This window comes from Pseudomonas sp. FG6, assembly GCF_057809015.1.
Window position 1 is genome coordinate 1 of sequence record NZ_JBMDJD010000035.1, and the last position, 55697, is coordinate 55697.

Annotated in this window: 50 protein-coding genes, 3 tRNA genes and 2 pseudogenes; 29 read left to right on the forward strand and 26 right to left on the reverse strand. The window is 61.4% G+C overall.

From position 1 onward, the window contains the following. Positions 1–552 precede the first annotated feature (552 nt). Positions 553–894: a DUF6124 family protein gene (locus ACODSJ_RS20120; RefSeq protein ID WP_489103398.1), complete on the forward strand. Its 342-nt coding sequence runs from the start codon at positions 553–555 to the stop codon at positions 892–894. 180 nt (positions 895–1074) lie between these two features. Here the strand turns inward: ACODSJ_RS20120 and ACODSJ_RS20125 are convergent. Next, positions 1075–1236, reverse strand: a pseudogene (locus ACODSJ_RS20125) (glutamate carboxypeptidase); the annotation flags it as partial. Positions 1237–1386: 150 nt separating this feature from the next. On the opposite strand from ACODSJ_RS20125, the gene ACODSJ_RS20130 reads away from it, so the two are divergent. From ACODSJ_RS20130 to ACODSJ_RS20155, 6 genes are all read left to right on the forward strand, one after another. After that, positions 1387–2316, forward strand: a complete 930-nt coding sequence (locus ACODSJ_RS20130) for an alpha/beta fold hydrolase (RefSeq protein ID WP_489103399.1) — start codon at positions 1387–1389, stop codon at positions 2314–2316. Positions 2317–2493: 177 nt separating this feature from the next. Further along, positions 2494–3993 carry a glycolate oxidase subunit GlcD gene (gene glcD / locus ACODSJ_RS20135; RefSeq protein ID WP_489103400.1) on the forward strand — a complete coding sequence of 500 codons (1500 nt, stop codon included), beginning with the start codon at positions 2494–2496 and terminating at the stop codon, positions 3991–3993. Then, complete coding sequence (gene glcE / locus ACODSJ_RS20140; protein WP_489103401.1) at positions 3993–5051, forward strand: glycolate oxidase subunit GlcE; 1059 nt, start codon at positions 3993–3995, stop codon at positions 5049–5051. The genes glcD and glcE overlap by 1 nt, the downstream gene beginning before the upstream one ends. Beyond that, positions 5051–6277, forward strand: a complete 1227-nt coding sequence (gene glcF, locus ACODSJ_RS20145; RefSeq protein ID WP_489103402.1) for a glycolate oxidase subunit GlcF — start codon at positions 5051–5053, stop codon at positions 6275–6277. Before glcE ends, glcF begins: the two co-directional genes overlap by 1 nt. 88 nt (positions 6278–6365) lie before the next feature. Then, positions 6366–7742 (forward strand): 2-oxoadipate dioxygenase/decarboxylase HglS, encoded by a 1377-nt coding sequence (gene hglS, locus ACODSJ_RS20150; RefSeq protein WP_489103403.1) that lies wholly within the window; start codon positions 6366–6368, stop codon positions 7740–7742. Between the two features lie 218 nt (positions 7743–7960). Then, positions 7961–8479, forward strand: coding sequence for an Hcp family type VI secretion system effector (locus ACODSJ_RS20155; RefSeq protein WP_489103404.1), 519 nt, complete (start codon positions 7961–7963; stop codon positions 8477–8479). Between the two features lie 260 nt (positions 8480–8739). Here ACODSJ_RS20155 and ACODSJ_RS20160 read toward each other — a convergent pair whose 3' ends face one another. The 4 genes and pseudogenes from ACODSJ_RS20160 to ACODSJ_RS20175 all read right to left on the reverse strand — a co-directional run bounded on the left by ACODSJ_RS20160 (position 8740) and on the right by ACODSJ_RS20175 (position 14985). Next, on the reverse strand, positions 8740–9810 hold the full coding sequence (locus tag ACODSJ_RS20160; RefSeq protein ID WP_489103405.1) for a lipocalin-like domain-containing protein: 1071 nt from the start codon (positions 9808–9810) through the stop codon (positions 8740–8742). After that, positions 9800–12265 (reverse strand): ABC transporter permease, encoded by a 2466-nt coding sequence (locus tag ACODSJ_RS20165; RefSeq protein ID WP_489103406.1) that lies wholly within the window; start codon positions 12263–12265, stop codon positions 9800–9802. Before ACODSJ_RS20165 ends, ACODSJ_RS20160 begins: the two co-directional genes overlap by 11 nt. A 175-nt stretch (positions 12266–12440) precedes the next feature. Then, positions 12441–12933: pseudogene (locus tag ACODSJ_RS20170) on the reverse strand (ABC transporter ATP-binding protein); the annotation flags it as partial. 354 nt (positions 12934–13287) lie between these two features. Further along, complete coding sequence (locus tag ACODSJ_RS20175; protein ID WP_489103445.1) at positions 13288–14985, reverse strand: sulfatase-like hydrolase/transferase; 1698 nt, start codon at positions 14983–14985, stop codon at positions 13288–13290. A gap of 378 nt (positions 14986–15363) precedes the next feature. Between ACODSJ_RS20175 and ACODSJ_RS20180 the strand changes: the two genes are divergently transcribed. The 17 genes from ACODSJ_RS20180 (at position 15364) to ACODSJ_RS20260 (ending at position 34391) form a co-directional block, all read left to right on the forward strand. After that, entirely contained in the window at positions 15364–16728 is a 1365-nt protein-coding gene (locus ACODSJ_RS20180) for a UDP-glucose dehydrogenase family protein (RefSeq protein WP_489103407.1), read from the forward strand. Continuing rightward, positions 16725–17795 (forward strand): NAD-dependent epimerase, encoded by a 1071-nt coding sequence (locus tag ACODSJ_RS20185; RefSeq protein WP_489103408.1) that lies wholly within the window; start codon positions 16725–16727, stop codon positions 17793–17795. The genes ACODSJ_RS20180 and ACODSJ_RS20185 overlap by 4 nt, the downstream gene beginning before the upstream one ends. Then, complete coding sequence (locus ACODSJ_RS20190) at positions 17792–18538, forward strand: sugar transferase (RefSeq protein WP_489103409.1); 747 nt, start codon at positions 17792–17794, stop codon at positions 18536–18538. The genes ACODSJ_RS20185 and ACODSJ_RS20190 overlap by 4 nt, the downstream gene beginning before the upstream one ends. Continuing rightward, positions 18539–19183 carry a CpsD/CapB family tyrosine-protein kinase gene (locus ACODSJ_RS20195; protein WP_489103410.1) on the forward strand — a complete coding sequence of 215 codons (645 nt, stop codon included), beginning with the start codon at positions 18539–18541 and terminating at the stop codon, positions 19181–19183. Positions 19184–19203: 20 nt separating this feature from the next. Next, complete coding sequence (locus tag ACODSJ_RS20200) at positions 19204–20226, forward strand: polysaccharide biosynthesis/export family protein (protein WP_489103411.1); 1023 nt, start codon at positions 19204–19206, stop codon at positions 20224–20226. Between the two features lie 17 nt (positions 20227–20243). Then, a complete protein-coding gene (locus tag ACODSJ_RS20205; protein ID WP_489103412.1) occupies positions 20244–21836 on the forward strand; it encodes a GumC family protein in 1593 nt (530 codons plus the stop codon). Beyond that, positions 21833–22936, forward strand: coding sequence for a glycosyltransferase family 4 protein (locus tag ACODSJ_RS20210; RefSeq protein WP_489103413.1), 1104 nt, complete (start codon positions 21833–21835; stop codon positions 22934–22936). The genes ACODSJ_RS20205 and ACODSJ_RS20210 overlap by 4 nt, the downstream gene beginning before the upstream one ends. Then, positions 22933–24300, forward strand: coding sequence for an O-antigen ligase family protein (locus tag ACODSJ_RS20215; RefSeq protein WP_489103414.1), 1368 nt, complete (start codon positions 22933–22935; stop codon positions 24298–24300). Before ACODSJ_RS20210 ends, ACODSJ_RS20215 begins: the two co-directional genes overlap by 4 nt. Then, complete coding sequence (locus ACODSJ_RS20220; protein ID WP_489103415.1) at positions 24297–25256, forward strand: glycosyltransferase; 960 nt, start codon at positions 24297–24299, stop codon at positions 25254–25256. Before ACODSJ_RS20215 ends, ACODSJ_RS20220 begins: the two co-directional genes overlap by 4 nt. Then, entirely contained in the window at positions 25249–26385 is a 1137-nt protein-coding gene (locus ACODSJ_RS20225; RefSeq protein ID WP_489103416.1) for a glycosyltransferase, read from the forward strand. The genes ACODSJ_RS20220 and ACODSJ_RS20225 overlap by 8 nt, the downstream gene beginning before the upstream one ends. A 12-nt stretch (positions 26386–26397) precedes the next feature. Then, complete coding sequence (locus ACODSJ_RS20230; protein ID WP_489103417.1) at positions 26398–27402, forward strand: polysaccharide deacetylase family protein; 1005 nt, start codon at positions 26398–26400, stop codon at positions 27400–27402. Next, a complete protein-coding gene (locus ACODSJ_RS20235; RefSeq protein ID WP_489103418.1) occupies positions 27399–28703 on the forward strand; it encodes an oligosaccharide flippase family protein in 1305 nt (434 codons plus the stop codon). Before ACODSJ_RS20230 ends, ACODSJ_RS20235 begins: the two co-directional genes overlap by 4 nt. 23 nt (positions 28704–28726) lie before the next feature. After that, entirely contained in the window at positions 28727–30718 is a 1992-nt protein-coding gene (locus ACODSJ_RS20240; protein WP_489103446.1) for a hypothetical protein, read from the forward strand. Then, positions 30715–31404, forward strand: a complete 690-nt coding sequence (locus ACODSJ_RS20245; RefSeq protein ID WP_489103419.1) for a GNAT family N-acetyltransferase — start codon at positions 30715–30717, stop codon at positions 31402–31404. Before ACODSJ_RS20240 ends, ACODSJ_RS20245 begins: the two co-directional genes overlap by 4 nt. Before the next feature lie 5 nt (positions 31405–31409). Then, positions 31410–32570 (forward strand): GNAT family N-acetyltransferase, encoded by a 1161-nt coding sequence (locus tag ACODSJ_RS20250; protein WP_489103420.1) that lies wholly within the window; start codon positions 31410–31412, stop codon positions 32568–32570. Then, complete coding sequence (locus tag ACODSJ_RS20255) at positions 32560–33354, forward strand: ChbG/HpnK family deacetylase (RefSeq protein WP_489103421.1); 795 nt, start codon at positions 32560–32562, stop codon at positions 33352–33354. Before ACODSJ_RS20250 ends, ACODSJ_RS20255 begins: the two co-directional genes overlap by 11 nt. A gap of 98 nt (positions 33355–33452) precedes the next feature. Next, positions 33453–34391 carry an alpha/beta hydrolase gene (locus ACODSJ_RS20260; RefSeq protein WP_489103422.1) on the forward strand — a complete coding sequence of 313 codons (939 nt, stop codon included), beginning with the start codon at positions 33453–33455 and terminating at the stop codon, positions 34389–34391. 182 nt (positions 34392–34573) lie between these two features. On the opposite strand, the gene ACODSJ_RS20265 is transcribed toward ACODSJ_RS20260, so the two are convergent. The 6 genes from ACODSJ_RS20265 to ACODSJ_RS20290 are packed head-to-tail and all read right to left on the reverse strand — an operon-like array spanning position 34574 to position 40527. Next, complete coding sequence (locus tag ACODSJ_RS20265; RefSeq protein ID WP_489103423.1) at positions 34574–36316, reverse strand: ABC transporter substrate-binding protein; 1743 nt, start codon at positions 36314–36316, stop codon at positions 34574–34576. Between the two features lie 50 nt (positions 36317–36366). After that, positions 36367–36639: a DUF2160 domain-containing protein gene (locus ACODSJ_RS20270; RefSeq protein WP_489103424.1), complete on the reverse strand. Its 273-nt coding sequence runs from the start codon at positions 36637–36639 to the stop codon at positions 36367–36369. Positions 36640–36649: 10 nt separating this feature from the next. Continuing rightward, positions 36650–37450, reverse strand: coding sequence for a carbohydrate ABC transporter permease (locus ACODSJ_RS20275; RefSeq protein WP_489103425.1), 801 nt, complete (start codon positions 37448–37450; stop codon positions 36650–36652). A 10-nt stretch (positions 37451–37460) separates the two neighbouring features. Next, positions 37461–38327 (reverse strand): carbohydrate ABC transporter permease, encoded by an 867-nt coding sequence (locus ACODSJ_RS20280; RefSeq protein ID WP_260961784.1) that lies wholly within the window; start codon positions 38325–38327, stop codon positions 37461–37463. After that, complete coding sequence (locus tag ACODSJ_RS20285) at positions 38324–39433, reverse strand: ABC transporter ATP-binding protein (RefSeq protein WP_489103426.1); 1110 nt, start codon at positions 39431–39433, stop codon at positions 38324–38326. Before ACODSJ_RS20285 ends, ACODSJ_RS20280 begins: the two co-directional genes overlap by 4 nt. Continuing rightward, a complete protein-coding gene (locus ACODSJ_RS20290) occupies positions 39433–40527 on the reverse strand; it encodes an ABC transporter ATP-binding protein (RefSeq protein ID WP_489103427.1) in 1095 nt (364 codons plus the stop codon). The genes ACODSJ_RS20285 and ACODSJ_RS20290 overlap by 1 nt, the downstream gene beginning before the upstream one ends. 331 nt (positions 40528–40858) lie before the next feature. Here ACODSJ_RS20290 and ACODSJ_RS20295 point away from each other — a divergent pair, with 331 nt between their 5' ends. Next, positions 40859–42709: a sigma-54-dependent Fis family transcriptional regulator gene (locus ACODSJ_RS20295; protein ID WP_489103428.1), complete on the forward strand. Its 1851-nt coding sequence runs from the start codon at positions 40859–40861 to the stop codon at positions 42707–42709. Between the two features lie 99 nt (positions 42710–42808). Here ACODSJ_RS20295 and ACODSJ_RS20300 read toward each other — a convergent pair whose 3' ends face one another. Then, complete coding sequence (locus tag ACODSJ_RS20300) at positions 42809–43312, reverse strand: anti-virulence regulator CigR family protein (RefSeq protein ID WP_489103429.1); 504 nt, start codon at positions 43310–43312, stop codon at positions 42809–42811. A gap of 526 nt (positions 43313–43838) precedes the next feature. Between ACODSJ_RS20300 and ACODSJ_RS20305 the strand changes: the two genes are divergently transcribed. After that, on the forward strand, positions 43839–44045 hold the full coding sequence (locus tag ACODSJ_RS20305) for a hypothetical protein (RefSeq protein ID WP_489103430.1): 207 nt from the start codon (positions 43839–43841) through the stop codon (positions 44043–44045). A gap of 66 nt (positions 44046–44111) precedes the next feature. Here the strand turns inward: ACODSJ_RS20305 and ACODSJ_RS20310 are convergent, their stop codons facing one another. The 4 genes from ACODSJ_RS20310 to ACODSJ_RS20325 all read right to left on the reverse strand — a co-directional run bounded on the left by ACODSJ_RS20310 (position 44112) and on the right by ACODSJ_RS20325 (position 46292). Beyond that, the gene (locus ACODSJ_RS20310; protein WP_489103431.1) at positions 44112–44951 is read right to left on the reverse strand and encodes an FRG domain-containing protein; all 840 of its coding nucleotides are present in this window, start codon (positions 44949–44951) and stop codon (positions 44112–44114) included. A 227-nt stretch (positions 44952–45178) separates the two neighbouring features. Continuing rightward, positions 45179–45448 (reverse strand): YceK/YidQ family lipoprotein, encoded by a 270-nt coding sequence (locus ACODSJ_RS20315; RefSeq protein ID WP_489103432.1) that lies wholly within the window; start codon positions 45446–45448, stop codon positions 45179–45181. 45 nt (positions 45449–45493) lie between these two features. Further along, positions 45494–45829 carry a hypothetical protein gene (locus ACODSJ_RS20320; protein ID WP_489103433.1) on the reverse strand — a complete coding sequence of 112 codons (336 nt, stop codon included), beginning with the start codon at positions 45827–45829 and terminating at the stop codon, positions 45494–45496. Between the two features lie 37 nt (positions 45830–45866). Further along, complete coding sequence (locus ACODSJ_RS20325) at positions 45867–46292, reverse strand: PACE efflux transporter (protein WP_489103434.1); 426 nt, start codon at positions 46290–46292, stop codon at positions 45867–45869. 110 nt (positions 46293–46402) lie between these two features. Between ACODSJ_RS20325 and ACODSJ_RS20330 the strand changes: the two genes are divergently transcribed. Then, positions 46403–47287 (forward strand): LysR substrate-binding domain-containing protein, encoded by an 885-nt coding sequence (locus ACODSJ_RS20330; protein ID WP_489103435.1) that lies wholly within the window; start codon positions 46403–46405, stop codon positions 47285–47287. Positions 47288–47528: 241 nt separating this feature from the next. Here the strand turns inward: ACODSJ_RS20330 and ACODSJ_RS20335 are convergent, their stop codons facing one another. Continuing rightward, a complete protein-coding gene (locus ACODSJ_RS20335; protein WP_489103436.1) occupies positions 47529–48683 on the reverse strand; it encodes an alpha/beta hydrolase in 1155 nt (384 codons plus the stop codon). A gap of 340 nt (positions 48684–49023) precedes the next feature. On the opposite strand from ACODSJ_RS20335, the gene ACODSJ_RS20340 reads away from it, so the two are divergent. After that, a complete protein-coding gene (locus ACODSJ_RS20340; protein ID WP_489103437.1) occupies positions 49024–50190 on the forward strand; it encodes a hypothetical protein in 1167 nt (388 codons plus the stop codon). A 42-nt stretch (positions 50191–50232) separates the two neighbouring features. Here ACODSJ_RS20340 and ACODSJ_RS20345 read toward each other — a convergent pair whose 3' ends face one another. From ACODSJ_RS20345 to ACODSJ_RS20370, 6 genes are all read right to left on the reverse strand, one after another. Continuing rightward, a complete protein-coding gene (locus tag ACODSJ_RS20345; RefSeq protein WP_489103438.1) occupies positions 50233–50433 on the reverse strand; it encodes a hypothetical protein in 201 nt (66 codons plus the stop codon). A 189-nt stretch (positions 50434–50622) separates the two neighbouring features. Further along, on the reverse strand, positions 50623–51168 hold the full coding sequence (locus tag ACODSJ_RS20350; RefSeq protein ID WP_489103439.1) for a hypothetical protein: 546 nt from the start codon (positions 51166–51168) through the stop codon (positions 50623–50625). A gap of 107 nt (positions 51169–51275) precedes the next feature. Then, positions 51276–51887 (reverse strand): hypothetical protein, encoded by a 612-nt coding sequence (locus tag ACODSJ_RS20355; protein WP_489103440.1) that lies wholly within the window; start codon positions 51885–51887, stop codon positions 51276–51278. A 170-nt stretch (positions 51888–52057) separates the two neighbouring features. Then, positions 52058–52681: a hypothetical protein gene (locus ACODSJ_RS20360; protein ID WP_489103441.1), complete on the reverse strand. Its 624-nt coding sequence runs from the start codon at positions 52679–52681 to the stop codon at positions 52058–52060. 108 nt (positions 52682–52789) lie between these two features. Next, entirely contained in the window at positions 52790–53434 is a 645-nt protein-coding gene (locus tag ACODSJ_RS20365; protein WP_489103442.1) for a hypothetical protein, read from the reverse strand. Positions 53435–53564: 130 nt separating this feature from the next. Then, positions 53565–53641 (reverse strand) — tRNA-Val (locus ACODSJ_RS20370). 183 nt (positions 53642–53824) lie between these two features. Here ACODSJ_RS20370 and ACODSJ_RS20375 point away from each other — a divergent pair. After that, the gene (locus ACODSJ_RS20375) at positions 53825–55108 is read left to right on the forward strand and encodes an NAD(P)/FAD-dependent oxidoreductase (RefSeq protein WP_489103443.1); all 1284 of its coding nucleotides are present in this window, start codon (positions 53825–53827) and stop codon (positions 55106–55108) included. A gap of 60 nt (positions 55109–55168) precedes the next feature. On the opposite strand, the gene ACODSJ_RS20380 is transcribed toward ACODSJ_RS20375, so the two are convergent. The 3 genes from ACODSJ_RS20380 to ACODSJ_RS20390 form a co-directional block, all read right to left on the reverse strand. After that, a complete protein-coding gene (locus ACODSJ_RS20380; RefSeq protein ID WP_489103444.1) occupies positions 55169–55327 on the reverse strand; it encodes a hypothetical protein in 159 nt (52 codons plus the stop codon). Between the two features lie 126 nt (positions 55328–55453). Then, positions 55454–55530, reverse strand: a tRNA-Asp gene (locus tag ACODSJ_RS20385). Between the two features lie 89 nt (positions 55531–55619). Further along, positions 55620–55696 (reverse strand) — tRNA-Asp (locus tag ACODSJ_RS20390). Position 55697 lies beyond the last annotated feature (1 nt).

Genomic DNA, 55697 nt, shown 5'->3' on the forward strand with positions numbered 1-55697 from the left:
TGCATCGATGCTGGATGTGCCGACGTCATCGCGAGCAAGCTTTGCTCCCACATTGGATCGAGGGGGTATCCATAAAGGCTGTGTCCACCTCGAAACCTGTGGGAGCAAAGCTTGCTCGCGATACAGACGCCGCGGTTCCTCAGAAGTCCACGTCATCTTCATCGCGGGCAAGCCTTGCTCCCACAGCTGTGCAGGGTCACAAAAGCCTGTGTGTTTATCGGAGCTGGCTGCGGCGTGGGAACGGGCTACCGCGCCTTGCGCCGTTGCCTACAACTACGCCAGAATCCGCCGGCTTGTGCGCCTTGAGGCCTGGGCTTTATCGTTTTCCGGTCGCTGACGAATCAGCGATCGGGTTTGGTAGCCCGGGTCTTCGGTGCATAGCGTTGCCTCTTGCAAGTGCAGTCATGCGCTTCGCTTTATGGTGGCCCTGCGCAGGGTCTCTTCGGAGACGCCGGCTCCCGATGCCCGGTCTACCAACCTTCGTATGGCCACCACCCCTCCGTTTGGTAGCGAGAGGGTAATGGCTCCTCAAACGCATCGGGAGTTTCATTTATGTTCAAACCAACACCCAACCCACCGGACACCGCCCCGTCCGCCGCCGACAAAAAAGAATTCGACAAAGCCGCCGACCGCGCGCTCGATTTCTACCTCAAACCGAAACCCACCCCCTCCGAAACCGACCCAAGCCAACTCTTCACCGTCGTCAACGACATCGACACCGAGTCCCTGCTCGCCAACCTCAGCGAAACCCTGGCCTCGGCCAATGCCATGATCAGCGACCTGGCGTTCGGCCTGGACGGTTCCAGGCGCCACGTTGCCCTGGGCATCCAGCAGTTGATCGAGCTGAGCGGGCTGCTGGCGAACCGGGCGCTGGATAACGTCGAAGCGCGCTAGCCGCCACAGCGCATCCCCCGTGGCGAGGGAGCTTGCTCCCGTCATGTGGGAGCAAAGCTTGCTCGCGATGCAGACGCCGCGGTTCCTCAGAAGTCCGCGTCGCCTTCATCGCGGGCAAGCCTTGCTCCCACAGCCGAGCGGTGCCACAAATGCTGTGTGTCATAAAGCATGAGCGGTCTTTTACCGCTCTGCCAACTCCATGATCATCCGCGACAGCAGATAAATCCTGGGCACCACGCTCTCGACCTCGGCGTATTCCTCCGGCGTATGGATATTGCCGCCGACAATCCCAAAGCCGTCCAGCGTCGGTGTGCCCACACCGGCCGACAGGCTGGCGTCCGCCGGATATACGTCGTGAAACGATTAATTCACCCTCCAATGCAGGATTCTCCCCGGTTTTTGACTATACCGAGAGAAGGTCCATGTTCCGGGGTTCGAGCTTCACTTGCCCGCGCCTGAACTGACCTCTGTCCGAGCCGTGGAGGGCAAAGCATGCTGGTGCTGTGGGCATTACTTGCCGTGTTTATCGCCTGGAGCTGGTTGACCTACCCGGGCATCGGTCACGTGTTGTATGACATGGGCATGGCCCTGGAGGCGCGGCTGTACCGGTTGCACAAGATCACGGTCCCCATCAGCGAGATGACCGTGTCGACCTGGCAAGGCGGGCCTTATGAGGCGTCCGGCAGCATCCTGATGCTGCATGGCTACAGCGCCGACAAGAACCTCTGGCTGCGCTTTGCCCGGTATTTCGTCAATGATTACCGGGTGGTGATCCCCGACCTGGCCGGCCATGGCGAAACCGGCTTCAAGGCGGGCGGTGGCTACGACATTCCGACTCAGGCCCGGCGGGTGATCGAGTTGCTGGACGCCTGTGGCCTGGACAAGGTCCATGTGATCGGCAATTCCATGGGGGGCCACCTCGCCGCGTGGCTGGCGGCCACTTCGCCAGAGCGGATCCTGACCCTGGCGCTGATCGATCCGGCCGGCGTCACCGCGCCCGAGTCCAGCGACATGGAGCGCCACCTGGCCGCCGGGCATAACCCCTTCCTCGTGGATTCACGGGATGATTTCGCACCGTTCTACGCGATGACCATGGCCTCGCCGCCCTGGCTACCGAACGTGGTGCTGGCGGCATTGGCCCAGCGTTACGAACAGCACAGGGATGAACTGGCAGAGATCTTCGTCGACTTTCGCGCCAGCCCGCCGATGGAACCGCGCCTGCCCGACATTCGTGCGCCGTCGCTGTTGCTGTGGGGCCGCAAGGACCGGCTGATCGACGTCAGCAGCGTGCCGGTGTGGAGCAAGGGCATCGCCGACCTGCGGGTGGAAATCTGGGACGGGGTCGGGCACATGCCCATGGTGGAAAAACCGGGGAAAACCGCGGTGCTGTACCGGGAGTTTCTCCGGGGGTTGGGGCAGTGACTGCGATACAAGGGATACCCTGTGGCGAGGGAGCTTGCTCCCGCTGGGGGGCGTAGCCCCCCCAACCCAGACGCCGCGGTGCAACAGACAAACCGCATCAGCCGCTTAACGACGGCTGCGCCGCCGAGCGGGAGCAAGCTCCCTCGCCACAGATCATCATTTTCTGAGGGGTCGCCTATGAACATCCTCTACGACGAACACCTCGACGGTCCCTTGCCGAAGGTGGACAAACAGGCCTTGCTTGCAGCCTTGCAGGCCCAGGTTCCCGACCTGGACATCCTGCACCGAGAGGAAGACCTCAAGCCCTACGAATGCGACGGGCTGTCGGCCTACCGCACCACGCCGCTGCTGGTGGTCTTGCCCCGGCGCGTCGAGCAGGTGCAGGCGCTGCTCAAGCTTTGCCATGCCCGGAATGTGCCGGTGGTCGCCCGGGGCGCCGGGACCGGTTTGTCCGGCGGCGCCCTGCCCCTGGCAAGCGGCGTGCTGCTGGTGATGGCGCGGTTCAACCAGATCCTGCACATCGACCCCGATGCACGCACCGCACGGCTTCAGCCGGGGGTGCGCAACCTGGCGATCTCCCAGGCCGCAGCGCCGTTCGGCTTGTATTACGCGCCGGATCCGTCGTCGCAGATCGCCTGCTCCATCGGCGGCAACGTCGCGGAAAACGCCGGTGGCGTGCACTGCCTCAAGTACGGCCTGACGGTGCACAACCTGCTGAACGTGGAGATCCTCACGATCGAAGGCGAACGCCTGACCCTGGGCAGCGAAGCCCTCGACTCGGCAGGCCTGGACCTGTTGGCCTTGTTCACCGGCTCCGAAGGCTTGCTCGGGGTGATCACCGAAGTGACGGTCAAGCTGCTGCCCCGGCCCCAGGTCGCCAAGGTGCTGCTGGCCAGTTTCGATTCGGTGGACAAGGCCGGACGGGCGGTGGCCGACATCCTCGCCGCCGGCATCATCCCCGGCGGCCTGGAAATGATGGACAACCTGGCGATCCGCGCCGCCGAAGATTTCATCCACGCCGGCTACCCGGTGGACGCCGAAGCGATCCTGCTGTGCGAACTGGATGGGGTCGAGGCCGACGTGCATGACGACTGCGAGCGCGTGCGCCAGGTGCTACAACAGGCCGGTGCCACCGAGGTGCGCCAAGCGCGGGACGAGGCCGAACGCCTGCGGTTCTGGGCAGGACGCAAGAACGCCTTCCCGGCGGTGGGCCGCCTGGCGCCGGACTACTATTGCATGGACGGCACCATCCCCCGACGCGCCCTGCCCGAGGTGCTGCAGCGCATCGCCAGCCTCGGTGCCGAACATGGCCTGCGGGTCGCCAATGTGTTTCACGCCGGCGACGGCAACATGCACCCGCTGATCCTGTTCGATGCCAACCAGCCCGGCGAACTGGAACGCGCCGAAACCCTGGGCGGAAAAATCCTCGAATTATGTGTCCAGGTGGGTGGCAGCATCACCGGCGAGCACGGGGTCGGCCGGGAAAAAATCAATCAGATGTGTACGCAGTTCAACGGCGACGAATTGAACCTGTTCCACGCGGTAAAAGCGGCGTTCGATCCCCAAGGCCTGCTCAACCCCGGCAAGAACATCCCTACCCTGCACCGCTGCGCCGAGTTCGGCGCGATGCACATTCACGGCGGGCAGTTGCCGTTTCCTGAGCTGGAGCGCTTCTGATGATCGACCTCGTGGACTGCGACGCCAGCGCCGAGCTGTTGGACCAGGTCAACCGCGCCCGCGCCGACGCCACGCCGCTGCGCATCCAGGGTTCGAACAGCAAGGCGTTCCTGGGACGCGAAGTGGCCGGCGAAGTGCTGGACACCCGCGCGCACCGTGGCATCGTCCATTACGACCCCACGGAGCTGGTCATCACCGCCCGTGCCGGCACGCCGTTGCGCGAACTGCTCACCGCCCTCGATGCCGCCGGGCAACGGTTGCCATGCGAGCCACCGGCCTTCGGCGACGACGCCACAGTGGGCGGCATGGTCGCCACCGGACTATCGGGGCCGCGTCGTCCGTGGGCGGGATCGGTGCGCGACTTCGTCCTCGGCACGCGCCTGATCAGCGGCCACGGCACCTTGCTGCGTTTCGGCGGCGAGGTGATGAAAAACGTCGCCGGCTACGACCTCTCGCGTCTGCTGACAGGCAGTTTCGGCTGCCTGGGGGTGATCACCGAAGTCTCCTTGAAAGTGCTGCCCAAGCCCCGCCAGTGCCTGAGCCTCCGCCTGGAGCTGGACAGCACCGAGGCCCTGGCGAAACTCGTCGAATGGGGCCGGCAGCCTTTGCCCATCAGCGCCGCGAGCCATGACGGACAGTGCCTGCACCTGCGCCTGGAAGGCGGCGAAGGTTCGGTCAGCGCGGCCCACCAGCGGTTCGGCGGCGAAGTGATCGATAGCCAATACTGGACAGACCTGAACGAACAACGCCTGGCCTTCTTCGACGAAAACCTGCCACTGTGGCGCCTGTCGTTGCCCAACGCCACTGGTCCGCTCGTCCTGCCCGGTGAGCAACTGATCGACTGGGGCGGCGCCCAGCGCTGGCTGAAAACCGCTGCCGACACGGTGCAGGCCCTGGCCCATGAAGTGGGCGGCCATGCCACCTGCTACAGTCATGGCACCACCGACACGCCGTTCCAGCCGCTGGCCCCGGCGCTGCTGCGTTATCACCGGCAGCTCAAGGCCCGGCTCGATCCCCTGGGGCTGTTCAACCCTGGGCGAATGTACCCGGAGGTTTAATGCAGACTCGGTTCAATGAGGAAAGCAAACATCTACCCCGCGCCGAGGAAGCCGAACGGATCCTGCGCACCTGCGTGCATTGCGGTTTCTGCAACGCCACCTGCCCCACCTATCAATTGCTCGGCGATGAACTGGACGGCCCGCGGGGGCGCATCTACCTGATCAAGCAGGTGCTCGAAGGCCAGCCGCCAAGCGCCAGCACGCAACTGCACCTGGACCGCTGCCTGTCGTGTCGCAACTGTGAGACCACGTGCCCGTCCGGGGTGGATTACCACAACCTGCTGGACATCGGCCGGGCGCTGGTCGATCAAGCCGTACCGCGCCCCGCCGGCCAACGGGCGCTGCGCCTGGGGCTGCGAAGCCTGGCCACCAGCCCCGCGCGATTCAAGGCACTGCTGGGGCTTGGGACGGTGTTTCGCCCGCTGCTGCCGACCGACCTGAGCGCCAAACTGCCCCACCGTGCTCCGGCCTCAGCCCAAGGCGAGCACCCGGCAGTGCGGCATCCACGTCGGGTGCTGATGCTTGAAGGTTGCGTGCAACCGGGCCTGTCGCCCAACACCAACGCCTCGGCGGCGCGAGTGCTGGATCGGCTCGGCATCAGCGTGATCCCTTGCGCAGCGGCCGGCTGCTGCGGTGCACTGGATTATCACCTCGATGCCCAGGCCGCCGGGCTGGAGCGCGCCCGGCAGAACATCGACGCCTGGTGGCCGCACCTGGAAAACGGCGCCGAAGCGATTGTCCAGACCGCCAGCGGCTGCGGCGCCTTCATCAAGGACTACGGGCATCTTCTGGAACATGACCCGACCTACGCCGCCAAGGCCAGGCACGTGAGTGAACGGGCGTTGGACCTGGTGCAAGTGCTCGACAAGGAACCGCTGGAGCAGATCTGTGCGGCCCGCAACCAGCGCATCGCCGTCCATTGCCCCTGCACCTTGCAGCACGCGCAGAAACTCGGCGGTCGCCTCGAAGCGCTGCTGACGCGCCTGGGTTTCAACCTTACCGAGGTGCCCGACGGCCATCTGTGTTGCGGCTCGGCGGGCACTTATTCACTGACCCAGCCCGCCTTGGCGCGGCAACTGCGCGACAACCGCCTCAATGCGCTGGAAAGCGGCCAGCCGGCGCTGATCGTCACCGCCAACGTCGGCTGCCAGGCCCACCTCGACGGCGCCGGGCGCACGCCCGTGCGGCACTGGATCGAGCTGGTGGATCAGTCCCTGGCAGAATGAAGTCCTGAAGATTCTTCGTTTGCCGGGGCCGGCGAAGGCTGCGATCTTTCGTCCAACTTTCCCACAGTCCTCGCCAGGAATTCTTACGATGAGCTTCGTCAGCCCCGACCTGATCCGCCAACGCTTCTCCAAAGCGATGTCCGACATGTACCGCGACGAGGTGCCGCTGTACGGCGCGCTGATGAAACTGGTGGAGCACACCAACGCCCAGGTGCTGGCCCAGGATCCGTCCCTGGCCGCACACCTGGACAGCACCGGCGAACGCCAGCGTCTGGACCTGGAACGCCACGGCGCGATCCGTGTCGGCACCGCCGCCGAGCTGGCGACCCTGGGACGGCTGTTTGCGGTCATGGGCATGGAGCCGGTGGGCTACTACGACCTCACACCGGCCGGGGTGCCGGTGCATTCCACCGCGTTTCGCGCCGTGCATGAAAGCGCGTTGCAGGTCAGCCCGTTCCGGGTGTTCACCTCACTGCTGCGCCTGGAACTGATCGAGAACGCCGAGCTTCGGGCCTTTGCCGAATCGGTGCTGGATAAACGGCAGATCTTCACCCCCGGCGCCCTCGAACTCATCGACCTGGCCGAACGCCAGGGCGGCCTGACGGAGCAGCAGGCAGAGGATTTCGTCCTACAGGCCCTGGAAACCTTTCGCTGGCACCACAGCGCCACCGTCACCGCCGAACAGTACCGGCAACTGAGCGCCCAGCACCGGCTGATCGCCGACGTCGTGGCGTTCAAGGGCCCGCACATCAACCACCTGACGCCGCGCACCCTGGACATCGACATCGTCCAGGCGCAGATGCCGGTGCATGGCATTACCCCCAAGGCCGTGATCGAAGGCCCGCCCCGTCGGCAGTGCCCGATCCTGCTGCGCCAGACCAGCTTCAAGGCCCTCGACGAGCCGGTCGCCTTCACCGATCAGCCGGCCGCCCAAGGCAGCCACAGCGCGCGCTTCGGCGAAATCGAACAACGCGGCGCCGCCCTCACGCCCAAGGGCCGCAGGCTCTACGATCAATTGTTGAACGCCGCACGCGATGCACTGGGGGCATTTCCCAACGAGGCCAATGCCGAGCGCTACAACGCGTTGATGACCGAGCACTTCGCGCCCTTCCCCGACGATCATGACGAGTTGCGCCGGCAGGCATTGGCGTATTTCCGCTATTTCGTGACGCCCAAGGGCCTGGCGGCCAAAGGCACGATCGAGCCGTCGACCTCGCTGGAACAGTTGCTGGAGCAGCAATACCTGCGCGCTGAACCCTTGGTGTACGAAGATTTCCTGCCGGTCAGCGCCGCCGGCATCTTCCAGTCGAACCTCGGCGACGCCGCCCAAAGCCACTATGCCAGCCGGTCCAATCGCCAGGCCTTCGAAACGGCACTGGGACGAGCAACTCTCGATGAACTGGCGCTGTACGCCCAGACACAACAGCGCTCCGTCGAGGAATGCCTCGCCGCACTGGGGCTATAGGAAAGGTCTGTAGGCCTGGGCGGCAAGAATTGGCGCCGGGGATCTGTAACCCGCTGCGTGTTTTTTTGTCGATCGCGGGGGATGCATGCCTGATGAATCGCTCAACTCTTTGATCGCTAAGGCATTTATGGAAATGGCATAGCGCTTGATAACCGTCAGGCCACCTCGGGGCGACTGCCGCCCCAGGCCCTTTAGTTATCCAGCAAGGAGAGCATCCATTGGCTACCCCCGCGTATATGACCATCAAAGGCATGAAACAAGGCCTGATCACCGCCGGTGCATTTACGGCTGATTCGGTTGGCAATATCTATCAGGAAGGACGTGAAGACAAAATCATGGTGCAGGGTTTTCAGCACCAGGTCACTGTTCCACGCGATCCTCAATCCGGCCAGCCAACCGGTCAGCGCGTACATCAGCCTCTTATCATTACCAAAGTGTTCGATAAGGCCACGCCGCTACTGATGGCGGCACTGACTAGCGGAGAGCGCATGGAGGAAGTGGTGCTCCAATGGTTCCGAACTTCGGCTGCCGGCACTCAGGAACACTACTTCACCACCACGCTGTGGGACGCAATCGTCGTCGAGATCAAGGACTACATGTTCAACTGCCAGGACCCGGCAAACGCCCACTTTACTCACTTGGAAGACGTGCACTTCACCTACCGCAAGATCACTTGGACGCATGAAGTCAGTGGCACCTCGGGTTCCGACGACTGGCGCGCGCCAGTCGCCGGCTAAATCGAGCACAGCCATTCGCGCATCGGCCAGTGCTGCTGGTCGATGTACTTCGATCTCGATCGTTGGATTCTTTTGCTTCGGACGGTGTTCGCCCAGTGCGACGGCCTCGGCATTCCATGCACTGGTAAAGAGCCTGACACTGGGCGAACGGGCCAATAATAGTGGAACTTTGGGGTGATGTCCGCGTCGCCGTTTAAATAATTGTTTAACGTGTGACGGCGTTAGCGAGGGGCGACGTGCGCGCAGAGTTCCAGTGATTCTCAATAGCCGGTCATTTCCAGATAACCCTCGCCGCCGTGGCTGCCGCTGACCTTCACCGGTCCTTCCCAATAGGGAATGCGCAGGTTCATCCAGGCGTTGGGGTTCAGCGCCTGGGTGGTGATGTCCAGTTGCTTGCCGGGAATCCTGACGGACCAGCGTATCGGCATCGAGCGCCCGGCCACCTTGGCGGTGTCCTGGGGCACGAGGCTGATCTGCCCGGCGTCCAGGGTTTGCGACTGGCCCCCGGCATCGATCCAGGTGCCGGTGAGGTATGGCGCGCCATTCTTGTGGCGCATGCGGTAAAGCATCAGGTGTTCGCCGCTGTCCAGGTGCAGGGAGAACCAGTCCCAGCCGGTCTGATTGGCCGTCAGCGGCTGGCTGCTCCATTCGCGGTCCAACCACGCCGGGCCGCTGACCTGATAGCGCTGGCCGTCGATTTCCAGCTCGCCGCGGGCCTGGAAAAACGGCTGGCTGTAGTAGTACGACGCCTGCCCCTGTTCCGATTTCTGACTGAAACCATGATCCCCCTGCAACACCAACGGACGGCTCGACGTCAGTCGCAACGCGTAGCTGAAACGCGGGTCGCGCGCCTTCAGTTGCATGTCTGCCAACGGCTCTGCTCCCGGGGCCTGAGTGCTGAACTGCCAATCGTCGATCCAGGCGCTGAAAGGCACCGCCTGCACCCCGGCCTGCCCGACGCCGCCCCGGGCATAGCGCTCGGCCGCATAGTGCGCAGTGGCAGAAGTGACAGCGGCGTGGCCGAGCCAGATCGTCTGGTTGCGCCAGCCGCTGGCCTGGGGCGCGGCATCCAGAGCACTGCGAAACAGCGTCCACTGCACACCGAAATCCCGGCCCTGGGCATCCTTGAGGTTGGCGGTGACGTACCACCACTCGATGCGAAAACCGTCATGCAGGCCGTGGTCAGCCGGGAAACCGAACACCCGCCCAGGCACCACCGGCGTGAACGCCACCGCCTGGTCACCGAGGCCGGCGAAGCCCTTTTGCGGCGGCGCCGAGTCATCGCAACCGCTGAGCACTGCCAGCAGCATCAGGCCAAGCCTAATCTTCATGGGCAAACGTCCTCAGCAGATCCGCCGGTTGCGTGCGATACAGGGCGTACAGCGGCCAGGCCGAGGCCAGCAACGTGGCGAACATCGCCAGGGCCAGCAACTGCACCAACTGCAACGGGAACACCTGTAACGGCAGGCGCCAGCCAAAAGCCTGCACATTGATCACCGCGTCCAGGCACCAGGCCAGGGCGATGCCCAACGGCAGGGCCAGCACCAGGGTCAGCAACGCCAGCAGCCAGGTTTGGCCAAGGTTGAGCAGCATCAGTTGCCGGCGCGTCACGCCCAACGCCCACAGGGGGGCCAATTGGCCGAGGCGACTCTGGCTCTGGGTCAGCAGGCTGATGAACAGCGCCACCCCGGCCACCGCCAGCGTCAGGCTGTTGAGGGCGGCGGTGGCCGCGAAGGTGCGCTCGAACACCTGGGTCGACCATCCCTTGAGCCGGGCCTGATCGACGATACGGCTGTCATCCAGGCCGAACCGCTGTTGCAACGCCGTCAGCAGCGCCGGGATGGCGGACGGCTCGATGCGCAGATTGAAGCGATACGGCGTCAGTTGCCGCCAATGGGCCAGCAAATGATCGGCATTGACCAGCATATGGCCCTTGGGGTTGCCGTAGTCGGCATAGATCCCGACGATACGCGGCGCCCAAGGGCCCTGTGGCGTGGGCAGGATCAACTGGTCGCCGACCTTCACTTTCAGGCGCCGGGCCAATTGCTCACTGAGCATCAGCGTGTCGTCGCCGGCCAGTTGTTCCCAGGGTTTTTCGGCTGATTCGAGCAGCGGCCAGTGCTGGCGGTAGTTGGGGTGATCGATGATCGCGAAGAGGTCCGTCGGCCAGCCTTGCAAGGCGAGGTTCACTTGCCAGTTGGGCAGCACCGCGCTGACCGCCGCCTGCTGTTTGAGCCAGGCGTGCAGCTCGCCGGCCTGGGCCGGGGTTTGCGGGCTGACGTACAGTTCTGCGGTGAGCCGTTGTTCGAGCCAATGGTTGAACGTCTGGCGAAAACCGGCGGTCATGCTGCCGGCGCCGATGTTCGCCGCCAGTGCCAGCAACAGGGCCATCAGCGCCAGGCTCAACATCGGCAATTGCTGGCGACAATCGGCGAGAAACCACTGCCCGAGCACCGAGCGGCTGCGGCGCAACAGCAGGTTCAGGCCACTGTTGAGCAACACCGGCAGCGCCAGCGCCGCCCCCAGCAACAACGCGGTCATCAGGATGAAACCGCTGGCCAGGCTGTTGCCCCCGATCAGCGCTGCCACGCCGATCAAGGCCGCCAGGCTCGCCACCCAACCCTGGCGACGCAGCCATCGTGCATGGGCCTGATGCCAGGCCTGGGGATTGGCCAGCGCCAGCAACGGCAGGCGCGCCGCCCGCAGCAGGCTGTCAGCTCCAGCCAGCAGTGCACCCAGCAGGCTCAAGCCCACACCACTGAGCCACCACCACGGGCTGAGGCTCAAGTGCCCGGCCACTTCAGCGCCGTACAGCCCGCGCAGGCTCGCCGCGACATCGGGCAACAACAGGCTAGCCAGCCAATAGCCGCTGATCACCCCGGCGACGCCGCCCAGCAACGCCAGCATCCCCAACTCCAGGGTCAGGCTGGCAACCAGTACCCGCGCACTGACACCACAGGCCCGCAAGGTCCGCATCAGGCCGCGGCGCTGCTCCAGGGCCAGGCCAATCGCCGCATGGACGATGAACAGCCCCACCACGAACGATAAAAATCCCAGGGCATCGAGGTTCAGGTGAAAACTCTCGGTCAGGCGTGACAGATTGTTTTCTTCGTCGGCGTGTTTGAATTGCAGCCGATCGTTGAACGCTGGCGGCAACGTCTTGTTGAACGTGGCCGGCAACAGCAATCGCGACAATTGCTCTGGCAAGCCCAACACTTGTTGGGCAAAACCGATGTCCATCAACAGCACACCCGGTGCCATGTCCGCCTGGACATGCAGCGGCGGCAACGGTTTTTCATCGACGGTCCGGGGCCGCTCGCCCTCGCGCAGTCCCAATGCCTGCAAGGTCTGGGGGGCGATCCACGTGCGCCCAGGGTCGCTGAAAAACGCCACCACCTCGCTCATCTCCCGCGCCTGCCCCGCCAGCGCCGCACCGGGCGGCAGCGACACCGGGTCGATGCCCATCAGTTGCAGGCGCAGATCGTCGTGCCCCTTGAGCTGTACACGGGCCTGCAATACGGGCGACACCGGCCAACCCTGGCGCCGCAGATCGATGAACCATTGCTGAGGGAACGTGCCGCCACCCGGCGCACTGAGGCTGGCCTGGGGCTCGCCGCCGATGAGCTGGCTGGCCCGGGCATAACTTTCCCGCGCCTGGCTGTTCAACGCTTGCACGCCCGTGAGCAAGCTGGTGGCGAGCCACAGCCCGGTCAGCACACTGAAAAACTGCACCGGGTGCTGGCGCCAATGGCTGAGCAGGGCCTTGAGGGTCTGGCGAAAAATCATCACCCCGCGTCCACCTGGGCAAGACGCCCGCCCTGCAAGACCACACGGTGGGCCAGGCGGGCCGCCACGCGCGGGCTGTGAGTCACCATCAACAGGCTCGTGGCACTGGCGTCGAGCAATTCCAACAACAGCTGCAACACCTCGTCACTGGTGGTTTCATCGAGGCTGCCGGTGGGCTCGTCGGCCAGCAACAAGGGCGGCCGCGAGGCCAGCGCCCGGCCCAACGCAACCCGTTGCTGCTGCCCGCCGGACAATTGCTCGGGATAACGCCGCAGCAGCGACGCAAGCCCGAGCCGCTGCACCAGATGGGCCTGCCAGGACGCGTCATGGCGACCGCACAAGCGTGCCTGGAACGCCAGGTTGTCCTCCACCGACAAACTGCTGATGAGGTTGAACTGCTGGAACACCAGGCCGATTTCGGTCCTTCGCCAGTTCGCCAACTGGCTCTCGCTCATGCCGTCAAGCCGATGACCACCGCTGCGGATGCTGCCGCGATCGACCTTGTCCAACCCGGCGACCAGGTGCAGCAAAGTGCTCTTGCCACTGCCCGACTCGCCCATCAATGCCAGGCTGCTGCCCACCGGCAACGTCAGGTCGACGCCTTGCAACACGGGCAATGGGCCTTGGGGGGTGGGGTAGCTTTTGAAGACGTCGTGAACCTCAAGCATGGCAAAGCCCGGCAAATGAGCGAGGAGTCAGGATAGCGGAGGTTGAGGCACAGCGAGAACGCTCGTCACCTCAGAAAAAGGATGGGAGCGAGCCTGTGGGAGCAAAGCTTGCTCGCGATGACGGCTGCACACTCGACATCGCCGTCAGCTGACCCACCGCTATCGCGAGCAGGCTCGCACCGGGGATTGGGGGTGAACATCGAATCTGTGAACAACCGAGTTAACTGTGGGAGCAAAGCTTGCTCGCGATAACGGCTGCACACTCGACATCGCCGTCAGCTGACCCACCGCTATCGCGAGCAAGCTTTGCTCCCACAGGGGAATGGGCAACCTCGCCTCAGCAGAGGAAATCGATCAATGCCCCGCCGCCATTTCCACCTGCGCCGGCCCGGGTGTGACGATGCGGTTGAGGTCGATGTGTCTCCATTCCGGCACAGCCCCCAGCCGTGCGTTGAAACGGTAGTTGAAGGTGAAGGCGTCTTCGGTCGGCTCGCCCAGGGATTTGCCGTAGATCGCTTCGATCCCGGCCGGTTCGTAGCCCATCAACTGCAGCAACGTCGGGAAGATGTTGTAGTGGCTGGAACGGTCCTTGTTCTGTGCCCAGGCGCGTTGCCAATCCAGCGTGTGCAGGTGGGCGCCTTGCATCACCACCAGCGGGACGAGCCCCTCCTCCGCCACCGGGTCGCCGCCGCAGTGGGTGTTGAGTCCCGGGTTGCCACGCTCGTGCAGGTCCTGGCCGTGGTCGGAGGTGTAGATCAGCACCGCGTTGCTCAAATCGGCCTGCTGGAAAATGCGCCTGAAGAACTCACCGACATTCCACAGCAAGGTGTTCTGGTAGGCGTTGCGGTACAGCACCCAATCATCCTTCTGGCCGTTGAAGCCATCGCGCTTGCCGGTGTCGGTCACGTCCTGGAACTGCCCGCGGGGCAAGGCCGGACGGTAGGTCATGAAGGCGTCCGGGTATTTGTCGTGGACCGGAAAATGCGCGCCCAGCTTGTTGACCACCACCAGCTCGGCCTGGTCATCGCCGAGCAGCTCGATCAGTTTCGCCGCCGCCGCCATGTCACGGTCGCGCACGGGGACCTGGTCGAATTGGACGAACTCGTCGATGTCGCGTTTTTCCAGATCGGTCATCAGGTTCTGCAGGTTGCCGCCCGTGCGCTGCGCGTCGATGTAGACCGTGCGCAACCCGGCGTTCTTGGCGTACTGCCAGATCGACGGCAGCGTGCTGTTGATGCGCATGTAGTCGGCGCGAGTGCCACCGTAGCGCAGGGTCACGTTGGTGTCGGCGCTGCAATTGGCAATGGAGGCGGCGTAACCGAAATTGAACAGCGTCACGCCATCGGGAGGTGTTTGAAGGCCCGTGCGCACGCCAAACGGGGTGTTGATGTCCAGGTAGTTACCGGCAACGCTTTCATCGATCACCAGCACGATGTCATGCCCCACAGCCCCCGCCCGCCGTGCCAGATGCACGGGTTCCCGAGGGCCGACCGTGTTGTGCAAGGCCTCGTAGGCAAACAGGTTCAGGTAGGCCAGCGGGGTGTACATCACCGGCAACCCGCGCGCACCCTCGCCCGCGCGCACGAAGAGCACGCCGCTGAGCAACAGCACCCCGAGCAAGGGCGCAGCGACCGGCAGGTAGCTCGGGATCGCCAAGCGATGGCGCGGCTTGAGGCCAATGCCCCACAGCAGCAGCAACCCTCCGGCCCCGGCGCTGATGATCGTCTCGCGGTACTGGTAGGCCGCTTCCTGGATGAAGCCACCGGAATACACCAACGAGACAAACTGGCTGTAGGTCAGGTAGCTGTCAGTGACCCGGGTATAGACCTCGAAGAACACCGCCGAGACGAACATCGCCAACGCGAACAGATGCCGCACGAGGGTCATGCGGATGTGCGCGGCCATCCACAACGCCAGCACCAACGCCACGAACATCGCCCCATACAACAGCGTGGCAAAGCCAAGACCCAGCGCGCTCAAACGGTCCAGGTAGTACTCGTACCCCCGGACCAGGTACAGCGCCAGCAGCATTTCCTTGAGGTATCGGGCCATGGCTTTCTCGACGGTTTCAAGGCGATGAAAAGAGCGTTCGTAACTGGACACTAGCAGCGCGCGGGTAAAGCGCAAGAAAACACCCGCCGCAAAAGCGTCAAAAAAAAGTTAGCTCAAAAATGACACGCTTTGTGTCTAAAAATCGTCAACATCTATGGATAAATACCGTTCATCGTTTTTTAAAAATCAGCTATACCCCTTTAAAAACGCCACTTATTCAAATCAGTCAAGGACTTGATATCAGAACGCCAAGTCTTCTCTAGTTTTGCCAACAGTGACAACTGTCATTTTGCTGACACGCTTTGGCGAAGCTGCGCTATACCCCCCTTTAACAGTTTCATCCGAGTTACATCAGTTGGTTTGCGAGGCGTGCCTGCGATGGACGTGAGCGTATTTGGAACGGGGTATGTGGGGCTGATCCAGGCCGCAGCGCTGGCCGACGTCGGGCATCGCGTCCTGTGCATCGACATCGACCCGAACAAGATCCGTCAACTGCAGCAAGCCGTGCCGCCGATCAGCGAGCCCGGGCTGTCCGGATTGCTCGAAGACACCCTCAAGGCCGGACGCTTGTCGTTCAGCTCCCAGGCCAGCGACGCGGTGAACCATGGCGAACTGATTTTCATCGCCGTCGGCACGCCAGCCGACGAAGACGGCTCGGCAGACTTGAGCCATGTGCTGGCGGTCACCCGGCAGATCGCCGATTTCATGGACAGCGACCGCACCCTGATCATCAAGTCCACGGTGCCGGTGGGAACCGCCGACAAAGTCGCCGAGTGCGCCCGCCAGGTGCTGGCTCGCCGCTGCCTCAAGCAACTCAACGTGCGGGTGGTCTCCAACCCCGAGTTTCTCAAGGAAGGCAGTGCCCTGGCCGATTGCATGCGTCCGGACCGGATCATCATCGGCACCTCGGACCCGGTGGCTCGTGAGCAGTTGAGCGAGCTCTACGCGCCCTTCTGCCGCAACCGCGAAAAGCTGATGTTCATGGACAACCGCAGCGCCGAACTGACCAAGTACGCCGCCAACGCGATGCTCGCCACCCGCATCAGTTTCATGAACGAACTGGCCAACCTCACCGAACGGTTGGGCGCCGACATCGAAGCGGTGCGCAAGGGCATCGGTTCGGACCCGCGCATCGGCTATCACTTCATCTACCCCGGCTGCGGCTTCGGTGGCTCATGCTTTCCCAAGGACCTGCGCGCCCTGCTGCACACTGCCGAACAGAACGGCATGCCCCTGCGCCTGCTGCGCAGCGTCACCGACGTCAATGATCGCCAGCGGCACATCCTGTTCGAGAAACTGGCGCAGCAGTTCGAAGGTGGCCTGGCGGGCAAGTCGATCGCCATCTGGGGCCTGGCCTTCAAGCCCAACACCGACGACATGCGCGAAGCCCCCAGCCGCTACCTGATGGAAGCGCTGTGGCGCGAAGGCGCACGGGTCCAGGCGTATGACCCGGAAGCCATGGCCGAATGCCGTCGCCTCTACGGCTATCGCAAGGACCTGAACCTCTGTGCCACCCGCGACGACACCCTGGAAGACGCCGACGCCCTGGTGATCTGCACCGAGTGGAAGAATTTTCGCGTGGTGGATTTCGACCTGCTGGCCCATAAGCTGCGCGCCCGGGTGATCATCGACGGTCGCAACCTGTACAACCCCGAACAGTTGGCGGCCGCCGGGTTGCTGTATCGCGGCATCGGCTTGCGCCACACCGAGCCTTGCGCCCTTGCGCCGGGGCCGCAAGCATGAACATCCTGGTCACCGGCGCGGCCGGCTTCATCGGTGCCCATTGCGTGCTGCGCCTGATACGCGACGGCCACCGGGTCTGCGGGCTGGATAATTTCAACGACTACTACGACCCGCAACTCAAGCATGATCGGGTGGCCTGGGTGAAAGACCAGGTGGGCGAGTTCCCGCTGGTGCGCATCGACCTGGCCGACGCGGCGGCCATCGACGGGCTGTTCCACAGCCGCCGTCCCGATGTGGTGATCCACCTCGCCGCCCAGGCCGGCGTGCGCTACTCCCTGGAAAACCCGCGGGCCTATGTCGACAGCAACCTCAGCGGGTTCCTGAACATCCTGGAGAGCTGCCGCCGCTACCCGGTCAAGCACCTGATCTACGCCTCATCGAGCTCCGTGTACGGCGCCAACCCGCGCACGCCGTATTCGGTGCAAGACAACGTCGACCATCCGCTGTCGCTGTACGCGGCGAGCAAAAAAGCCAATGAACTGATGGCCCACAGCTACAGCCATCTGTTCGGCATTCCCAGCAGTGGCCTGCGCTTCTTCACCGTGTATGGCCCCTGGGGCCGGCCGGACATGTCGCCCATCCAGTTCGCCCGCGCCATCACCGAAGGCCGGGTGCTGCAACTGTTCAACCATGGCGAGCACCAGCGCGATTTCACCTACATCGACGACATCATCGAAGGCATCGTCCGGCTGATCGAGCTGCCGCCCCACGTCACGCCACAGTGGGACCAGGCGCAACCGGGCCCGGCCAGCAGCCGCGCGCCCTGGCGGATCTACAACATCGGCGGGCAACAACCGGTGGCCCTGCGCACCTACGTGGCGCTCTTGGAAAAACACCTGGGGCGAACCGCCCGTATCGAACTGCTGCCCCTGCAAGCAGGGGATGTGCTCAACACCTGCGCAGACGCCAGCGACCTGGCCCGAGCCACCGGTTTCCAACCGTGCATCGAGCTGGATGACGGCCTGGGTCGTTTCATCCAGTGGTTTCTCGGCTACTACGCGCAGCCCGCTCCACCCGTCGCTTGCGGCCGAGCACCAGCGACCGAACCTCAGCGGAGGCATCCATGACCCGGCATGAGCAAGTTATTGAGATCAATGGCACCGGACGCGACAAACGTGTCGACCCCGACCACCGTCGGCGCCTGGACGCCGCCATCCACCGGCAGGGCCGTGGCTGGTTGACCGGTCGCGACGGTGGACGGCCCTGGACCCTTTCACGCACCAATCGGGTGGTGGCCTGCCTGGGCGCCCTGGTAATCCTGGTGCTGCTCTGCCCGGTGCTGGTGGGCCTGGCCGTACTGGTCAAGTTTTCCAGCCCCGGCCCGGTGTTGTTCGTGCAGAAACGCACCGGCTACCGTGGTCGGGTCTTCGGCATGTACAAGTTCCGCACCATGGTCGCCGACGCCGAGGCCCTCAAGGAGTCGTTGCGCCACCTCAACAAACACGGCGCCGACGCCATCGACTTCAAGATCGACAACGACCCGCGGATCACCCCCATCGGGCGATTCCTGCGGCGCAGCAGCCTCGACGAACTGCCGAACCTGATCAATGTAGTGACCGGCGACATGCGCCTGGTGGGCCCACGGCCGACGTCGTTCAACGCCTATCGCTACAAGGACAACCATCTTGTGCGCCTGAGCATCTACCCCGGCATGACCGGCATGTGGCAGATCTCCGGGCGCAGCAACATCGACTTCGACCAGCGCGTGGAATTGGACCTCAGCTACATCGCTGAACAAAGCCTTTTGCTGGATTTGAAGATCCTGGTGATTACCCCCTTCAAAGTTTTCAGCGGCCACGGAGCGAGTTAAATGGACGGTTCAACCAATATCCTGACCATAGCCAGCCCGAGCGAGACCAACCTGACCTCGACCGTGCTCGACCCTTCCTTGCGGATCCTTTTGCTGACATCCGCCAACACCGGCACAGGCACCAGCACCAGCGCCATGGCGCTGGCCGCTCAGCTGGCGCAGATGAGCAGCGGCCGGGTGCTGTTGGTGGACGCCAGCCAGTCACCGCGCAACCTCAGCCAGCAACTGTCGTTGCACAAGGAGCGCGGCTTCAGCGACCTGCTGTTCAACAGCCTCGCCCCGCCCTTGTTGCAGGACTGCGTGGTGCAGGTCTCCAGCCTGCCCTTCGACGTGCTGCCCTACGGGCGCCTGGGCCATAACGCCGAACACCTGAGCGCCGAGCGGTTGCGCCCGTTGTTCCGTCAACTGGCGGCGCAGTACCGCTTCGTGGTGATCGACGCCGACGCGGTGTATTCAGCCAGCGACACCCTGGTGCTCAGCACCCAGGTCGACGGCGTGGTGCTGGTGGTGCGCGGTGAAGACACCCGCTGGGAGGTGGCCCAGGCCACACGCCAGCGTCTGGTCCAGGCCGGCGCGAAAGTGGTGGGCAGTGTGTTCAACCGCCGCAAGTACTACATGCCCAAGTGGCTCTACAACAACCTGTAAGCCTGCAAAAGGATGACGAGATGAACGCCAGAATGCTTGTCCTGCTGTTGCTGCCGCTTGCCGGTTGCACCAGCACTACCGATACCCGCTCGATGCCGGTGCAGATCCTCACGGCTCCGCCGGCCAATGCCCAGGCCACCGACATGCCCAAGGTCGAACAGACCCTGCGGCCCCAGGATGTGCTGGATGTGATTTTCCACATCGGCACCACTGGGCCCCAGGCCTATCGCGTGCAGGCCGGCGACCAGGTGGCGCTGAACTTCACCGCCGCCAGCCAGCTCAACGGTACGCAGCAGGTGATGCCCGACGGCACCATCGAACTGCCGGGGGCCAACACCTCGGTGAAAGTCGTTGGCATGACCACCGACGAAGCCCGCCTGGCGGTGCAGCGGGCCTATGACCAGAAAATGCTGTTCCAGCCCAACCGCAACCAGTTGACGGTGCAGGTGACCAGCCCGCTGTCTAGCGAAACGAACCTGCGCAACACCTTGACCCACCCGGCCACCGGCATGAGCCGGGAGATCACCGTGGGCCGGGATGGCTACGCGAGCTTTCCAGAAATCGGTTCGGTGCCGCTGCAAGGCATGACCGTCAACCAGCTGGAAACCCTGCTCAATGAACGCTACGCCCAGTTGCCAGGCCACATGACCGTCGACGTACTGCTCAAGTCCACCGCCGGGAATGAGATCTATGTGCTGGGTGAAGTCGGCCAGCCGGGTTCCTACCCGATCCGCCGGCCGATCTCGGTCCTGGAGGCGCTGACATTGGCCCGGGGCACGAACGTCAAGGCACGGCTCGACTCGGTGGTGATCATGCGCCGCAACGGCAACATGGTCGAAGCCCGGCACTACGACGTGGAGAAGGCCCTGAGCGGTGACGCAACCCAGATCGCCTACCTGCAACCGGAAGACATGCTCTTCGTGCCCAAGACCAAACTGGCCAGCGCCGGCGAACTGGCCAGGCAGCTGGCCGACGTGGTGCTGTTCCAAGGCGTGGGGTTCAGCTTCGGCTACCGCGTCGACAACAAAGGCAGCAACAACTGAACCTCAGGTGACCTGACATGAACCCCAAGGAAAATTATCTGCATGAGTTCTTCAGGATCTTCTTCGCCAACAAGTTGTGGGTGAAGCGCATCTTCCTGATTTTCGCCGTGATCGCCCTGGTGCTGCCGTTGGTGCTCAAACAGAGCTTCGACATCACCGCCCAGGTGATCGTCCAGTCGAAAAAACTCTCCCAGGGCGACGCCACCACGTCGCTTAACCAGGACAGCGCCACGTTCATTCCGCCGTCACTGGCGGACATGGAGACCGAGAGCAATATCCTGCGCTCGCCGGCCCTGATCCGGCAGACCATCAGCACCCTGCGCGACAAGGGCGAATACACCCCCAACCTGGGCATCTTCAACAAGTGGGTGAGCGATCCCTTCCAGCGCTACATCACCACGCCGCTGCGCCAATACGTCGTCAACCCGGTCCGCCAAAGCCTGGGCCTGGAGGTCGATCCGGTGCGCGACACGGTGCTCGATACGCTGACCGACGAGGCCATCGACAACCTGAAGATCGAGACCCTGCCCGGCTCCAACGTGATCTCCATCGTCTACAGCTTCGGTGACCCGGCCGAGGGCACCCGGTTCGTCGACCAGCTGCTGCAGAACTACCTTTCCGGCCGCCAGGACATGCAGTCGATCGAACTGCCGCAGACATTCTACGAACAGAAGAAAACCCAGTACCAGACCCGCCTCGATGGCCTGGAAGGCACCCGGCTGGCGTTGCTGGAAAGCATCGGCTCGGCGGATCCGAAGGAGGAAATCACCTTCCGCCTGAACGCCATCAACACCGAGGAACAGGCCCTGAACCTGTATCAGGATCGCCTGCTGCAAAGCCAACGCTGGCTTGACTATCTCAAGACCAGCCTGGCAGCGGCAAACAGCTCGCGGTTCAACGACTACACCTTCCCCTTCACCTTCACCACCACCGTGGACAACATCGCCTTCGAAGACCGGGAAATCAAACAGCTGGGCGAGCAATTGACCGGCCAGGTCGCCCGCTACATGAACGACCTGGCGGTGTTCCAGCCTGGCAGCGAACCGATGCTCCTGGCTCGCGAACAGATCGTGCGTACGCGCCAGCAGTTCCTGAAGATCGTGAGCAACCGGATCCAGGAACGCACCACGGACCTGGCGGTGGTCGGCTCGGTGATCGACCAGAAGACCGCACGCATCGCCGCCTTCAAGGGGCGCATCCACCAGTTGCAGGAAACCCAGAGCAAGCTGCAGCAGATGGACACCGAGATCAACGCCTTGCATGCGGCGTTCTCCACCTACGCCCAACGGTTCGCCGAGGCCAGCACCGCCCGTTCGCTGGACAACGACCTGTCCAACGCCCGGGTCCTGAGCCCACCGTTCGAACCGACCGCCGCGGCGTTTCCAAAGCCAGGGCTGATTATTGCCTTCGGCCTGTTCAGCGGCTTGCTGCTGGCGATTGCCCTGGTCTATGTGCGTGAGTTCTTCGACCATCGCTTCAAGCATCCGGCGCAGATCAGCCAGCAACTGGACCTGCCGGTGCTGTTGGTGATCAACGAGCAGTCGCCCGACCAGATCAACCCGCACCGCAACTGGAGCCTGCCCAGCCTTGTCTATTGGGTGAAAAATTGAACGCGCCGTTCGGCCCCGGCCACCACAGCAGCCCCCTGTCGATCATTCATCTGCTCGACAGCGGTGGCTTCTATGGGGCCGAGCGGATGCTGCTCGATCATTGCCTGGCGACGCCCGGCCAGCACCAAGTGCTGTTCCTGGCGGCACCGCCGACCTTGATCGGGCGTTTTCGCCAGGCCGGGGTCGATTGCCGCCACTGCGCCAGCTGGGCCGAGCTGTTGCAGTACTTGCGCGAACGGCGCCACGAGCAACCGCTGCTCAACACCCACAACTTCAAGGGATTGTTGTTCGGCTGGGCCGCCGCGACGATGCTGGGCCTGCCGCTGGTGATCACCCAGCATGGCTTTACGCCGCGTAGCCCCAAGCAGCGTTTCTATACCTGGTTGAGCCTGCAACTGTGCCGCACCGCGTCGGTCAAGCGCGTGGTCTGCGTGGCCGAAAGCATCGCCACGCTGCACCGCCAGGCCAGCGTACAAGCGGAAAAGCTCGACGTGATTCCCAACGGCCTGCCAGCGCCCACCACACCGCTGACCCACCGTGACGACGGGCGGCGCTGGCGGGTCGGCTACGTAGGCCGCTTGAGCAGTGAAAAAGGCCCGGACCTGTTCCTCGACGCCATGATCCCGCTGTGCCAGCGCCACGCTTCGCTGCACGCGGTGATGCTCGGCGACGGCCCGGAACGCCAGGTGCTGCTCAAGCGCATTACCGACGCAGGGCTGCCGACACGCATCGAACTGCCCGGCTACCAGACCGACATGAACGCCTGGTGGAGCCGTCTCGACGCCCTGGTGATCAGCTCGCGCACCGAGGGCACGCCGATGATTCTGCTGGAAGCGATGCAGGCCGGGGTGCCGGTGGTGGCGTTCGGCGTCGGTGGCATTCCCGACGTGTTGCAAGACCGTCACAACGGCCTGCTCGCCAGGCCTGCCGACAGCGCCGAGCTGGCCCGGCAGATCGAAACACTGTTCAGCGAACCGCGCCTGGCGCAAATCCTGGCCGACAACGCGCGTCGCACCCAACAGGATCGCTACGACCTGCGCACCCTGGCCGAACGCTGGGCGCAGCTTTACATCCGCACGGCACGGGAGGCTCGCTCATGATTGTCCCGCTCTCGATCGTCAGCCTGCTGGGCCTGGTGTGCCTGGCACTGCTGGCCAGTCCTTACCCTTTCCTGGCGCCGGGGGCCGTACTCGGCCTGGTGGGCGTCGCCGTGCTGTACCGCAAGCCCGGCTGGGGCTTGCTGGGCATCGCCGCGCTGGTGCCATTCGAAGGCCTGTTCAAGGACAGTGTGTTTTCCGGCACCAAATTCTTCGGCCTGGCCCTGGCGTTGATCCTGATGCTGCAATTGGCTTTGCGCCAGATTCCCGCGACGCGCCTGCGCAGCAATATCTGGCGGCCGCTGATCGGTTTCCTGCTGCTGTACGGCTTGAGCCTGGTGCTCTCGGAAAGCATGGACCGTTCACTGACCCATTTTCGCGAACTGAGCGTGGGCTTGATCCTGTTTGTGATCACCCTGCTGATCGGACGCGGCTTGAACCTGGACCTGTTCTGCCGGGTGGTGACCTTGAGTGTGACCACGACCTGCCTGCTGGCGATGTTCTCGACCAAATACCAGGACCAGGGCCGCGCTTCCGGCCTGTTGTCGGACCCGAATGCCTTCGCCCTGCTGATCGCCTTTACCGCACCGCTGGCATTGCTGCTGGTGGTGCGCGGGCCCAGCCTGCTGCACCGGCTGTTCTGGGGCGGCTGTTTCGTCCTGCTGCTGGGAGGCATGACCAAGACCGACTCGCGCTCAGGGCTGGTGGTGTTACTGCTCAGCCTGCTGATCGGCCTGTATCACTACCGCGCACAATTGCCGCGCATCCGCCCACGGCACCTGGGGTTCGCCATGCTCGGCCTGGCCATTGCAGTGCCCGTGACCGTTGCCGTGATGCCGGCCAAATACGTGGCGCGTATCCAGTCGTTGAGCATCCTGAGCGCCGGCGCCAAGGCCCAGGACGAGTCCCTGGGACGCCGCGCCTCGTACATCATTGTCGGCGGCCAGATGATCCAGGAAAACCCGATACTGGGCTCGGGCCCGGGGACCTTCCCCCTGCACTACGCCCCTACCGGCTATGCCAAGGCGTTCTCGGCCAACCGCAAGCTCGGCGACCTGTATCGCCGCGCACATAACACCTACCTGGAAATCTTCAGCGAAATCGGCATCCCCGGCGGGCTGATGTTCGTCGGCATGCTCGGCCTGGGCTTGTACAACCTGATGCACGCCAGGCGGATCTGGTTGCAGCGCCGGGACTGGGCGCAAGCGGACCTGCTGACGCACCTGGGCATGAGTTTCCTGTCCCTGATGCTGTTCCTGATGTTCCTCAGTGCGCCGAACCACAAGTTGCTGTGGATCATGCTCGCCCTCACCAGCGTGTTGCGCCATGAAGCCGAACAGGCCCCGTCGCCGCAGGCGCAACCATGAGCTGCATCAGCGTGGTGGTGCCGATGTACAACGAGGCCCGGCACATCGGCCGTACACTGCTGGCCACGCAACAGGCCGCGCGCCTTGCCGATATGGAGTGCGAGCTGATTGTGGTGGACAACGGTTCCGACGACCACGGCCCGCGCATCGCCCATGAACTGGGGGCGCTGGTACTGACGGTGCCCGGCGTGCACATCGGCGCCCTGCGCAACCGCGGGGCTGCGGCCGCCCGTGGCGACTGGCTGGCGTTCATCGACGCCGACATCGAAATGCCGGCCGATTGGCTCACGTTGCTGTTGGCACTCGAAGGCGACCGGGCCGATGTGCTGGGCCTGGACCTGGACACTCCGCGGCAGGCACCGTGGTTCGCCGAAGCCTGGCAGCGCCGCAGCCAACGCCCGGGGCACCCTCGCCTGCACCGGGTGGCATGGTTGCCCAGCGCCAACCTGTTGATGCGGCGTACGTGGTTCGACCGGGTCGGGGGCTTCGACGAAGCGCTGCGCACCGGCGAAGACAAGGACTTCTCCCTTCGCCTGCGCCAGGCCGGCGCGCAGCTGCTGCTGGCCAACCAAAGCGTGGCCCTGCACTGGGGCTATGAAGGCAGCTGGCGCGAGTGGATGAGCAAAGAGCTGTGGCGCCAGGGCAGTCACCTGCAATTGGTCCGCAGCCACGGCGCGAGCCTGCGCCTGCTGCGCTTTCCGGCACTGTCCATCGGCACCTGGGGACTCGACCTGCTGGCACTGCTCGCCCTGCTCCAAGGCCAACTGCGCCTGGCGCTGATGCTGTGGCTGCTCACCGCGCTGCCGGCCCTGTTCCTCAGCCTGCGCCAGAGCCGGCGCGACCTGCGCCTGATGCTGCAATTGTGGGCCTTGCACGGGGTGCGCCTGCACCTGACCGGTGTCGCGTTGCTGCTCAACCTTTTTCAGTGGAACGTCAGGAGACCTGCCCGTGGCTGAATTCATCTACTGGTCCTGCCTGTTGCTGCCGGTGTACGCCTACCTCGGTTATCCGCTGCTGCTCAGCCTGCTGGCGCCGCTGTTTCCGAACCGCTACTACGGCAAGGCGTTGCCGATGGACATCAGCATTGTCATTGCCGCCCACAACGAGGCGCGGCACATCGAAGCGAAACTGCGCACCTTGCTGGCCCAGGACTATCGGGCGCACTCGCTGCAGATCGTCCTCGCCAGCGACGGTTCCACCGACGACACAGTGGCCTGCGCACGCCGGGTGCTCGACCCGCGTATCACCGTGCTCGACCTGCCGCGCCTGGGCAAGGCGGCCGCGCTCAATACCGCCGTGGCCCACAGCCGTGGCGAGATCCTGGTGTTCACCGATGCGGACAATCAATGGGCCCTCGACACCCTCGGCCACCTGTTGGCGCCGCTGGGCGATCCGGAAGTCGGCGCGTGTGCCGGGCACATGCTGATCCCCCAGCCGGGCAAGGGCCTGAGCCTGGGCGACAGCCTGTATCGGCATTACGAGGGCTGGCTGCGTCGGGTCGAAAGCCGGAGCGGTTGCATGGTTTCGGCGGACGGTGCCCTGCTCGCCCTGCGGCGCACGTTGTTCGAACCGATACCGGCGCACGTCAACGATGACTTTTTCCTCAGCACCTGCGCACCGGCCGCCGGCCAGCCCATTGTCTATGCACCCCGGGCGCGGGTGACCGACCAGGGCGTGGACGAGGCGGACAAGCAATTTCGCCGGCGCCAACGCGTCACCGTCGGCGGCTTGCAAAGCCTGGCCCAGCGGCGCGAGCTGCTCAACCCGCTGCGGCACGGGCTGTATGCCATCGGGCTGATCAGCCACAAACTGATCCGCCGCCTGGCGCCGGTGTTGTTGGTGCCGCTGCTGCTGAGCAATGCCTGGCTGTGGAACGAGCATCCGTTCTACCGCTGGAGCCTGGTGGCACAACTGCTCGGCTACGTCATGGCCCTGATCGGGTTACTGGACGCCGACCACCGCTTGCCCAGGCCCTTTCGCCTGGCCGCGTTCGTGCTGGTGACCCTGGCGGGCATGTGCATCGGGCTGTGGCAGTTCCTGCGCGGGCGGCGCTACAGCCAATGGAACCCCGAGCAGAACCGCTGAGGAGGATGGCCGATGTCGATCAAACAGGTCTTCAAGCGCACCGGCGGCTGGCTGTACCTGAACACGCCCTTGGGTCGCCACCCGCTGCGCGGTGCCGGTGTGATCCTGATGCTGCACCGTGTCCTGAGCAACGACCGCGCCGCCGAACTGCCCCATCGCAATGAACTGTGCGTGGGCCCCGAAGCGTTCGAACACCTGTTGATCTGGTTGCAACGCCATTTCGAATGCGTGCCGCTGATGACCCTGTTGCTGGCCGACCCCGAAAGCGTTCCGAACCGCCCGCGGGTGGCCTTGACCTTCGATGACGGCTGGCGCGACAACGCCATGAACGCCTTTCCCCTGCTACGCCAGTACCAGGTGCCGGCGAGCATTTTTCTGTCCACCGATTTCATCGGCAGCCGCCAGCATTTCTGGTGGGAGAGCATCGGCGAAACCCTGTGGGGCAGCCATGGCCAGGCGGCGCGACAATCATTGATCGAACATTTGCAACAGGCTGGCCGGCCGCTGCCGGTGATGCTCGACGATGTGGACGAGCAGCGGCGCAGTGTTTCGCTGTTGCATTACCTGCACAGTCTCAAGACCCTGGAACCATGGGTCCTGAGTCACCTGACCGACGCCTGCCCGCGCGGCGCCCAGCCCCAGGCGCTGGACTGGTTCCAGGTGCGCATGCTGGAAGACTCCGGTCTGATCCGCTTCGGCCCCCACGGCGCCAGCCACGCGATCCTCACCGGCCTGGACGACCAGCGCCTGCACGAAGAACTGGGCCGCAGCCGCATTGCCCTGGAAAACGGCTGCGCCCAACCGCTGCCGGTGTATTGCTACCCCAACGGCGATCACGATGCGCGGGTTCGCCAGCAGGTGGCGGCCCACGGTTTTGCGTTCGCCCTGGGCACCGAGACCGGGCTGTATCGCAACGACGGTGATCCGCTGAACGTGCCGCGGTTTGGCGTCAGCCAGCACAACGCCCACCAGCCCGAGTTGCTGGCCTGGCGTATCAGTCGGGGGGCACGTCCATGAGCCGCGCGCGTTACCTCAAGCACCTGGCGCTGAGCATGGGCACGCGCCTGGCGATGATCGGCCTGCGACTGCTGCGCAACGTATTGCTGGCGCGCATCCTGGGGCCGAGCGAACGCGGCCTGTTTGCGTTGCTCAGCAGCCTGCCGGACCTGATCAGCGCGGTCACCAGCGGCGGGCTGAATTCCGCCGTGGGTTATCAGGCCGCGCAGCAGCGCCCGATGGGGTTGCTGCTCAGCCAGGTGCTGGTCTTCGGCTGCCTGCTGGCCGGGATGCTGACCTTGCTGGTGGTGGCGCTGGTGCGCGCGTTCGGTGGCGAACTGGACATTACCCTGCAGTTGGGATTGCTGGCCTGGCTGCTGTTGCTGGCCGTGCCGTTGACCGTGCTCAAGAGTGGCCTGCTGACCTTGCACAACGCCAGCGGTGGCGTGGCCGCCTTCAATGCCCTGCGCCTGGTGGAATCCCTGGCGCCACTCGCATTGTTCCTGGCGTTGTTCTGGCTGTGGAAAGACGCGGCCCTGGAGGCCGCGCTGATCAGTTGGCTGGTGGGCCTGGGCCTGGTGGTGCTGGTCGGTTGGGCCTGGCTGCGACGCGGCCAACAGGTAACCCTGCAATGGGACCGCGCCAGCCAGAACGAGCTGCTGCTTTACGGGGCCCGTAGCCATCCGGACCTGCTGTTCCAACAAGTGATGCTGCGTTCGGACTTTTTGTTCATCGGTGCCCTGCTGGGCAGCACGGCCCTGGGGCACTACGCCATGGCCAGCGCCGCCGCCGAGTTGCTGCTGATTGTGCCGGAAGCGGTCACCACGCCGCTGATGAAACGCCTGTTGCAGCAGGACCGCGACATGCAGCGCCTCACCCCCCTGGCCCTGCGCCTGACGGCCACGGTGATGCTCGGCGCCTGCCTGGGCATGGCGCTGATCGGCCAATGGTTGATTGTCACGTTGTTCGGCGTCGCCTACCGGCCCGCCTACCCGGCCTTGCTGGCGTTGCTGCCGGGGCTGTTCGGGCTGTGCTATGCAAGCATCCTGCGCCTGGACCTGCTGGGGAAAAACCGGCCCGGCACCGTTTCGCTGCTGATGGGTGCAGGCGCCTTGCTGAACCTGGCGCTGAACGTGACGCTGATCCCGCGCTACGGCATCGTCGGCGCCGCTGCCGCCTCGTCGATCGCCTACCTGGGCGTCACCCTGGCCTTGCTGGCAATGTACTGCCGCCTCAGTGGCGTGGCCTTGTGGCAAACCCTGATCATCCTGCCCAGCGACCTGCTGCCGATGCGCCAAATGCTGCTGGGGAAATCGGTATGAATGTGGGAGCGAGCTTGCTCGCGATGGGGACGGTGCGGCTGGCGCGGAAGGTGGCCGCCGGCCTGTGTCTCTGGGGCCTGGCCCTGCTGGCCCAGGCGGTGCCCATGCACTGGACTGGCCTGCGTGACGGCAGCCTGTACCTGCAGACCGACCGCCCGGATTGCCTGATCGTGAGCTGGGTGCCGGCCTGGCAGGCCGACGCCAACGCGGAACACATCTACCTGCTCAACGGCCAGGGGCGGCTGGTGGGTGAGCGCCTGATCAAGGCGGACCAGCAAAGGGGCGAACAGCAGTGGCCGCTGCAACCCGGCGCTGCCAGCTATCGCCTGGAAATCCCCGGCTACAGTTTTCGCCGCTACAACGTCGAGCACGATGCCCATACCCGGGCTCTCTTCGCACCGGCCAAGGTGCATTTCAGTGCCGAAGCCCACGACAGCGATGAATTGTATTTCAAGGTCGCGCCGGGTGAACGAGCGGTCCTGGCGGGCAAGTTCCACGGTGGCGTGCAAAGTTTGCAGGCCCGGCGAGTTGCAGACGGCAAACAGCTGCAATTGAATCTCAAGCCGTATCGCGCCTATTGGCAATTCGACCAAGTGGCGCTGCCCGTCGCCGACGTCGAGCAGACCTGGCGCCTGCAGTTACAGGGCAACGGCAAGGTGGCGTTCTGGCTGGACGGCACTGCCAACCTGTTTGCCCAAGACCCGGCGCACCTGCAACCGCTGCGCCAGGACCCGGGGCAAACCCACCTGACCCTGCACGACAACCTGCTCGGGCCAACCCCCAAACTGGGCATATCCCTGCCCTACGTGTTGCCGCCGCCGTCGAGCTACAGCATCATCGACGCGCTCAAGCCCCAGGCCGCCAGCTACTACAGCCTCGTCGACATCACGGCCGACAAGCCTGACTATGAGGATCGTTTCCGGCGCCTGTACCAGGACCGCTTTGGCATCACCCAGGACATCACCCTGCTGGCCGGCAGCCAGCGCCAGGCCGATCTGCGGGCCGACCGGGTCAGCAACAGCGGCTTGCAGGCCTGGCTCAAATCGACGCGAGCCCTGGGCGGCAAAGGCCTGCACTACCTCAGTTTCGCCGACGAGCCGAACCTCAACTACGCCGACTTCGCCAGCTACCAGCAATTATTCGAGAGCATGGCCGCTCAGGTTCGCGCCATCCCCGCCAACGCACGCGCCGGGGTGCGCATCGCGATCCCGGCCAGTTCCCGATTCACCAACGGCCCCTTGGCCGAAAACGCGGCGGACAAGCGTGGCATCGACTGGGCACGGCGCCTGCTGGCCAAGTCCGGCGACCAGATCGACGCGCTGGCCTGGCATGAATGGATGATCCGCGACCTGCTCGCCACCCGCGTCTACCGCCACAGCGTGCGCCGCGCCGCCGGCCTGGTGGGCCTGGACAACCAGGGGCGGCCGCGCAAGGCCCTGCTGCTGGACCAGACCAACATGTCCAGCGGCTCAAGCCTGAGCCCCTATGACCAGGAAACCCATTACGCCGCCCTCTGGTGGGCGTCCGTGGTGATCAACGCGTCCGCCGACGGCTTACTGGACATGCTCAACTGGTTCCAGTCCGCCGACGAACCGGAATACCCCAAGGGCATGGTGCGCGTGCTGGAAAACGAGCGCTTCGAGCTCAAGCCGGTGGGCCTGGCCCAGCAGTTCATCCAGCAACATTGGCTCGGGCAGGTGATGCGCCTGGATAACGACGCCTTTGAAGTCGACGTGCTCGCCATGGCCTCCGGCGTCCGGCGCAGCCTGCTGGGCGTGAACAAAAGCACGCGGGCGCATCAGGTCAGCCTGGATGGCGTGCCCTGTCCTCTCCCCGCACCACAGCAGGCGAAAGCTGAGCTGGTGTATTTCGGCCCCGACAACCACAGCCGCAGCGCTCCGTTCAACTGCGAGGCCGGGCAAATCCATTTTCTGCTGCCCGGGGAAACCCTGTTTGCCCTGGGCTGGACAGCTGCCGATTCTCCCCAACCCGCCACCCATCAGGAGGCACCATGAACGTTCTGCAAAAATTGCGTGATCGCATCCAGAAAAAAGGCCTGCGCTCCCTGTTCAAACTGCTGATCCGCCGCTACGTGTTTTTCCACTCGCGCCTGGTGTGGCTGGAGCACGATGTGACAGTGCCGCTGCGGCCGAACAACCTCAAGCCCTACCCACCCCTGCGCCAGGAGTTCATCACCGTCGATAACGTCGAAGCGTTTGCCCGGTATTTCGGCGACCGCATCGAGACCATGCGCGAACTGGCGGCCGAAGGCTACACAGGCCTGATGTACCTGGACGATCAGGGCGATACCGTGGGCTTCGTCTGGGCCAGTATGCGCGACTATTTCGACCGTCATTTCTATGGCTGCTGGTTCCCGGTCAAGCCTGGCGAGTACTTTCAGTTCGGCGCAGAAATAATCCCGGCCTACTTTGGCTCGAAGATGACCGCGGATGTACAGCAGGAAATGTGGAGAATCATGGCCGACAAAGGCTGCAGCAAAATGGTCGATGTCTGCGACCTGCAAAACATCCAGTCGGTGAAGATGCACATCCGCATGGACTTTCAGGAACGCGGCCAGATCACCCACGTTTACTGCCTGTTCGGGCGCTGGCGGTATTTTCGCGACACGCTCTACAGCGGCTCACTACTGGACGCCTTTCGCAAACCGACTCAACCGGTTGCATCGACGGCGGCGGCCTGACGTCCATGGCGATCCGGTTCCAATGGTGCACCTCCCTGGGTGCTGCGGATTTTCCCACGACAGCTTATGAACAGCTGCGAACCCAGGTGGCCGACACTACCCCGTTCAATACCCTGGCCTGGTTGCAAGCGGCGCAGTTCGCCTTGCGGCCTGACCAGCAATTGAACGTGTTGCTCGGCTGGCAGGACCAGGCCTTGTGCCTGTGCCTGCCACTGGTCTCGACGCGCGAGCGAATCGGTGGCCTGCATTTTCGGGTGTTACGCCACCTGGGTTATCCCTTGGCCGACCGCATCGCCGTGCTGGCCCGCCTGGACGCCGTCGGCATGGGCCAGGCGCTGATGCAGATTCGCCAACACCTGCCCCACGCACTACTACAATTGAATGAGGTGTCCGAACCGGTCGGTGAACAAAGCGTGCTCAGTAGCTGGATGGCGTTGAGCTCCACAGGCGAACGGCGATTGGGCTGCCGGGTGCCGGTGCATCTGATCAGCGACAGCGACCGCCAGGAAATCTCCGGCGACCCTCGCTACAAGCTCCGCCGGGCCCGCAAGCGGATTGCCGCCTGCGGGGCGCAGATCCGCCGGGTGACGCCCGATGCCATCAGCATGGGGCCTCTGTTGCGGGACCTGGCCGCTGTCGAAGCGGCCAGTTGGAAAGGCGAGAAAGGCGTGGGCATCTTCTCCGACCCAAGGTGCCAGCAATGGATCAACCACGCCTTCACCGCCCTGGCCGCCGAAGGCATGGTGCGGGTGGTGATGCTGGAACTGGAGGGGCACTGCATCAGCTATCGCCTTGGCCTGCTGGACCAGGGACGGCTGTACGATTACAACCTGGCGTTCCTGCCAGAACACGCCGACCTGGGCAGCGGCCGGGTGTTGCTTGAAGAGTGGATTCGCTGGGGGCTGGACGATAACTGGCACTGGGTCGACGCCTCGCGGGTCAGCCTGGAAAACTCCAGCCATCAGTTGCATGAACGCATGACCGGTCAACTGGAACATTGGCGCTGGAGCTTTTATTCCTGGCAGCCCGGTGGCCTGGTCCTGGGAGGCGCCCTGCGGTTATGGAAAAGCCTCAAGCCCTGGCTGCGCAAGCGTCCGGAAGGGCATGCCGCCACAACAGCTCCATCGCCGGCCCATAAGCGCCAGGAGAACGTGCATGCCTCATAGGGTGATCATCAACGCTGACGACTTTGGGCTCAGCCTGAGCGAAAACGCCCTTATCCTGCGGGCCTTCGAGGCGGGCGTGATCAGCTCCGCCACGGCCATGGCCAACATGCCAGGCTTCGAGCAGGCCTGCGAACTGGCCTGCCAGCCGTTGCTCAACGGGCGTATCGGCCTGCACTTCAACCTCAGTTACGGTTCCCCCTTGAGCCAGGCGATTGCCTCGCGCCGCACGTTCTGTGACGCCAATGGCGAATTCGACCTGAACCTTTCCCGCTACTGCCTGCGCCTGGGTCCGAAGGACATCGCTGCCGTGGAAGAAGAGCTGCGGGCCCAATGGCAACACAGCCTGGACCACGGCCTGCGCCCCAGCCACCTCGACTCTCATCAGCACGTGCACAACATCTGGCCTGTCGGCGAACTGGTGGCGCGCTTCGCCGCCCGCCAAGACGTACCCATCCGGCTGGCGCGCAATCTGGGCGCGAACCTGACCCTGCCCAAGCGCGTCTTCAAGACCCTGTTCAACCACCGCCTGCGCAGCCTGTGCGGCGCAACGGCCGACTACATCTGCACCCCCGCCGACCTGGCCCACGCCGCACCGCCACCGCGCGGCTCACTTGAAGTGATCGTCCATCCGCTGGACCTGGACGACGACTTCGGCGACGCCAGCCTGCCACCGGGAAGCTCCCTGACCCAAATACTGCAAAAGCGCCTGGAGGGCGTGCCCAAGGTGGCCTACAGCCGGACAGTGCGGGGCGCGGTGTTGTCTGAGTATGGGGATGTGCATTGATCCTCTCACGTGGACTTTCCCCCAACCGGTGAAATCCCTCTGCGCTGCGGACGAATTCTGCTAAAAAGCATCTTCTGTCCAAGCAGCGAATCACGTCGATGCCTTTACCCTCATTTTCGCGCCCGAAGCGGCGCTGGCTGGCCGGGCTGTGCATGGCCGCCCTGGTGGTCGGGCTGCCGGTGGGTTGCGGCGTGTTGCAGCATAAGGAACGCGAGCTGGTCTTTCGCATCGAGCCGGGGACGGCGAGCTGGTTCAGCGGGCTTCCCAGCAGCGTGCAGGAATTCGATCTCAAGCCGAAAAGCTTCAAGGCTGGGGAAAATATCCACGGCTGGTGGTGGCCGGCCGAACGCAAGAATGCGCCGGCGATCCTGTACCTGCATGGGGTGCGCTGGAACCTGACCGGGCAGTTGTTTCGCATCCAGCAACTGCGAGCGTTGGGCTATTCGGTGTTGGCTATCGATTACCGCGGTTTCGGCAAAAGCCATGGGGAGCTGCCTTCGGAAGCCAGCGTCTACGAAGATGCGCGCATCGCTTGGCAACGGCTTGAAGTGCTGCAACCAGACCCTGCCCTGCGGCTGATCTATGGTCACTCGCTGGGTGGCGCCGTCGCGGTGGACCTTGCTGCGGAGTTGGGCCAGAAGGCCGCGAAGGATGGAGGCACCCAAGTCCGAGGCCTGGTCATCGAATCCACGTTCACCTCCCTGGGAGATGTCGCCACCGCGATGGCGAATACCTCCTTGCCGGTGCGCTGGCTGCTGTCGCAGAAGTTCGACTCCATCGACAAGATCGGCGAGATCAACATGCCGCTGCTGATTGTCCACGGTTCCGCCGACCAGTACGTGCCACCCCGCTTCAGCGAGCAACTGTTCAACGCCGCCCGCGAGCCCAAGCGCCTGTTGCTGGTGCCCGGTGCAACGCACAACAACAGCATGAGCCTGGCGGGCAAGAACTACCGCCAAGCGCTGGACACCTTGATGAAATACCGGCCGACGCCGGTGGCCGGCCAACCCCAGGCGAGTCCGGGCAAGGCGGGTTAGCGCCGATCCCAGAGGGAGGCAATCCAGAGGGAGCCAAAACTGTAGGAGCAAAGCTTGTTCCCACAATGGACCTGAGGTGGACGCCGGGTCTGTGAGCAACCGGGGGTGGATGCGATGCCAGTGAATGCCTCGGAAACAAAAACGGCACCTTTCGGTGCCGTTTTTGTTTCTTCGCTGAGGTGTTACTTGCGGGCTGCCTCCCACGACTTCAGCAGCTCGGCGTAGCTCACGGTCTCGCCTTTTGGCTTCTCGTTCGCCAGTTTCGGCTTCGGTGCGCCCGGTTGGTCGAACCAGTATTGCGCGTCGCGCTCGGGGTTCATTTTCGGGGCGCAGGTGGCTTGGGCCTTGGAGCGTTCCAGGCGCGTCATGATCGCGTCCTGGTCCTTGGCCAAACCGTCGAGGGCCTGTTGCGGGGTTTTCTCGCCACTGGCGGCCTCGGCGATGTGGCTCCACCACAGTTGCGCAAGACGCGGGTAGTCCGGCACGTTGGTCCCGGTCGGGGTCCATTGCACGCGGGCCGGGCTGCGATAGAACTCCACCAGGCCGCCGAGTTTCGGTGCCAGATCGGTCATCGCCTGGGAGTTGATGTCCGACTCACGAATCGGCGTCAGGCCGACGATGGTCTTCTTCAGCGACACGGTTTTCGACGTCACGAACTGCGCGTAGAGCCAGGCCGCCAGTTTCTGCTTCTCAGGCGTGGACTTCATGAACGTCCACGAACCCACGTCCTGATAGCCCAGCTTCATGCCCTCCTCCCAATACGGGCCGCGTGGCGACGGCGCCATGCGCCATTTCGGCGTGCCATCGGCGTTCACCACCGGCAGGCCCGGCTTGGTCATGTCGGCGGTGAAAGCGGTGTACCAGAAGATCTGCTGGGCGATGTTGCCCTGGGACGGCACCGGGCCGGACTCAGAGAAGGTCATGCCCGCCGCTTCCGGTGGCGCGTACTTCTTCAGCCAGTCCACGTATTTGGTGGTGGCAAACACCGCTGCCGGGCCGTTGGTGTCGCCGCCGCGGGTCACGCTGGAGCCGACCGGGTGGCAGTCCTCGACACGAATGCCCCACTCGTCCACCGGCAAGCCGTTGGGCAGCCCCTTGTCGCCGCCACCGGCCATGGAGAACCAGGCATCGGTGAAGCGCCAGCCCAGGGACGGGTCTTTCTTGCCGTAGTCCATGTGGCCATAAACGCGCTTGCCGTCGATCTCCTTGACGTCTTCGGAGAAGAACTTGGCGATGTCTTCATACGCCGACCAGTTCACCGGTACGCCCAGCTCGTAGCCGTATTTCTCCTTGAACTTGGCCTTCAGCTCGGGACGCTCGAACCAGTCGGCGCGGAACCAGTACAGGTTGGCAAACTGTTGGTCGGGCAACTGGTAGAGCTTGCCGTCCGGCGCGGTGGTGAAGGACGTGCCGATGAAGTCCTTGAGGTCCAGGGTCGGCGAGGTGAAATTCTTGCCCTCGTTGGCCATCAGGTCGGTGATCGATTCGGTCTTGCCGTAGCGAAAGTGCGTACCGATCAGGTCCGAGTCGTTGACCCAGCCGTCATAGATGTTCTTGTCGGACTGCATCTGGGTTTGCAGTTTCTCCACCACGTCGCCTTCCTGCAGCAAATCGTGGGTGATCTGGATCCCGGTGATTTCGGCGAAAGCCTTGGCCAGCACCTTGGATTCATATTGGTGGGTGGTCAGGGTTTCCGACACCACGTTGATCTTCATGCCGCGAAACGGCTCGGCAGCCTTGATGAACCATTTGAGCTCTTCGAGCTGCTGCTCTGGAGTCAGGGTCGATGGCGTGAATTCACTGCCCACCCATTTTTTTGCGGCGTCTTCATAGGCGTCGGCCCAGGCCGCAGCACTCAGCCCGCTGAGTGCCAGCATGGCTGCCAATGAAACGCTATGTCGCAGCTTATTGTTTTTATCGAACATAGAGACCTCCTGTTTGGGTTTAAGAGCTGAGCGTCGATCGTCTGTCGCGACTAGCCCCACCGCATCACTGCCAACAGCCACACCCAAGACAACGCGAACGCTGTCCAGATGCTCCAGTCGGTCGCGCCGATCACCAGCAGATGCAGGTAGGCGCTACCGAGAAGACCGATAAACAACCGATCGCCACGGGTGGTGGCAATCGGCAGGAAACCGCGCCGAGGGACGCTCGGCGAACGCAGTTCCCACGTGGTCATGCCCGCCAACAGCAAGGCGATGACACCAAAGAAGGCCGCCGTGGGGACGGTCCAGTTCATCCATTCCATCATCGACTCCTCAGACCCGGCCCAGGGCAAAGCCCTTGGCCACGTGGTTGCGAACGAACCAGATCACCAGCATGCCCGGCAGGATGGTCAACACCCCCGCCGCCGCCAGCACGCCCCAGTCGATACCGGACGCCGACACCGTGCGGGTCATGACCGCCGCGATCGGCTTGGCATTCACCGAGGTGAGCGTGCGCGCCAGCAACAGTTCGACCCAGGAAAACATGAAGCAGAAAAAGGCCGTGACGCCGATGCCGGAGCCGATCAACGGGATGAAGATCTTGGCGAAGAACTTGGGGAAACTGTAGCCGTCAATGTAGGCGGTCTCGTCGATTTCTTTCGGCACCCCGGACATGAAGCCTTCGAGGATCCACACCGCCAGCGGCACGTTGAACAAACAGTGAGCCAGGGCCACGGCGATGTGGGTGTCGAACAAGCCGATGGACGAATACAGCTGGAAGAACGGCAACAGGAACACCGCCGGTGGCGCCATGCGGTTGGTCAGCAGCCAGAAAAACAGGTGCTTGTCCCCCAGGAACCGATAGCGTGAGAACGCATAGGCCGCCGGCAGCGCGACGCTCAGGGAAATCACCGTGTTCAGGCTCACGTAGTACAGCGAGTTGAGGTAGCCGGTGTACCAGCTCGGGTCAGTGAAGATCACCTTGTAGTTGTGGAAGGTGAAGTCCTGGGGCCACAGGGTCAGGCTGCCGAGGATCTCGGTGTTGCTCTTGAACGACATGTTCAGCAGCCAGTAGATGGGCACCAGCAGGAACAGGATGTAGATCAGCAACGGGATCAGCTTTCTCTTGTTCATGGGGCGGGCCTCAACGGTTGGCGTCGGAATGCGTCATGGCGGTGTAGAACAGCCACGACACCAACAGGATGATCAGGAAATACACCAGGGAAAACGCCGCCGCCGGGCCCAGGTCGAATTGACCGATGGCCATCTGCGTCAGGGTCTGGCTGAGGAACGTAGTGGCGTTGCCCGGCCCGCCGCCGGTCAGCACGAACGGCTCGGTGTAGATCATGAAGCTGTCCATGAAGCGCAGCATCACCGCGATCAGCAGCACGCTCTTCATCTTCGGCAACTGGATGTGCCGGAACACCGCCCAGTTGGACGCCCGGTCGATCCGCGCAGCCTGGTAGTACACGTCGGGAATCGCCCGCAGCCCGGAATAGCACAGCAGCGCCACCAACGAAGTCCAGTGCCAGACATCCATCACCAGCACCGTGACCCAGGCGTCCATGGTGTTGGCCGCATAGTTGTAGTTGATGCCCAGGGCGTTGAGGAACGACCCCAACAGGCCGATGTCGGCGCGGCCGAAGATCTGCCAGATGGTGCCCACCACGTTCCATGGGATCAGCAACGGGATCGCCAGGATGATCAGCACCAGGGACGACCATTTGCCCTTGGTCGGCATGGTCAGGGCGATGGCGATGCCCAGGGGAATTTCAATCAGCAGCACGCACGCCGAGTAGATGAACTGGCGCAGCAACGAGTCGTGCAGCCGTGGGTCGAGCAGCACCTGCTTGTACCAGTCGGCACCGACAAAGTAGCGGCTGGACTGGTCGAAAATGTCCTGCACCGAATAGTTGACCACAGTCATCATCGGGATCACGGCGCTGAACGCCACCAGCAGGAACACCGGCAGCACCAGCCACCAGGCCTTGTTGTTCTGCACCTTGTTCATGGCTGCACCTCGCTCAAGGGTTCCAGCAAGTACTCATCGGCATAGACCATCAGCCACTGCGCCGGAAAACTGATGTACGCGGTGCCTTCGGGCACCGGTTTGTCTTCGGCCAGGCGCACCTTCAGCGGCGCACCATCGAGGTTGAGGGTCAGGATCTTGTAGGTGCCCAGGTCTTCGACGTGGACCACATCGGCACGCATCGCCTCGTCATACGGCCCGTCCCAGACGTGGACGAACTCCGGACGAATGCCGACCTTCAGGCGCTTGCCCCCGGCCTCGGCCACGCGCCGTTGCAAGGTCTCGGACAACGGCAAGACAGTCGATCCGAAACCGACGCCACCGGGTTGCACCGTGACCTCGATCAGGTTCATCCCCGGGCTGCCGATGAAGTAGCCGACAAAGGTATGGCTCGGGCGCTCGAACAGCTCCCGAGGTGTGCCGAATTGGACGATCTGGCCGCCGTACATCACCGCGATCTTGTCGGCGAAGGTAGAGGCCTCCAACTGGTCGTGGGTGACGTAGACCATGGTGATGTTGAACTGCTCGTGGATCTGCTTGAGCTTGCGCCGCAGTTTCCATTTCAGGTGCGGGTCGATCACCGTCAGCGGCTCGTCGAACAGGATCGCCGACACGTCGTCGCGCACCAGCCCGCGGCCCATGGAGACCTTCTGTTTTTCGTCGGCGGTGAGGTTGCGGGCCTTTTTGTCCAGCAGGTTTTGCAGGTCCAGGACCTCGGCGATTTCCTGCACCTTGGTGTGGATGCGCGCCTCGGCCATGCCCTGGTTGCGCAGTGGGAAGGCCAAGTTGTCGAACACCGTCATGGTGTCGTAGACCACCGGGAACTGGAACACCTGAGCGATGTTGCGCCGCTCCGGAGACAGCTCGTTGACGATCTTGCTGTCGAACATCACCTGGCCCTCGGAGGGGCTGAGCAGGCCGGAAATGATGTTGAGCAAGGTGGACTTGCCGCAGCCCGAAGGCCCGAGCAAGGCATAGGCGCCGCCCTGCTCCCAGATGTGGTTCATCTCGCGGATCGCGTAGTCCTCGGGGCCCGCCGGGGTGCTGGTGTAGCTGTGGGCGAGGTTCTGCAAACGAATTTCAGCCATCAGGCAACCCTCGCAATACGCTGGCCCGGGGCCTGGACCAACTTGCCCGAGGCATCGAAGACAAACAGTTTGTGGGTCGGGATGTAGATGCGGATCGGCGCATCGACGTCGTACTCGTGCACGCCGGGCAAGTGCAGCACCAGCAGGAAATGCTCGTTGCGCACGTGCAGGAAGGTCTCCGACCCGCTGATCTCGGCGACCTCGACGGTCACCGCCAACTCCAGGTCGTCGTCGTTGCTCGGCACCAGGGAGATGTGGCTGGGACGCACACCGAAACGGAACTCACCCTCGCCCACCGGCCGCAGGTCGACGTTCAACGGGAAGTGCACGAAATTGGCGAAGCTCACTTCATTGCCGGCGATGCGCCCGGGCATGAGGTTGATCGGCGGTTCGGAAAACAGCTCGGCGGCCAGCACGGTTTGCGGCTGGTGATACACCGAAGACGATTTGCCGCTCTGGATCACCCGCCCCTCATGCAGAATCGTCGTCGTGCCGCCCAGGGCCAACGCTTCGTTGGGCTCGGTGGTGGCGTACACGGCGATGGTGTGGCGGGCCTGGAACAGTTCGCGCATTTCCTGGCGCAGTTCTTCGCGCAGCTTGTAGTCCAGGTTCACCAGCGGCTCGTCGAACAGGATCAGTTCGGCGTCCTTGACCAGCGCCCGGGCCATGGCCGTGCGCTGTTGCTGGCCGCCGGACAGCTCCAGGGGATAGCGCTTCAGGAATTTTTCGATCCGCAGCATGCGGGCGGTTTGCAGGACCTTGTCCTGGATGATCTCGTTCGACACACCGGCCTGGCGCAGGGGCGAGGCAATGTTCTCGAAGACGGTCATGGTCGGGTAGTTGATGAACTGCTGATAGACCATCGACACGTTGCGCAGCCGCACCGGGCGCTTGGTCACGTCGACGCCGTTCATCAGGATGCGCCCGCTGTCGGGTTTGTCCAGGCCGGCCATCAGCCGCATGAGACTGGTCTTGCCGGACAGGGTGCGGCCCAGCAGGACATTGAAGGATCCGGGTTCGAAACTCAGGTTCGCATCGTCGATCCAGGGCTGGCCCTCGACGGTGCGACAGATGTGCTCAAGCGTTAATGACATGGCTCGGCCTTTTTATTTTTGGAGTCAAGCGACCGGAGCTTAAAAGCGAAAGACGTGCCAGATTTTCCAAACCATTGATCTTCCTGGGTTTCAGCAGAATCTGTCAGAAAAATACATTCGTTGATGAACACAAGTGAACAGGCAGGCGTGAACAACTGAACAATTCGATGGTTGACAATGAACAATTTTGAACAACACTGAATGGACGTTTTCAGCTAGCCCGCTCCCATAAGGGTTGGTGTATGAAGTGACATTCAGGCTTGCCTCTGCACAAGGAGTCTGTGCGAGACTTGCCCACAACAATAAAAAACAGCACCTGCGAGAGTGCCCTATGGCCGCACCTGCACAAGCCTTGTCTCATGACGCCATCATCCAGGCGTCCTGGTCCCGTTGCCGCGCCTTCGGCCTGAATCACCAAAGCGCGCCGGCCTTCGACCCACTGCCCGCCGAGGGCATCGCCCAGTTGCTGGAGAGCCAGCACTCACTGGTGCAGACCACCCATCAGGAAGTCCTGCCGTATTACGAGAACATCCTGAGCAACTCCAATTGCCTGATCATGCTGGCCGATAACCAGGGCCAGGTGTTGACCTCCTGGGGCACCCAGCGCTTCATCGAACCGAAACTGGCCCACGGTTTCAGCGCCGGGGCGAGCTGGATGGAGCGCTGCACCGGCACCAACGCCATCGGCACCGCGCTGGCCTGCGAGCAGGCGGTGCACATCGAACACGATGAACACTTCCTCAAGGCCAACCGTTTCATGACCGGCTCCGCCGCGCCGATCTTCGACGCCGAACGCAAGGTCATCGCCGTGCTGGACGTGTCCAGCGACAGCTACCTGCCGCCGTCCCACACCCTGGGCATGGTCAAGATGATGAGCCAGACCGTGGAAAACCGGCTGATCCTCAACCTGTTCCGCGGTGAACACTTCCAGCTGACCTTCAACACTGGCTTGAACAACCTCGACAGCCAGTGGGCCGGGCTGTTGATTTTCGACGAGAGCGGTCAGGTGCTTTCCGCCAATCGCCGGGCCGACAACCTGTTGGGCCTGAGCCTGTCGCGGGTCAGCATCGAAAGCCTGTTCCAGGTCTCGCTGATGGAGCTGCTCAATCAGCCCGACAGCCTGCCGTTCTCCCTGCAAGCGGCCGGGCGCAACCGTTTTCAATGCCTGCTCAAGCGTCCGAAACAGGTGTCGATCAAGCCGCGCATCTTCGCCGAAGCGCCTCCCGCCCCCGCGCCGGCACCCGCCAGCACGGCCATCAGCCTCAACGCCTTGCACTTCGGCGATAGCCGCGTGGAAAAAGCCGTGCGCCAGGCCGAGCGGTTGCTGGAGAAGGACATTCCGCTGCTGATCCACGGCGAAACCGGTGTGGGCAAGGAAGTGTTCGTCAAGGCGCTGCACCAGGCCAGCTCGCGCTGCAAGCAACCGTTCATTGCCGTCAACTGCGCGGCCATTCCCGCCGAGTTGGTGGAGTCGGAATTGTTCGGTTATGAAAAAGGCGCCTTCACCGGCGCCAATCAAAAAGGCAGCATCGGCCTGATCCGCAAGGCTGATCGCGGCACGCTGTTCCTCGACGAGATCGGCGACATGCCCCTGCCGACCCAGGCCCGGCTGCTGCGGGTATTGCAGGAGCGTTGCGTACAACCGGTGGGCAGTGCCGAGCTGTTCCCGGTGGACATCCGCATCATCTCGGCCACCAACCGCTCGCTGCGTGAACAGGTGCAACTGGGGCGGTTTCGTGAAGACTTGTACTACCGCATCGGCGGCCTGACCCTGGAACTGCCGCCGCTGCGCGAACGCAGCGACAAACAGGCACTGTTCAAACGCCTTTGGGAACACCACCGCGAACCGAGCCAATGGGCCGGCCTGAGCCGCGAAGTGATGGAATTGTTCGAGCGCCATCCGTGGCCGGGTAACCTGCGCCAGGTCAGCAGCGTATTGCAAGTGGCCCTGGCGATGGCCGAAGAACAACCGATCCGCCCCGAGCACCTGCCGGACGACTTCTTCGTCGACCTGGAGATGGAACCGGTGGAAACCCCGGAACCGCTGACGGTGGACTTGAACGACGCCGAGGATTTGAACCGTCAGTTGCAGGCCGTGGGCGGCAACATTTCGCACCTGGCACGGCGGCTGGGGGTCAGCCGCAACACCTTGTACAAACGCCTGCGGCAACTTGAAAGCTGATACAAAACCTGTGGAAACGGGCTTGCTCGCTCCCACAGGCGTTTCGATTAACTGACGGGCATCACTGCGAAGAGGCTGCCCTTGCGTTGAACCACCGGGTTAATCAAATGCACCGTTGAGCACTTCATAGATGATGCCGGTGGCAATCGCCACCAGGATCAGGTCGGTGCCAACCTGCTGCCACTCATACCCGTCGTAATGCGGCAACCGCCCCAACAACCGGCCATCGAGTTTCTTGGCGATGCCGGGCGGCAGCGGCTTGCCCCGGGCGAGATTTTTCTGAATGCCCGGCGGCAGTGCCGGGCCGGGGCTCCAGTAATCGCGGTAGCCGCCAATTACGCCCAGGATCCCGCCACGGTCGATGCTCGGGCCATTGTGCCAATCGCCCCCGCCGCCACCGGAGGAGTAACCCTTGCCACCCTGGTTACCGGCATTACCCTGCCCGCCTTTGTTACCGTGCCCACCTTTGCCTTGGCCGTGACCCGGGCCTTGATCGAATTGAGCATTTCCCTTGCCGTTACCCGGATCGGCGACCACCGTCGCGGGGCCCGCTACAAGGGCGAAACAGGTAACGGCAACAATCAATGAGCGCGATTTGAGCATGGTGGTCCTCGCAAAAATGGCTATTGCCCTATCAATGTAGACGCTAACGTTGATACGGATTGCCCTTCTCCCCATTCTCTTTCCCCAGAACCGCGTGTTGTTCAGTCGTGATCAGGGTCGCTTTAGGCTCTGTACGAAAAGTCTTGAGACGAAGGTCAGGCAAGGCGAAAACAGCCGAGGAACGGCCGGGGTCGCGCTCGACTTTACGGGTTGTAAATGAGCATTCCGAGGCTGTTTTCAACGCAGCATGAACGAGTATCAAGGCTTTTCGTACAGAGCCTAGAATCGCTTTGTATTATCAGTGACTTATTGTTGAGGCATGGTTGCAACGTTGCCCGTGTCATTGCACGTTTCTCGGGGCGCTGATGGCTGTCGTCATGCCATTCGTCAGCTGCGCCAGGTTGCAGCCAACAGGCCGTTTTGCCTGGCTCAGGCCTTGCTTGGGCTTGTCTCGGCAGCCAAGAACGACGTCATTCTGACGCGGCGGCACACTAATCAATGCTTGGTCAGCAAACGGAGACGTACCGTGTCAACGCTTAACGAAATCGCAGCGAACCACGCGAGAATGGCAAAGGCAAAGGAACAAGAGTCGATACGGTTGAGCGGGCTGCATGCTCAGGTGGTGGGAAGTTTTGAAATGCCACCCGTCGAAGCGAAACAGGAAATGCCGCTGCACATCATGGTGGCCGTTCAGGATCATGCTTTCGCAGAGGGGGTTGCCCTGGTTTTTTAATCCGGGATGTGGGCGGGAACCCGTCGCCCACTGATGCAGCGGGCGACCGGGATGACGGCCGTTGCGTTATAGGTTACGCGTGGCAAAACCGCCGAAACTGGAGAACGTCAGGTCCTTGCACAAGCCTTCCAAGTCACCATAAATGAGTTTTGAACCAAAGTTCATCAACAACAACTCGGAAAACAGCGTCGCCACGCTCTGCTTCCTTATGATGATCTGGTGCGCCTCAGCCGCTGGAAAACTGTCCTCTACTCCATAGCCAATACTGAACACCCCACTTTGAGACTTCAGCCGGTCATTCATATAGTTCGGCGTGTAGAAACAAAAACCATCACCGCGTGCATCGGGGACACTGGAAAAAACATCCGCCGGCAACGCCTTGGTTTCCACCCAGATATGATCACTTGCGTGCCTGCGGGGTGTCACCACATACACAGCGGCGTCATTTTCCACAATTCCAACCCGCTCATCCGCATCGACCGGAATCGTGTCGTTATCGTTGTAGCCAGCCATCAAGGCAACGCTCTCGACCAGCGGAATCCTCTTATAGCGCACCCCGTCCAGCGCAAAAAAGAGTGCAACCAAGGGCGACAACGACCAATCCAGCAACCGAGTGGGCATGCCATAGTGCTGAGCCAGTGCAAGCACATCCCAATCGTTGTGCGAGGAAAGCTGATGGTAGGCGTGTCGTTCGGCATTGAATTTCCTGAATGCCTTGGTGGCCCTGTCGATCAAATCCCCCGACCGGGTTTTGGGGCTGCGGGCCAGGGAAGTCACCAAGCCCCAACTCGCGTTACCCTGACCTCGATAAACCGACCCGTGGACGGTATCGGATTCCTTGTTGAGTTTCTTAACAGCGTCGATGTACTCCGTCAGGCTCGACACTGTAGTGGTTGATTGGTACACAGCACTTCACTCCCTGAATAGATAGTCAACAACTCACCCGTCAGAGCGAATCGTACGTCATTCAACCTTAAATGCCATCGAATCGCCACCACCCAAAAAATAAAACTCAAACGAATAGAGTGAAACCCACCACAGACCCGACACCGGGGAATAAGTGTGCGGGCTTTTCGTTTCTGGATTGCGGTTTCAGGGCTCGTTCATTCCAGCCCCGCTTGGATCAACCCCAATCAATCTCGAACGGGCTCCGAAGCAAACGCGGTATACGGCAGGAACAATGTATCGGCCACCAGACTGAACGGCAGGTCAATCACCGCCACCGGCACCAGGGCGCGCAAGATTCCAGCGCTGTCGTCCGTGGCGGCCTTGATCAGCTCAACATCGGTGGAAGTTCCACAATAAGGATGTGGGCCACACATTGGACGATCACCAAAGGTTTCGGAAAGCGTCGAGCATCCTGTCAACAACATTACGGCCAACGTGCCCAAGAAGGATTTCATAAAGTTGCTCAGTATCGGAGAAGGAGTGTTCCTTTGCAGCTCGCACTACAGCGGGCAAGTGTTGGTAATTTCATAGTCAGCGCTGGGCGAGGAGATTACCACCACCCAGCCCTTTGAAAAGGACAGGCCGTGCTGCTCGACGATGGCGCTGATTTGCGGGCAGAACTTCTTGGCGTCCTCTTCCGTTCCGTCGATGGCGATGTTGACCGTACGCTGCTCAGCCGAGAACTCGGACGCCTGGGTCAAGGCATCGTTGCCATCGAGAATCTTGGACAACAATGCGGCATTCTCGGCGGACGGGTCCGAACCGCTGCTGTATGCGCATTGGGAAATCACGCCTGCCAATAAACAAAACGCACGGGCTAGAAGCTTGTTTCTCACTTGGGAAGTCCTTGGGTTTGGGAGGCAAAAAATGTTGCTACTCGGGCTGCGCCGAAAGCGGAACGTCGAATATTCGATCAAAGACCCATTGAAAAACCAGCGAATAAAAAAAGAAAAACACAAACAGCCCCAGATTGGTCAGCAGTGCCAGCCACAGGCTGATACCTAGCCACACCGCAATCACCGGAGTAAGAATCAGGGTCAGGCCGCCTTCGAATCCCAGGGAATGAAGCAGCCGTCGCTGCCAGTTGCGATGGCGACTGGGTTGACGACGCTCCCACCGCTCGAACAGGCCATTGAAGAGCATGTTCCAGGCCAGCGCGACGGCAGAAATGACCAGTGACAGGAGGGTTGAATAGCCCATACCTTGCGCGTAGGTCAGCGCGAGAGCCGGCGCCACGAACAGCACGCCGCCGGCCTCGTAGAGTATGGCCTGGAGGATCTTGCGGGGGGTGCCTTGCATCGTCGGGCTCCTTTGGGTCCAGGGTTGGAAGCCCACAGCCTGGCAAGTTGAGCGCCCGCGCACAATTGAGCTAAATTGAGCCAGGCTCAACCTGAGTAACCCATCTGCCCATGTTCGCCCAACTGCCCCTCACCGCCCTGCGCGGCTTCGAATCCGCCGCACGGCTGGGCAGCTTCAAGGCGGCGGCCCAGGAACTGAATATCAGCCCCGCAGCGATATCTCATCAGGTCAAAAGCCTTGAAACCGTCCTTGGCGTACGCCTGTTCGAACGCTCCAGCCAAAGCGTGCGCCTGAGCGCCGACGGCGAGCGTCTTCAGCCACATGTCCATCGCGCCCTGCTCGATCTCCAGCACGGCCTGCAAACACTGTCCCCCCCTTGCGCCGCGCAATCCCTGACGGTGAGCACGACGCCAGCGTTCGCCAGCCTGTGGCTGATACCCCGACTGGGCGACTTTCATCGGCTGCACCCGGAGATCGACATCCGGCTGCACAGCAGCAACGAGGTGGTAGACCTGCACCGCGACGCCAGCATCGACCTGGCAATCCGCGCCCTCTTCACCCCGGCCCCACAACTGTTCGAACAACCTTTGCTGGACGAATACTTTGGCGTTTATTGCCGCCCCGACTGGCAACCACCGGCAGCAGGTTCGCCCATCGACCTGATCGACGTGCCCTGGCTGAGCAACGCAAAGGTGGCAGTCGACTGGCCCGCCTGGTGCGCCAAGGCCGACACCCTGGCTTGGCTGGATAACGCACGTTTACGCCGTTATGACGAAGAACAGCACGCCCTACAGGCAGCAATCGCCGGGCATGGGCTGGTGCTCGCGAGCAATGTGCTGGTGGCTGAGGCGATTGCACGGGGGCAATTGATCGGCTATCGGTCGGAGGTGCGTCTGACGGGTGCGCGGTATACGGTGGTGTGCGTACCGGGGCGGGAACGGCAGGCGGCGGTGCGGGGGTTTAGTGAGTGGTTGTTGGGACTGCGTATTGGTTGAGTTCTGACCAGCTAGGCCTGTTCGGCACCGCCTACCCTCCTCAGGCATCAATAACCTTATCCACATACATATTCATAAACCAATCAGGTATTTCTTCTTCGTGGAACTGAAGGTCAGTGCCATTGGTTATCTCTGCCAACAACCGTGAGCGATAGCAGATACGGAGACAGATGCGAGCACTACCGCCAGTACCAGAGTCATGATTTTCATGGTCCACTTCCTATGATGATTGATGTTTTAGTTACGGCTGTAGAAAAAAATACGGATACGGCGGCTCGACAACAAAACCTTTCCTTTTGCTGGCCCTCAAATTACTCCCGATCATGTCTTGCATGTCCACCAGCACACGCGCCGAACTACCATACTTTGAATGCCCAAGAAGATCGTCAATACCCCCCGCACGAGTGATATCGACGGAGTCGATGCCAGGGGAGTAAAAACCTTCAGGGCCACTAAAGCCCAGCATTTCCCGATCAGCCAGATAGGTGCTGGAGGAAAGGAGTAGCGCCTTGTCCTCCGACGACATATAAACGGTTGCGCGACCAAATTTACTGAATACCGCCTTATATTTTGAAATGAACGTCTCCCTGGGAAAATCAGGCGCAGCCAGTATGATATTACCCAGTTTCTTATCCAATAGCTTTGTATGGGTAGAATAGAGTCTAGCCAATGCGGGAATCACTACTTTTGACCCCATGCTATGCGCCAGGATATGAATTTTTCTTCCTTGCGTAGCGGTCGCCAGCTTTAACATGAATTTTTCGAAGTCATCCACGGAATCCAACGCCCTGCCGAAATCGCGGTTGTACTTTAACGGATCGCCAATAGAAGGCCAACTGAACACCACCGGTTGCAAACCAGGATCAATGTCATAGGAAACCTGAGCGGCGCGCTTAACCGCATCGTCGAATTTCACGTTAAAGCCATGTACAAAAAGCAATACATCATTGCCTTTAATACCATTCTTTGCCTTGAACTGCTTAAGGAAGTCAGCCTCAGACAATGCCAGTGACTTGTCATTCAGCAAGGTGATAATCGGATCATCCTGTTCATCCACCACGCCGAACTTCATCAACACTTTGAATGCCGGGCTATGTGAGTCTTTAAAACTCCCCACATCCCTCTTCAAAGGAATCAGGACCGTCTCCTGACCATAAGAAAGAGGATCACCGGATACATTCAACTCAGGCAATAGGCTGCCATCCGGTGTCTTTTTTCTATTCGTTGCATAGCTGACCTTCACCGCCGCAAAAGCTTCGGTTTTCTGTATGGATTCCGGCACTGGATAAGCCGCCTCCTCGGAAACGGGAGCCGGAAACGAAACCGAAGATGCACACCCAGCAAAGAACAAGCTGAACGACATAAGCCAGATAACACCGAATACGGAAAGCCGCATTGCTCTTCATCCTTGAATTCATTTAGTACAAGCAGCAAAGCTGCAAGGCAAGCGTAAGGTATTGTCACACGCCCAGTAGGCTGCAATGCCTCAAGCATCACAACAAAACAAATAGCATCATTTCGCCATTAGTCAAGGAGTACCGAAGCTTTATGCCACAGGCACGGGCGAAAACTGAAGACAGATCACGATTTTCATCATCAGCGCACCTCAAATCATGCCCCCCGGCTTCATCCTTGAGTGAACACCCGATGATGTGAAACCAGACTCTACTTGTAATTTGACGATTACATTTTCTCGACTATATTACAATGCAAAATAAATTTCGGGATGGAATCCGATGAACTATCTCAACAGCTACGATCCGAGCGAGATCTTAAACAGCAAAATACTATCGTTTGCGCCAAACAATATTGTTGTACAAGAGCGGAACACCGTGTTTTTTGACGGTCCCAAGGCGACCAATCCCTCGCCAGCGATTCATAGTGGCGGCTATCCGTTTACCTCACTTGGTCAATTAGGTGGATTTTACCTGAATTCTTCGCGCCAGGAGAGCGTTGCAATAAATCAGCTAGAGAATCGGCATTGCATTCCATACAACCCTCATGGTCAATACAACTCTTGGCGCGCCGATCAATTAGTACTTCTGGATACAGATGATGTTCAACAAATAAAAAACGCCTTGAACGCCGATGCTTATTTCACTTCAGGCAGTTCCATCCAGCCAAATTTCAACTTTTCCAACCCCCTATCAAAGAATGCCGGCGATTACTTTTCCCAACACTTCAATCAACTCGGCCTAAACAACCAAAACATACAACTATGCTTATCTGACCTGGCTCAAGATCCGATCGCATACTCAGAGGTTTGCGGCTGGCTGAAATTTCGCAGAAATGACATAAAATCGGGCGATAGACTGAACAACCATTACGCCAACTTGCGAGATTCAAAGGCGCAGCATTATGCTTCGGAAAACAGAGGAGAATATGCCGCCGCAAAACTTATGATAACGGTCATGGGTAATAATTATCAGTTGAAAATTGGCAAGGCCTCCTCAGGGCGAACCAATGGGATAGACCAGATATGGGTCAAGCGAAACATGCAGACTGGCGCGGTAGAGGAATATCTCATTGTTGAATGCAAAGGAAGTGTGGACGCCCACCTCGGTGATGCCAGCTATGGTCGGCAGATGTCTACCCGCTGGATTTTTCATTGTTTGCTCGGGTTGCTTGGAACCAGTGGAAATTTAGCAAGCACATCGACGTCGGACGTATATGCAAAGAAAACAATGGTTAATAAAATCCTGCTTGCGCTCATCAATCCAGGATCGGTTCCGGTGAGAGGCATGATTATTCAACCCATGAGAAAATCCAAGACCGACTCAGACTCTGTAGATATTTATGAGCTCGGAACCTACAGCTTAGTCAATGAATACAATATGGCCTGGCAAGCGTGTTATGGGACTGGCACACCTCCCAAACAGACGGTCACAGGGTTCAGGCTTTAATTTATATTGCCATGAAAAACTGAGGGCACTGAGGGAATACCGTCAATGCAAGACCCTGCGGCTCTCCCCTATCCTGATCCGATCGAGCGCCCGGTTTAAAGCATCCAAGGCATCGAGCAGGGCTTTCGCCTCAGCTTCCCGACCGTCGCCCCAAAGGCGCTCAGCCACTTTGTTCAGTGCCAGGATGGAACGCTCAATGTCGGCAGCCGTTGCCGCTTTGCTTTCCTGAACTTTCTTGGGCATTGCTTACCTTCCCTCAGGGCGAACTTCCTCAACTTCAACACCAACACGTCGTCCCAGCGAGGCACATGCTACAAGTTGGTAGTCGTTCCTGCATCTCAGCGAAGGGGAGAGAACGGGAAACAAGTCACAATCACGAGCTCACCGGCAATCGGTCATCTCATCATCGCGGGCTGCCCCCCGCTTTCCCGGTTACTTGGCTTTCGCGCTCTTGATGTCACTGATGATTTGCTGCGAAATCGCCTGGACCTGCTTTTGGGTCATGGCCGACATGGCGCCTTCCCAAGCGGACGAAGACGTATCATACGTCCGAGTACCAATCAGCTGACCTGATTTCAGGTCCGAGTAATCTGCACTGGAATTGACCCACGCATTGCCTACCATCACCCCAGCCCCGTAGCGTGCGCCCGGGGTCAGGTAGCGGAAGTTGGTCACGTTGATCTTGATACCGACGCCGTCCTTTCCCTGGAGGCTCGATGCTTGGGTCTCCGTGAGGCTGTAGCCCGCGCGAGTCGCTTCGGCTTGCAGGGCCTCATTCCACTCCTGCTTCAAGCGAGGCCAATCCTCGTTTTGTTGAACCTTGCTATTTCCTTCAAAGTTTACGATCAGGTTCTGCTTGGCAGCTTCCTGAATGACGAGCGTTTCAGTTCCGCCGCTTTTTACCGAGGCGGCACATCCGCTCAACATCAAAACGGCAACAGCACAGGACAGCGCAATCGAAAGCTTGGGGGTGTTCATTGAATTTCCGTATCCACAAAATCGGTTGAGAGAGCATCTAGGTATCCCCAACGTGCTAGACGAGTGCACAGGCGGGAGAGGCAGAATCTAGCATTATTGCTTCGCGGCTACGAATCGTGTTCTGCCGCCGTTCTCCTTGTATCCGCAGCCCACAAGACCATTGTCGCGGGTGACGATGGAGACAACACGGGGAAAGACTTCGATTTGAGCTCATGATCGCTTTCCACCCCACAGTAACACCACCCTGGCGATGCTCGCTCCCGACGGGCTCGGCTCGTAAAGAAGGCCAGGAAACGGCGGAAAGGATTTGAGTTGGACCAGGCCATCTCCAAGCGTTCCTGCCCCATCTCCTTTTCCGCCTGGACGATCTGCCTGGCTAAACTGAGCGCCATCGTTTTGAACGTTCTGTGAAGCGCCTGCTCCTCGGTCTCGTTTTCCAGTGGCTTAACCTTCATCTCGGAAAAGGTGAAAAGAACCCTGTCGCTGAGCACATAAGTTGTGCCGCGAATTTTTTGTATACCACCCTGAAAGATAAAATCGACCGAGCAGAACGCACGGTCGTCCATGTCTATGTAGTACAGCGGCTCACCCAAGTGGTTTCGAACTTTCCCGTCCTGGTGAATCCGGCCCAAGGGGGCTCCATCGCTGCCGTCGCCTTTGAAGACCAGATAGCGGCCATTCGTGTAGTCGTCCGACCTTAGCGCCCCTAGTTTGCCCATTCACTGCACCCATCCATGACCCTTTCCCACAAAGCTATCAGCGTCAGGGTGCCGATGCTCAATTTCTTCTGGCACCGACTCACTCAGCCACTGGCGCTTGCATTCACTCCGTTAGCATCAGCGCTGCCGCGGATTCTAAAGATAACTATCTCTGGCGCGATGCTTCGTGTTTAGCACTTGAAAAGTACATAGCACCGGGCACACCACCTTTCAGCTGCGCTCCGGTTCATTGGAAAACGGAGGAGCGGATAACTTGTATCGGCAACCGTCAAAACCAGTGAGAAACCTATGAATCTGCGCCGAATCTCGTCGGCTGGAACACTCATGCTTGCCCCATCGACTATTTGAATAACGCTGCCCGACGGCATGCTGTCAATCTGTCGCCACTCACACTGCCAGCCTGTTACCCACGTAAAGTCTAGAATTTGATAGTCGCCGGTGGCGCTTTGGCATTGAGCGAGTTTTTTGCTGGAAAGATCAAAGACAAAAAATATGGAGCTTGGATAGCCGAGCAGCTGAGTATCGTCAAGGCTCAGACCTTCCTTTAGGTTGATGGAGGCTACAAGTGCTTTGGCTCGTCTCTTGCGCCGTACCAAGTGCCATATGGCAAGGCAAAAAATAGAAACAGAGACCAGGAAGAGCTGACGTCCTTCGACTGTAAGCTCATTGGGCCAAAACCGTATGATGCCCCACAAGAATCCTATCGTCGCAAGCCCCGATAACCAAGCGGCGGAAATCACTATGCCGTTAGCGAGGCCGGCTCCGAGCGTCCTCTCTGCCTTGTTCTTTACCAATCCTTCCAACCTTATCCACGAATGCCATAGAACTCGTTCAGTGCTATTAACTCGAACACAGCGACTCAGCTCTTCTGATAGACGCAAACCCGCTCGATGCTGCACTTGTTAGTTTTTGCAGACCACCTGGGGAGGCGCAGCAGGCGTCAGCTTCTTGGGAATTACAATTGGAGTGCCAGGTAAGGTGACGAGCTCGAAAACCCCCAATACGCAAATAAGCGCTTGCCCGCCATCATTGTTTGGCCTGCTACCCACCCCTGCCAGAGCTTCGTAGTCTTTCCCAGGCTCGAGCTTGTAAACGAGCGCCTGGCCACCGCAGGATGAATACGTGCTGCCATAGCTCCCAATGGTCGCGCCCAGGGTCGCAATTTGGAATGGCAGATCAGTCCTAACGCGATATTCGGTTACGATTTCTTTATATACCCCCTCGCCCATCCGAATGGCAGGGATGTACTGAGTAAGAGTGGGCGAAACTCTTTTGGGCATGCCTAAGCTCGCCGAATTCAGGGGATGCTGTGGATAGTTGATGTTCGCCCTCCCGTCCCGTCCGAAACGTCCGGCTTCAGCCATCTTATGCCGGGTAGCAGGAGCACAACTGCCGACGATGCTATCTCCATACACATCGGAGTTCGTAATAACGCGCACACGAGCCATGCCCTCTGTTTGAGTGGGCTCTTCGTATGGAACTGAAGGTATTCCAGAGCAACCGGCAAGTGCTACAGCAAAAAAAGTTACGAAAGAGGTAAACCGCATGACCATATCCTTACGTATTCGAAGTCCGATCACAAAAAGGGACAAACCCTGCTGTAAAAGCTACAGACAACAAAAAAGGGCCCACCTTTCGGTGAGCCCTTCTAGACCGCCCAGCAGAGCGGATTTTGTTTGGTAGGCGCGATTGGACTCGAACCAACGACCCCCACCATGTCAAGGTGGTGCTCTAACCAACTGAGCTACGTGCCTGCTGTGAGGCGGCATTCTACGGAATTCCAAAGGGGTGTCAACACCTTTTTTTCACCTAACCCTATGAATATGCAAAATATTTAATTTCGGCCATGGGATGTGGATTTTGCGGTGGCTGGCGGCCGTTTTTTATCTCGGGTAGGATCGCTGCACTCGTAAAAAATATAAAACAGAGGTTGCAGAATGGCGAACACATCCTATCCAACGTCCTATTACGCCGCGTCGGCCAATCCGGCCCCGTCGCGCCCTGCCCTGCAGGCTGACGTCGAAACGGATGTGTGCGTGATCGGTGCGGGTTACACCGGCCTGTCTTCTGCGCTGTTTTTGCTGGAGAACGGTTTCAAGGTCACCGTGCTGGAGGCGGCGAAGGTGGGCTTTGGGGCTTCGGGTCGCAACGGCGGGCAGATCGTCAACAGTTACAGCCGCGACATTGACGTGATCGAACGCAGCGTCGGCCCTCGACAAGCGCAGTTGCTCGGCGATATGGCATTCGAGGGTGGACGGATCATTCGCGAGCGGGTGGCGAAGTATCAGATTCAATGCGATTTGAAGGACGGCGGTGTATTCGCTGCCCTCACCGCTAAACAAATGGGCCACCTGGAGTCGCAGAAGCGTTTATGGGAGCGTTTCGGCCATAACCAGCTGGAGCTGCTGGATCAGCGGCGTATTCGCGAGGTGGTGGCTTGCGAGGAGTATGTGGGCGGTATGCTGGACATGAGCGGCGGCCATATTCATCCGCTCAACCTGGCGCTAGGCGAAGCGGCGGCAGTGGAGTCGTTGGGTGGGGTGATTCATGAGCAGTCGCCAGCAGTGCGCATCGAGCGTGGTGCCAGCCCAGTGGTGCATACGCCACAAGGCAAGGTCAGGACCAAGTTCATCATCGTGGCCGGCAATGCCTACCTGGGCAACCTGGTGCCAGAGCTGGCGGCCAAATCCATGCCGTGCGGTACGCAGGTGATTACCACCGAGCCACTGGGAGACGAGCTGGCCCATCGCTTGTTGCCTCAGGATTATTGCGTCGAAGACTGCAACTACTTGCTGGACTATTACCGGTTGACGGGCGACAAGCGCCTGATCTTCGGTGGTGGCGTCGTCTACGGCGCGAGGGATCCAGCGAATATCGAGGCAATCATCCGGCCGAAGATGCTCAAGGCGTTCCCGCAACTCAAGGATGTGAAGATCGATTACGCCTGGACCGGAAATTTCCTGTTGACGCTGTCGCGTCTTCCGCAGGTCGGGCGGCTAGGGGACAACATTTATTATTCCCAAGGCTGTAGCGGCCATGGCGTGACGTATACGCACCTGGCGGGCAAGGTACTGGCCGAAGCGCTGCGAGGTCAGGCTGAGCGTTTTGATGCGTTTGCGGACCTGCCCCACTACCCTTTCCCAGGCGGGCAGCTGTTGCGCACGCCGTTTGCGGCGATGGGGGCTTGGTACTACGGGTTGCGGGACAAACTGGGGTTCTAAAGTTGCCAACAACAAGGGCTGCTTCGCAGCCCAGCGGGAGCAAGCTCCCTCGCCACGGACTCATTCCAATCCGAGACTTTCAACCCAGACCTGAACAGCCTGATGATCGATCACGCGGCCAGCATCAACATCCGCCAATGCTTCGCGGGGCAGGCGACTCCGCTTCTCTTGAATTCTGATGTCATCAGGGACTGTCTCGGCCAGCTCTTCGAGACTCACGAGGAAACTCCAAACCACAAAAACAAAAAACCCCGGTCTTTCGACCAGGGTCTTTGCTATCGATTGGAAGCAGCTTTGCAGCTTTCTTCTTAGCTTCAAGGCGTTCAGTGGGCCTCGAAGCAGATATGGCGCAGCGGACGGGACTCGAACCCGCGACCCCCGGCGTGACAGGCCGGTATTCTAACCGACTGAACTACCGCTGCGTATCGCTGTGGACTTGCGTCCATTTGACTCGTCTGATCAAGACTCTTCGGTCCGGATCTCGAACCAGGCAAACCTGATTCGGAAAATATGGCGCAGCGGACGGGACTCGAACCCGCGACCCCCGGCGTGACAGGCCGGTATTCTAACCGACTGAACTACCGCTGCG

Coding starts and splice junctions, on each gene's coding strand:
- ACODSJ_RS20120 (WP_489103398.1), top strand. CDS start 553: ATGTTCAAACCAACACCCAACCCACCGGACACCGCCCCGTCCGCCGCC.
- ACODSJ_RS20130 (WP_489103399.1), top strand. CDS start 1,387: ATGCTGGTGCTGTGGGCATTACTTGCCGTGTTTATCGCCTGGAGCTGG.
- glcD (WP_489103400.1), top strand. CDS start 2,494: ATGAACATCCTCTACGACGAACACCTCGACGGTCCCTTGCCGAAGGTG.
- glcE (WP_489103401.1), top strand. CDS start 3,993: ATGATCGACCTCGTGGACTGCGACGCCAGCGCCGAGCTGTTGGACCAG.
- glcF (WP_489103402.1), top strand. CDS start 5,051: ATGCAGACTCGGTTCAATGAGGAAAGCAAACATCTACCCCGCGCCGAG.
- hglS (WP_489103403.1), top strand. CDS start 6,366: ATGAGCTTCGTCAGCCCCGACCTGATCCGCCAACGCTTCTCCAAAGCG.
- ACODSJ_RS20160 (WP_489103405.1), bottom strand. CDS start 9,810: ATGAAGATTAGGCTTGGCCTGATGCTGCTGGCAGTGCTCAGCGGTTGC.
- ACODSJ_RS20165 (WP_489103406.1), bottom strand. CDS start 12,265: ATGATTTTTCGCCAGACCCTCAAGGCCCTGCTCAGCCATTGGCGCCAG.
- ACODSJ_RS20175 (WP_489103445.1), bottom strand. CDS start 14,985: ATGGCCCGATACCTCAAGGAAATGCTGCTGGCGCTGTACCTGGTCCGG.
- ACODSJ_RS20180 (WP_489103407.1), top strand. CDS start 15,364: ATGGACGTGAGCGTATTTGGAACGGGGTATGTGGGGCTGATCCAGGCC.
- ACODSJ_RS20185 (WP_489103408.1), top strand. CDS start 16,725: ATGAACATCCTGGTCACCGGCGCGGCCGGCTTCATCGGTGCCCATTGC.
- ACODSJ_RS20190 (WP_489103409.1), top strand. CDS start 17,792: ATGACCCGGCATGAGCAAGTTATTGAGATCAATGGCACCGGACGCGAC.
- ACODSJ_RS20195 (WP_489103410.1), top strand. CDS start 18,539: ATGGACGGTTCAACCAATATCCTGACCATAGCCAGCCCGAGCGAGACC.
- ACODSJ_RS20200 (WP_489103411.1), top strand. CDS start 19,204: ATGAACGCCAGAATGCTTGTCCTGCTGTTGCTGCCGCTTGCCGGTTGC.
- ACODSJ_RS20205 (WP_489103412.1), top strand. CDS start 20,244: ATGAACCCCAAGGAAAATTATCTGCATGAGTTCTTCAGGATCTTCTTC.
- ACODSJ_RS20215 (WP_489103414.1), top strand. CDS start 22,933: ATGATTGTCCCGCTCTCGATCGTCAGCCTGCTGGGCCTGGTGTGCCTG.
- ACODSJ_RS20220 (WP_489103415.1), top strand. CDS start 24,297: ATGAGCTGCATCAGCGTGGTGGTGCCGATGTACAACGAGGCCCGGCAC.
- ACODSJ_RS20230 (WP_489103417.1), top strand. CDS start 26,398: ATGTCGATCAAACAGGTCTTCAAGCGCACCGGCGGCTGGCTGTACCTG.
- ACODSJ_RS20235 (WP_489103418.1), top strand. CDS start 27,399: ATGAGCCGCGCGCGTTACCTCAAGCACCTGGCGCTGAGCATGGGCACG.
- ACODSJ_RS20240 (WP_489103446.1), top strand. CDS start 28,727: ATGGGGACGGTGCGGCTGGCGCGGAAGGTGGCCGCCGGCCTGTGTCTC.
- ACODSJ_RS20245 (WP_489103419.1), top strand. CDS start 30,715: ATGAACGTTCTGCAAAAATTGCGTGATCGCATCCAGAAAAAAGGCCTG.
- ACODSJ_RS20250 (WP_489103420.1), top strand. CDS start 31,410: ATGGCGATCCGGTTCCAATGGTGCACCTCCCTGGGTGCTGCGGATTTT.
- ACODSJ_RS20255 (WP_489103421.1), top strand. CDS start 32,560: ATGCCTCATAGGGTGATCATCAACGCTGACGACTTTGGGCTCAGCCTG.
- ACODSJ_RS20260 (WP_489103422.1), top strand. CDS start 33,453: ATGCCTTTACCCTCATTTTCGCGCCCGAAGCGGCGCTGGCTGGCCGGG.
- ACODSJ_RS20265 (WP_489103423.1), bottom strand. CDS start 36,316: ATGTTCGATAAAAACAATAAGCTGCGACATAGCGTTTCATTGGCAGCC.
- ACODSJ_RS20270 (WP_489103424.1), bottom strand. CDS start 36,639: ATGGAATGGATGAACTGGACCGTCCCCACGGCGGCCTTCTTTGGTGTC.
- ACODSJ_RS20275 (WP_489103425.1), bottom strand. CDS start 37,450: ATGAACAAGAGAAAGCTGATCCCGTTGCTGATCTACATCCTGTTCCTG.
- ACODSJ_RS20280 (WP_260961784.1), bottom strand. CDS start 38,327: ATGAACAAGGTGCAGAACAACAAGGCCTGGTGGCTGGTGCTGCCGGTG.
- ACODSJ_RS20285 (WP_489103426.1), bottom strand. CDS start 39,433: ATGGCTGAAATTCGTTTGCAGAACCTCGCCCACAGCTACACCAGCACC.
- ACODSJ_RS20290 (WP_489103427.1), bottom strand. CDS start 40,527: ATGTCATTAACGCTTGAGCACATCTGTCGCACCGTCGAGGGCCAGCCC.
- ACODSJ_RS20295 (WP_489103428.1), top strand. CDS start 40,859: ATGGCCGCACCTGCACAAGCCTTGTCTCATGACGCCATCATCCAGGCG.
- ACODSJ_RS20300 (WP_489103429.1), bottom strand. CDS start 43,312: ATGCTCAAATCGCGCTCATTGATTGTTGCCGTTACCTGTTTCGCCCTT.
- ACODSJ_RS20315 (WP_489103432.1), bottom strand. CDS start 45,448: ATGAAATCCTTCTTGGGCACGTTGGCCGTAATGTTGTTGACAGGATGC.
- ACODSJ_RS20325 (WP_489103434.1), bottom strand. CDS start 46,292: ATGCAAGGCACCCCCCGCAAGATCCTCCAGGCCATACTCTACGAGGCC.
- ACODSJ_RS20330 (WP_489103435.1), top strand. CDS start 46,403: ATGTTCGCCCAACTGCCCCTCACCGCCCTGCGCGGCTTCGAATCCGCC.
- ACODSJ_RS20335 (WP_489103436.1), bottom strand. CDS start 48,683: ATGCGGCTTTCCGTATTCGGTGTTATCTGGCTTATGTCGTTCAGCTTG.
- ACODSJ_RS20340 (WP_489103437.1), top strand. CDS start 49,024: ATGAACTATCTCAACAGCTACGATCCGAGCGAGATCTTAAACAGCAAA.
- ACODSJ_RS20345 (WP_489103438.1), bottom strand. CDS start 50,433: ATGCCCAAGAAAGTTCAGGAAAGCAAAGCGGCAACGGCTGCCGACATT.
- ACODSJ_RS20350 (WP_489103439.1), bottom strand. CDS start 51,168: ATGAACACCCCCAAGCTTTCGATTGCGCTGTCCTGTGCTGTTGCCGTT.
- ACODSJ_RS20355 (WP_489103440.1), bottom strand. CDS start 51,887: ATGGGCAAACTAGGGGCGCTAAGGTCGGACGACTACACGAATGGCCGC.
- ACODSJ_RS20365 (WP_489103442.1), bottom strand. CDS start 53,434: ATGCGGTTTACCTCTTTCGTAACTTTTTTTGCTGTAGCACTTGCCGGT.
- ACODSJ_RS20375 (WP_489103443.1), top strand. CDS start 53,825: ATGGCGAACACATCCTATCCAACGTCCTATTACGCCGCGTCGGCCAAT.